The organism is Stutzerimonas sp. R40042, assembly GCF_026642215.1.
In the GTDB taxonomy this organism is placed as follows: Bacteria; Pseudomonadota; Gammaproteobacteria; order Pseudomonadales; family Pseudomonadaceae; genus Stutzerimonas; species Stutzerimonas frequens.
In genome coordinates this window covers 2,097,634-2,155,304 of the sequence record NZ_CP113258.1, presented here as the reverse complement: position 1 = coordinate 2,155,304, position 57,671 = coordinate 2,097,634, and the positions used below count along the sequence as shown (strand labels likewise).

Here is a 57,671-nt window from a genome sequence, read left to right as displayed (position 1 = left end):
ATTCATCGGCGGCCTGCGCCTGCTCTCACTGCTGCCCGCGCGCCTGCAACTCGCCCTGGGCCGGCGAATGGCCCGCTCGCAGTTCAAGGAAGGATAAGCATGAAGATCGCCATCATCGGCAGCGGCATTGCCGGCCTCACCTGTGCACACCTGTTGCGCCGCCAGCATCAGGTCACCGTGTTCGAATCGGCCAGCTGGATCGGCGGGCATACCCATACCGTCGACGTCCGCGTGCACGGGCAGGACTATGCCGTGGACACCGGATTCATCGTCTTCAACGACTGGACCTACCCTAATTTCATCAAGCTGTTGAGCCAGCTGGGCGTGAGCTACAAACCGACCGAGATGAGCTTCTCGGTAAGCGACCCGATCAGTGGCCTGGAATACAACGGGCACGACCTGAACACGCTGTTTGCCCAGCGCAGCAACCTGTTTTCACCGGCGTTCTGGGGCATGATCCGCGACATCCTGCGCTTCAATCGCGAAGCTCTGGATGACTATCGCAACGGTCGCATCGCCCCGCACCTGACGTTGGGCGCCTACCTGCAACTGGGCCGTTACGGTCAGCGTTTCATCGACCACTACATCGTGCCGATGGGCGCGGCAATCTGGTCGATGTCGCTGGCGGACATGCTCGCGTTTCCGCTGGAGTTCTTCATCCGCTTCTTCAAGAACCACGGGCTGCTATCGGTCAGCGCGCGGCCACAGTGGTACGTGATCGAGGGTGGTTCGAGGGCCTATGTATCGCCACTGACCAAGGGCTTCAGCGAGCATATCCGCCTCAACTGCCCGGTCTTCGAGGTGCTGCGCGATGCCCATGGCGTGACGCTGCACAGTCCCGCGGGTGCCGAGCGCTTCGACAAGGTGGTCTTCGCCTGCCACAGCGATCAGGCGCTGCGCCTGCTGGCCGAGCCGAGCCGCGCCGAACGGGAGATCCTTGGCGCGCTCGAGTACGCCAGTAACGACGTGGTGCTGCACACCGACACCCGCCTGCTGCCCGAACGCCGCCGCGCCTGGGCGAGCTGGAACTATCGACTCGGCGGGCCGAGCGAGCAGCCCGCCGCTGTGACCTACAACATGAACATTCTGCAGGGTATCGAGGCGCCGGAAACCTTCTGCGTCAGCCTCAACCAGACCCAGGCCATCGATCCCGAACTGATCCTCGCGCGTTTTACCTACGACCACCCGCAGTTCAGCCTGGCTGGCGTCGCAGCGCAGGCCCGCGCCGATGAGCTGCTCGGGGCCAACCACAGCTATTTCTGCGGCGCCTACTGGGGCAATGGGTTCCACGAGGATGGCGTGGTCAGCGCCCTGCATGTGGCCGGCGCCTTCGGAGAAACGCTGTGAGCGGCGTCATCGAACACAGCGCGCTGTACCGCGGCTGGGTGCAGCATCGTCGCTTCGCGCCCCGTGTGCATGCGTTCAGCTACCGCATGGGATTGCTGTACCTGGACCTCGCCGAGCAGGACGCGGTGCTCGGTCTGTCCGCCCTGAGCGGCCGCGGTCGGTTCGCGCCGTTGTCCTTCCGCGAGCAGGACTATCTGCCCGAGTACACCCGCCAGGGCATCGCCCTGGCCGATGCCGTGCGTCAACGTGTCAGCGAGGCGCTGGGTCGACCGGTCAGCGGTGCCGTGCGCCTGCTGACCCAGCCGCGCAGCTGGGGCCTGTGCTTCAACCCGGTGAGCTTCTTCTACTGCTTCGACGAGCAGGAGCAGCTGACTGCCGTGCTCTGCGAAGTCAGCAATACGCCCTGGCGCGAACGTTATCACTACGTGCTGCCGGCCAGTGGCAATCGCAACCTGCGTTGCTCGGTAGCCAAGACCTTTCATGTGTCGCCGTTCCTGCCCGGCGACCTGGAATACCGCATGCGCTTCAACCCGCCCGGCCAGCGCATCGGCGTGCACATGGAGGACTGGCAGGGCGACCGCAAGCTGTTCGACGCCACCCTTGGCCTGCAGCGCGAGGCGCTGACCCGCGGCGCCGTGTACCGCTACCTGCTGGGCTTCCCCTGGATGACCGGCAAGACGTTGCTGGCCATCTATTGGCAGGCCCTGCGCCTGTTGCTCAAGCGCACGCCGATCTTCACCCACCAGCCCGCCGCGACTTCTTACGGGCTGGCCGTCACGCAACCCTCCGGAGACCGTCATGAAAAGCCCTAGCCTGACCGTCAAAGCCCGCCCGCTAGCCGGCGTGGGCCTGGCCAGCAGTCTGCTGCGCCGTACCGTGCTGAATCAGCTCGAGCACCTGCGTCACGGGTTGCTGCGCGTGCAAGATGGCGATGTCTGCCGGTTGTTCGGTGATCTGGCGAGCCCGCTCAAGGCGGACATCCATGTGACCGACAGTGCCGCCTGGGGCCTGATCGCCGCGCGCGGCTCGATCGGCGCCGGCGAAGCCTATATCCATGGCTACTGGCACAGCCCGGACCTCACCGCGGTGATCCGCCTGTTCGTCGCCAACCTGGATGTGCTCGACAACATCGAGCGCGGCAGCCTGGCGCTGTTCGGCCAGCCGGTGATCAAGGCCTTGCACTGGCTCAACCGCAACACCCGCAGCGGCTCGCAGCGCAACATCGCCGCCCACTACGACCTCGGCAACGAGCTGTTCGAGCAGTTTCTCGACCCGACCATGATGTACTCGGCGGCGATGTTCACCAGCCCCGAGCAGGATCTGGAGCAGGCACAGCTGCACAAGCTCGAGCGCATCTGCGAGAAGCTCGACCTGCAGCCCGACGACCACCTGCTGGAGATCGGCACCGGCTGGGGCAGCATGGCGCTGTACGCTGCGACCCACTACGGCTGTCGCGTGACCACTACTACCCTGTCGCGCGAGCAGTTCGTCTACACCCAGCGACGTATCGAAGAGCAGGGCCTGCAGGACCGCATCACTCTGCTGCTCAAGGACTATCGCGATCTCGACGGCCAGTTCGACAAGCTGGTGTCCATCGAGATGATCGAGGCCGTGGGCCACGACTTCCTGCCGACCTACTTCCGCCAGTGCGCGCGGCTGCTCAAGGACGACGGCCTGATGCTGTTGCAGGCCATCACCATCCGTGACCAGCGCTATGAGCAGGCACGGCGCAACGTCGACTTCATCCAGCGCTACATCTTCCCCGGCGGCGCCCTGCCCTCACTGCAGCGCATGCTCAACGTGGTGTCGCAGGACACCGACATGAACCTGCTGCACATGGAGGACTTCGGCGAGCACTACGCACGCACCCTGCGCCTCTGGCACGAGAACTTCCGCCGCGCCCGCGGCGAGCTGGAGCGCCACGGCTACGACGACTACTTCTACCGGCTGTGGGAGTTCTACCTGTGCTACTGCGAAGGCGGCTTCCTCGAGCGCGCCATCGGTACTGCGCAGCTGCTGCTGGCCAAACCGGGCGCTCGTCGGAAACCGCTGTACGTAGCGTCAAGCGTCAGCGCCGAGACCCGATAACACCTGCGCCTACCTACCGGAGTCTTTCATGAGCAGCGAGAGCGTCACGTTGCAAGCCTATTACCTCAAGGCCGACCGCATCATGCTCGGCGTCATCTGGTTTCTGGTGGCGTACGGCCTGGCGATCGCGGTGTTCTATGAAAACTGGGCCCAGGCCGTGGTGATCGGAGGCCTTACCGGGATCGCGCTCACCGCGCTGTACCTGCTCATTCCCGGCACACGCCTGCTGCGCTGCCTGATCGGCGCCGCGTTCATGGTGCTCGCCGCGCTGCACATCAACCAGGCCCACGGGATGCTGGAGATGCACTTCGGCATCTTCGCTCTGCTGGCGTTCCTGGTGTACTACCGCGACTGGCTGCCGATCGTGGTCGCGGCAGCGACCATTGCCGTGCATCACCTCGGCTTCTTCGCCCTGCAGCAACAAGGTGCCGGCGTGTACCTGATGCCCGAAGGCAGCTGGCCTGCGGTATTCCTGCATGCCTTCTATGTCGTGCTGGAGAGCGCGATCCTGATCTACCTGGCCATTCGTGCCAACGCCGAAGCCCGTGAGGGCGATGCCCTGCTGAGCACGGCCGGAGCCATCAGCGCAAACCCGGAGCACATCGACCTGCGTCACCGCAGCGAAGTCAGCGGGCCGGTAGCGCGCCGTTTCAACCTGCTGCTCGACCAGCTCGGTGCCCTGGTGGGTGCGGTGGTACGCGACACCGGCGGCCTCGGCGGCACCGCCACCAGCCTGAGCCAGGCGACACGCCAGCTTCGCGACGGTGCCAGCCGACAGCTCGACGAAACCGCCTACATCGTCGAAGCCATGCGGCAGATGGCGGTAGCCATCGATGACGTCGCCGCCCATGCCGACCGCGCCGCACAGGCCGCGCAAGGCGCCAGCCAGCAGGCCGGTCAGGGGCGCAGTGCAGTGAGCGGCGTGCGCAGCGAGATCGGCACCCTCGCCGAACATATCGAAGGCACCGAACTCGTGGTGCAGGAGCTGGCCACGCAAACGGCACAGATCGACCGGGTGCTGGAAGTGATCCGTACGATCGCCGAGCAGACCAACCTGCTGGCGCTCAACGCTGCCATCGAAGCCGCACGGGCCGGCGACCAGGGTCGCGGCTTCGCCGTGGTCGCCGACGAAGTGCGCAACCTGGCGCAGAAGACCGCTGCCTCCACCACCGAGATCCAGGAAATCATCAGCCGCCTGCAGCACGGCAGTCGCAAGGCCACCGAGGCCATGCAGAACAGCCGCGCAAGCGTCGCCCGCTGTGTCAGCAGCAGCCAGCAGACCACCGCGCTACTGGATGCTATCGCCAGCGAGGTAGAAGCGATCAGCCGGATGAACGAGATGATCGCCGCGGCCACCCACCAACAGACTGCAGTATCGGCCGATGTCGGTCGGCACCTGCATAGCGTGCAGCAGGTCGCCGAGCGCAATGCTGACGGTGCCAGTCAGCTGGACAACGATGGCCGTCAGCTACACGAGCTGGCCGCCCGTCTCGGAAGCCTGGGCGCCCGCTTCATCGTGCAGTGACGGCCGCGCCGCGCTCAGCTGCGCCAGCCGCGCCCGGCCGAACTGCCGATGGCTTCAGCGTCGAACTGTTCGAAGGCCGCACATACCGCGGCCACCAGCAGGCGCGCATGGGACGGTATGCGCAGCCCGTAGTCGTTCAGCTCGATCACGCCATCGGCATGCAGTCGCCGCAGCGCGGGCCAGTGCCGCGCGTAGCGCTGGCGGACATCGACGCCGTGCTGTGCGGCGAGCGCCGCGAAATCCAGTTCGAAGGTGCAGACCAGGCGCTCGAACAGCGCACGGTGCAGACGGTCCAGATGAAGCGGGTGCAGCCCACTGGTGCTGGGCAGCTGGCCCTGCTCGATGGCTCGTTGATAGGCGGGAAGCGTATCGGCGTTCTGGCAGTACAGTTCGCCGATACGGCTGATGGCACCGATGCCAATGCCGAGATGATCGCAGTCGCCATGCAGCGTGTAGCCGGCGACGTCGTGGTGCAGCACGCCGATTTCCTGCCCCATGGCCAGGTCATCGTGCGGCAGAACGAACTTGCCCAGGCCGATGTAGCGATAGCCGGCCGCGCTGAGCTGCTCGACACCATGCCGGTACATCGCCAGGGTATCGGCAATCGAGGCCAACCCCAGACGGCTGCCGCCCACCGGCGCGACATCACGGTAATCGAACATCGTCACCTGATCGGGTGCGAGTTCGATGATCGAGGCCAGCTTGCGGGCGAAGCTCGCCGGTGTCTGCCAGGACCGGCCGTAGCCAAGATCCAGGTTCACCGAGCGATAGTGCAGCGCGTGTGCCGCCTCGATCACCGCACGAATACGTGCGGAGCTGCGGAAGTAGGCCACCGTGCCGCCGTCGTCGGCGCGCAGGTCCGGAACGCTGACGCTGAGTTGGTTGAAACCCAACTCATGCAGGGCACCGATCAATGGCCAGTCGGCGTGCGCCAACTCGATTTCGGCGGTGAAACTGGCCGCGCCACTCTCGGCCAGCTGGAAGCGGGATTTGAGCACGCCGACCAGCCGGCGCAGCGCCGCGATACCCAGCGTGCCGACAGACAGGTGCAACTGCTCGACCTGCTGGGACGGCCCGACATGGCAGGCAAGCTGTTCGATCTCATGCTGCAGGCTCAGCTGATACGCAGCCGCATCGTCGGCCGGCAGGGCTGCCCCGACGGGCTGCCGGACCGACAGCGACAACGGCCGACCGGCGCGCCGGCTTTCTCGCAGCGCGCGTAGCAGGTCCAGCGGCGCGATGCGGTCGGTGAAATCGAATACGGCCGGATAGCCGCATTGCAGCTGACCGATCTGACCGTAACGTTGCACCAGGCCGTCGTCCCAGTTCACTGAGCCAAGCATAAGAGCCTCCCGGCATCGAATAGCGCTTTTGCAGCCGTTGAAGTTTCATCGCCAGCCGCATTGCCACAGCTGGTGCCTACGCCAGTGGTGGCGTTTCAGGCCAGCGCAACAACGCTCACGGCCGCCTTGGACGCATCATCCGTGAGCCGCCACGGGCGGCGTTGACCCCCGTCAAGTAGGTGACAAATGGCGCCAACCATCAGCCGGACGGTCAGAAAGCTGGCGACACCCCACGCATTCGGCGCTGGCCGGCGGGCTTTGGGAAACGCGCGGCAGGTGGTATTGGTAGCCCCTTCTCTGCTGACAGGAGCCGAACATGCAAGCAACCGAGCTGCCCGCGGCGCTGGCTGCGGCAACCCGTGTCGTCGTCTTCACCGGGGCCGGCGTCTCTGCCGAAAGTGGCATCCCGACCTTTCGCGACGCGCTCAGTGGGCTGTGGGAGCGCTTCGACCCCGCCGCGCTGGCCACGGCGGAAGCCTTCCGTCGCGACCCCGCGCTGGTCTGGGGCTGGTACGAATGGCGGCGCATGCAGGTGGCCAAGGCACAACCAAACCCGGCGCATCAGGCTATTGCCAAGCTGGCCCGCCATGTGCCGCAGCTCACGCTGATCACGCAGAACGTCGACGACCTGCACGAGCGCGCCGGCAGCCGCGAGGTGATCCACCTGCACGGCAGCCTGCACCGGCCGCGCTGCTTCGACTGCGCCCGCGAGCCGGCCGAGCCGCTGCCCGTGTCCGACGAGCCGGAAGGCGGGCGTCGTCTCGAGCCGCCACGCTGCATTCATTGCGGCGGACCGCTGCGGCCGGGCGTGGTCTGGTTCGGCGAGAGCCTGCCGGATGATGCTTTGCGCGCCGCCTTCGCCGCCGCACAAGACTGCGACCTGTTGCTCTCGGTCGGCACCTCCGGAATGGTCTACCCCGCCGCCGAGGTGCCACATCGGGCGCGCGACGCCGGCGCCACGGTGGTGCATATCAACCCGCAGGGTGACGCGCCGCAGGGCCGCCGCGAACACCTGCTCGCGCTGCCCGCCGGCCAGGCATTGCCGCAGCTGCTCCGCGAGGCCTTCGGTAGCTAAGGCAGCATGCAGATCGCCCCAAAGCAGTGAGCGTATAGCGCCTGTCGCACCGAAGTGGTTCAGCCGCCTCGTGAGGCAGGCTGCGAATCAACCCCCCAGACAAACCCGTGCGGGCCCGCCAACTGTGGCCTGCAGCGGTGCATCAACGCAGCTGGCACGCAACCTGCTAAATCCCTTGCAACAGCTGCCACCACGGCAGCACGTCCCAGGCGGTCACCGACGACCGCCCGCCAGCAGGCACGGGACCGGGTGAACCAGGCAACGACGCCAGGCCAATTGCCCCCACACATATTTGAAACCAGGCAAAGGCGCCTGGAGCTGATACCAGCTCCAGGCGCCTTTTTGCGTTTTGCCGGCCGCGTGCCGCAGCCGCTCGAGAGGAAAGGCTATGAGTTCAACCGTCACCCCGCTCAAGCACGAGACATTGGTCATCGTCGGTAACGGCATGGTCGGGCATCACTGCATCGAACAGCTGATCGAACAGGACGCCCTCGCCCGCTACGACGTGCACGTGTTCGGCGAGGAACAGCAGCGCGCTTACGACCGCGTGCACCTGTCCGAGTATTTCGGCGGCCGCGATGCCGAATCGTTGGCGATGTGCGATGCCGATTACTACAGCAGCCACGGCGTAAAGGTCCACCTGGGCGAGCAAGTGCTGGAGATCGACCGCGAGCGCAAGGAAGTGGTCACCGGCAGCGGTCGCCAACCCTACGACAAGCTGATCCTGGCCACCGGCTCCTACCCCTTCGTACCTCCAATTCCAGGTGCCGAGGGCAACTCGCGACTGGTCTACCGCACCCTCGAGGATCTCGATGGCATTCGCGCTGCCGCCAGCGGCGCACGCCGCGGGGTGGTGGTCGGCGGCGGCTTGCTCGGCCTGGAGGCGGCCAACGCGCTGAAGTCGCTCGGCCTGGAAGCCCACGTGGTCGAGTTCGCCCCGCGCCTGATGCCGGTGCAGCTGGACGATGCCGGTGGCGCGGCGTTGAAGGCGCGCATCGAGGCGCTGGGCGTCGGCGTGCATCTGTCGCGCGCCACCCAGGAAATCGTCGCCGGCGAGCAACACGCCTACCGCATGGTTTTCCAGGATGGTGAGTTTCTTGAAACCGACCTGATCGTATTCTCCGCCGGCATCCGCCCGCAGGATGCCCTCGGCCGAGTCGCGGACCTAGAGATCGCCGCGCGCGGCGGCATCGTCATTGACAGCGAATGCCGCACCTCGGACCCGGCGATCTTCGCCATCGGCGAATGCGCCAGCTGGAACGGCAGCGTATTCGGCCTGGTCGCCCCGGGCTACAGCATGGCGCGCAGTGTCGCCGCGCAGCTGGCCGAGCAGCCGCACGAGCCGTTCTACGGCGCCGACATGTCGACCAAGCTCAAGCTGCTCGGCGTCGATGTAGGCTCCATCGGCGATGCCCATGGCGCGACCCCGGGCTCGCGCAGCTACCGCTTCATCGACGAGGCCAGCGCCAGCTATCGCCGTCTGGTGGTATCCGCCGATGGCAAGACCGTGCTCGGCGCGGTGCTGGTCGGTGACAACAGCTACTACGACACCCTGCTGCAGTACGCGCAGAACGGCATCAAGCTGCCGGCCGACCCGTCCGCGCTGATCCTGCCGCAGACCGAAGGCGCTCCGACCCTTGGCCCGGACGCCCTGCCGGCCAGCGCGACCATCTGCTCCTGTCACAACGTCAGCAAGGGCGCGGTGTGCTGCCAGGTCGACGCCGGCGTCACCGACCTCGGCGAACTCAAGGCAGCGACCAAGGCGGCCACCGGCTGCGGCGGCTGCAATGCCTTGCTCAAGCTGGTGTTCGACGCCGAACTGGCGGCGCGCGGCGTGGCGGTGGACAAGAGCCTGTGCGAACACTTCGCCTACACCCGCCAGGAGCTCTACGGCATCGTCCGCGTCGAGGGCATCCAGAGCTTCGCCGAACTGCTGGCCAAGCATGGTCGCGGGCATGTCGGTTGCGACATCTGCAAGCCGACGGTGGGTTCGATCCTCGCCTCCTGCTGGAACCAGCCGATCACCGATCCGGCACTGATTCCGCTGCAGGACACCAACGACACCTTCATGGCCAACATGCAGAAGAACGGCACCTACTCGGTGGTGCCGCGCATCCCGGGTGGTGAGATCACCCCCGAGGGGCTAATCGCCATCGGCCAGGTAGCGAAGAAATACGACCTCTACACCAAGATCACCGGCGGCCAGCGCATCGACCTGTTCGGCGCTCAGCTGCATGAACTGCCGGACATCTGGGGCGAGCTGATCGCCGCCGGCTTCGAGACCGGCCACGCCTACGGCAAGAGCCTGCGCACGGTGAAATCCTGCGTCGGCAGCACCTGGTGCCGCTACGGCGTGCAGGACAGCGTCGGCATGGCGCTGCGCCTGGAGGACCGCTACAAGGGCCTGCGTGCCCCGCACAAGATCAAGTTCGCCGTATCCGGTTGTACCCGCGAATGCGCCGAGGCGCAGAGCAAGGACATCGGCGTGATCGCCACCGACAAGGGCTGGAACCTCTACATCTGCGGCAACGGCGGCATGCGCCCGCGACATGCCGAACTGTTCGCCACCGACCTCGACGACGAGGCGCTGATCCGCACCATCGACCGCGTGCTGATGTTCTACGTGCGCACCGCGGACAAGCTGCAGCGCACCTCGGTCTGGCGAGAGAGCCTGGAAGGCGGCCTCGATTACCTCAAGGCCGTGATCCTCGACGACAGCCTGGGGCTGGCCGCCGAGCTGGAAAGCCAGATGCAGCACGTGGTCGACAGCTACCAGTGCGAGTGGGCCAATGCCATCAGCGACCCGGAAAAGCTCAAGCGCTTCCGCACCTTCGTCAACGACGGCCGCGGCGACCCCGACATCCACTTCGTCAAGGAGCGCGGCCAGCGTCGGCCGGTGCGCGCCAGCGAACTTCACCTGATCCCACTTACCCAGGAGGTCCTCTGATGAGCCAGTCCAACGTCGTTCGTATCGACTCCCGTTCCGCCGCTCCGGCGGCCTGGCAGGCACTGTGCAGCCGTGCCGATCTGGTCGCCAATTCCGGTGTAGTGGCCTGGCACGAAGGCGCCCAGGTAGCGCTGTTCCACCTGCCTGACAACGCCGACGGCGAGCAGCTGTTCGCCATCGACAACCGCGACCCCAAGTCGGGTGCCAACGTCATCGGCCGCGGCATCGTCGGCAGCCTCAAGGGTGAGCTGGTGATCGCCTCGCCGCTGTACAAGCAGCACTTCCGCCTGGCCGATGGCAGCTGCCTGGAATACCCCGAACAAAGCCTGCGGGTCTGGCCGGTGCGCCTCAATGGCGATGCCGTGGAAATCGCCGTCGCCTGAATCCGCCGCCGGCGACGCGGCACAACCCACAACTTGCAAGTTTCTGCCCACTACTCGAGAGCATCCGCCATGTCCTACATAATCCCTTCGGAGTTCGCCACCAAGATGGTGGACGCCGGTGAATCGAAGATATTCATGTCCACCCGCGACACCCTCATCCGCGCTTTCATGGCCGGGGCGATCCTCGCCCTCGCCGCGGTGTTCGCGGTGACCATCACCGTGCAGACCGGTTCACCGCTGATCGGCGCCATGCTCTTTCCCGTGGGCTTCGTCATGCTTTACCTGATGGGGTTCGACCTGCTGACCGGGGTGTTCATGCTCACCCCGCTGGCATTGCTCGACCGTCGCCCCGGGGTAACCGTCGGCGGTGTACTGCGCAACTGGGGCTGGGTATTTCTGGGCAACTTCGGCGGTGCGCTGGCCGTGGCCTTCATGATGGCCTTCGTCTTCACCATGGGCTTTTCCACGGAGCCGGGGCCGATCGGCGAAAAAATCTCCCACATCGGTGAGGCTCGCACCCTGGGCTATGCGGAGTTCGGCGCAGCCGGCTGGGCGACCATCTTCCTGCGCGGCATGCTGTGCAACTGGATGGTCTCGATGGGTGTCGTCGGCGCGATGATCTCCACCTCGGTCAGCGGCAAGGTCATCGCCATGTGGATGCCGATCATGCTGTTCTTCTTCATGGGCTTCGAGCACTCGGTGGTGAACATGTTTCTGTTCCCCTCGGCGATGATCATGGGCGGCGACTTCTCGGTGATGGACTACGTGCTGTGGAACGAAATCCCCACCGCACTGGGCAACCTGGTCGGCGGCCTGGCCTTCACCGGCCTGACGCTCTACACCACCCATGTGCGCACCGCACCCAAGCGCACCGTCTACTGACTTTGGAGTGAACGAAGGCCCCGGCTCGCATGCGCGCCGGGGCTTTTGCGCAGATGAAGATGCCCAGCCAACTCGCCATTTCCCTCGGCCAGCATTCGGACCGCGGACGCAAACCGGCCAACCAGGACTTTCACGGCGCCTGCGTGCCCAGCGATGCCCAGCTCGTCAGCAAGGGCATCGCCATCGCGCTGGCCGACGGCATCAGCAGCAGCGAGGTCAGCCATATCGCCAGCGAAACCGCGGTGGCGAGCTTTCTTTCCGACTATTTCTGCACCTCCGACGCCTGGTCGGTGAAGCAGTCGGCGCAGCGGGTGCTGGTGGCGATCAATTCCTGGCTGCATGCGCAGACCCGCCACAGCCCGCACCGCTATGACCGCGACCGCGGCTATGTCTGCACCTTCAGCGCGCTGGTGCTCAAGTCCGCTAGCGCGCACGTGTTCCACGTCGGCGATGCGCGCATCTATCGACTGCGCGACGGCGGCCTGGAACAGCTGACCGAAGATCACCGCGTGCGCGTGTCGGCGGATACCAGCTACCTCGGCCGCGCGCTGGGCATCGACCGGCACCTGGAGATCGACTACCGCACCCTGCCGCTGGCGGTCGGCGATCTGTTCCTCCTTGCCACCGATGGCGTCTACGAGCACATCGGCGCGCGGGATGTGGCGCAGCTCGTCGCCGAGCATGGCGACGACCTCGACCTGGCGGCGCGCCGGATCGTCGAGCGGGCATTGGCCAACGGCAGCGACGACAACCTCACCGCACAGCTGGTACGCATCGACAGCCTGCCGGAGCAGGCCGTCGACGACGTGCAGCGGCAACTCGGCGAACTGGCGCTGCCGCCGCTGCTGGAACCGCGCATGCAGTTCGACGGCTACCGCATCGTCCGGGATCTGCACATCAGCAGCCGCAGCCACGTGCACCTGGCCGTCGACGAAGCCAGCGGCGCCAAAATGGTGCTGAAGACGCCGTCGATGGAACTGCGAGGCGACGCGGCCTATCTGGAGCGCTTCCTGCTGGAGGAGTGGATCGCCCGCCGGCTGGACAACCCCCACGTGGTCAAGGCCTGCCCGCCGCCACGGCAGCGCCGCTACCTGTACACGGTGAGCGAATTCATCGATGGCCAGACGCTGGCGCAGTGGATGCTCGACCATCCACTGCCGGACCTGGAAACGGTGCGCGGCATCGTCGAGCAAATCGCCCGCGGTCTGCGCGCCTTCCACCGCCTGGAAATGCTGCACCAGGACCTGCGCCCGCAGAACCTGATGATCGACGCCACCGGCACCCTGAAGATCATCGATTTCGGCTCGACCCGCGTCGCCGGGCTGGCCGAGCGCAATGCGCCGGGTACGCAGGACAACCTGCTCGGCACCGCCGCCTATACCGCCCCGGAGTACTTCCTCGGCGAGGCCGGCACGCCGCGTTCGGATCAGTATTCGCTGGCGGTGATTGCCTATCAGCTGCTCAGCGGTCGCTTGCCCTACGGCGCCGGCGTCGCCAGGGCACGCACCACTGCAGCGCAAAAACGCCTGTGCTATCAGCCGCTGCGCCATGCGCAGCGCGATATTCCCGCGTGGATCGACGAAGTGCTGGGCAAGGCACTGCATCCCGATCCGGCGCGGCGCTATGCCGAGCTGTCGGAGTTCGTCTTCGAGCTGCGCCAGCCCAACCCGGCGTTTCTCAACCGCGCCCGCCCGCCGCTGCTGGAACGCAATCCGCTGCTGTTCTGGAAGGGCCTGTCGCTGCTGCTGGCCGGTACAGTCGTTGCGCTGCTGTTGCGCTAGCCGCGCTGGCGCAACAGTGCCGTGGCACCCTGAGGCTTGCGCGTGTACCAGAACACCCGGCTGACGCCGCGGGTGATCGCCACGTAGCCCAAACGCAGGCTTTCATCGGCCATGGCCTGGTCATAGCTGTTGCGGAAGAAACCCGAGTAGGCATACAGCGCATTGCGCAGCGGGTGCGGCTGCACCGGGGCGCAGTCGTCGACGATGATCGCCACCTCGCCCTGCAATCCCTTGGCGCGGTGGATGGTGTAAGCCTTGACCGGCAGCTTGCGGTCCAGCTGCGCCTGAATGGTCCGCAGCGGCTCGTTGCGCCGGCTGAGCAGCAGCACCGCGGTGCGTTCGCGGCTTTGCCGTTCGGCCACATGGGCGCACTGCGCAGTGATCGCCTCGATCAGCTTCGGCAGGCCCTTGTTCAGGTCGAAACCAGTGACCAGCTTTACCCCGTGGTCGCCGGGCTGCGTCGGCTTGCATGGCCGGCTGGTCCTGGCCTGCTTGAACTGCACGCCGGCCAGCACCGCCTCGCCATCGCGAATCACCGGCTCGATGGAGCGGTAGTTGGTCTCCAGCAGCAGCGTCTCGCTGCCCTTGGCGCCGCGCCGCGGGAAGTACTTGTCGAAGTCCATGAACAACTCCGGCGAACTGCCGCGCCAGCCGTAGATCGACTGCCAGTCGTCACCGATGGCCATCAGACTCGGGCCGACCTTCTGTCGCGCCAGCCGGCGATGCAAGGCCTGCAGCCACTGGACGATCTGCGGGGAGATGTCCTGAAATTCGTCGATCAGCAGGTGCTCGAACGGGGCAAGGCTGGCCTGTGGCATATCCGAGCCTGAGCCCAAGAGTTCGGTGAGCTGCTGAAAGGCCTCATTGAAGGTCAGCAGCCCCTGCTCTCGCAGCGCGGCCCTGAAGTAGCCATGGAAGCTCACCAGCGCCTCGATGAAATCCTTTTCGCGCGACGCGCACTGCAATCTGGCCGCTTGTAGCTGATCGATGCGAATGCCGATGCTCTCGATAAACCCAACCTGGGTGTAGAAGGTCTCGTACAGCGGCAGTGGCGTGAACTCGCCGGCCAGAGTGAAGGCATCCCCTGGCGCTTTTGGTGCGGCGCGTTTGCCCTGCTCGGCTTCGGCCGCAGGCTCAGGCAGATCGAGCAGGCGGTGCACCCGTTCGCGGAATGTCGCCTGCTCGGCGTAGCACTGCTGATAGGCCTGTTTGAGCAGGCGAACTTGCGCCGGACGCAGGCGTGCGGTGGCCAGCGGGTTGTCCGGCTCGTCCGCCGCGGCGGCCTTGTCGTCCAGCTGCTCGAACCAGACCGGCCGGGCCAGCACCTCACGCGCCAGCTGCGCCATGGCCGAATGGAAGGTGCGCACGCACTGGCGCGCCTGCTGCGCATCGAACGGCACCTCCCAGAAGCCAAGCACCCGCACCAGCTGTTCGCGCAGCTGCGCGCAGGAGGCATTGGTAAAGGAAATGACCGTCAGCCGACCAGGCTCGACGCCCATGTGGCAGAGCATGAACACCACCCGCAGCAGCAAGGTGGTGGATTTGCCGGAGCCGGCGCCGGCGAAGATTCGCGTCACCGGGCTGCGGCTGAGGATCATCGCCCATTGCTCTTGCGACGGTGCGCTGATGATCCCGGCAGCTACCGCCTGCTCGACGCGGTCGCGCATCGCCTGAACCTGCGCATCCTCAACCTTTATTTGCGCAGCCGCATAGATGCCCTGAGCGGCCGTCTTGCGCGGCTTGGCGGCGGCACGCGCTGGCCCTTCCGATTTGCTCTTTGACTTGGTGGCAGGTTTGCCCTTGCGTTTGCTGGCCGTGGCCTTGTTCGCCTTGCCAGGCGCACCGCCCCAGCGACGAAACAACAGCTCGTCCTCATCACGCAGATGGGCCGAGGTACGTGGAAAACAGCGCTGCAGCACCCCGGCGACCAGAGCCCTGTAACGCTTGACGGCAGAAAACATCGGAAATCACCGTGGGCATTGCATATCGTTGATATGGTACGGGTTTTTCCCTGTACGCTGGCCGCTGCAAGGACGAACAGCAGCGAATGGCGCCAGCAATCGCCTGCCTCGCCGGCACGACTTCCCGGGCAATCGGCTGTCCGAGCTGAACCAGCTCTCGCCTGTACAGCCCTGCCCTGTCTTCACACCGGATACGGATCGCTACTAATGGACCCGGCAGCAAACCTCGCGCCTGACAACTCGAGCCTCGCATTTCTCCCCGCCGGCGGCGCGCTCGGCGCACTGATTCGCCGCTTCGACTGGTCGCAGACGGCGCTGGGACCGCTGGCGGAATGGCCGTCGAGCCTGAAGACCGTCACGGCCATGCTGCTGCTTTCGCCGACGCCCATCGCGCTGCTCTGGGGCGAGCGCGGCGTCATGATCTACAACGACGCCTATTCAGAGCTCGCTGGCAGCCGACATCCGCAGTTGCTCGGTTCTGAAGTACGCGAGGGCTGGCCGGAAGTCGCCGAGTTCAACGACAACGTGATGAAGGTCGTCCTGGCTGGCGGCGCGCTGTCGTACAAGGACCAGGAACTGCTGCTGTACCGCAGCGGCCGTCCCGAGCGCGCCTGGATGAATCTGGACTATTCGCCGGTGTTCGATGATCAGGCCCGGCCGGCCGGCGTGATCGCTCTCGTGGTGGAAACCACCGAGCGGGTAATGGCCGAGCGTGAGCTGCAGCGCCAGCAGGCACGCCTGCAACAGATGTTCGAACAGGCACCGGGACTGATGGCAATGCTGCGCGGCCCGGAACATGTCTTCGAGATGACCAATCCGGCCTATCTGCGCGTAGTGGGTGAACGCGATGTCATCGGCAGGCCGGTACGCGAAGCGCTGCCGGAGGTCGAGCGGCAGGGCTTCATCGACATTCTCGACCAGGTCTATCGCAGCGGCACGGCCTTTGTCGGCTCCGGTATCCGCGTCGGCCTGCAGCGCATCCAGGGAGAGGCGGAGGAAGAGCGCCTGCTGGATTTCGTCTTCCAGCCGGTGACCGATGCGAATGGCGATGTCTGCGGCATCTTCGTCGAAGGTCATGACGTCACCGAGCGCGCCGAGGCCGAACAGGCCCTGCGCGAAAACGAACAACGCTTGCGTTTCCTCGACGCACTGGCCAAGGAAACAGCCCGCAGCGTCGATGCCGACGCCATCCTGGCCACCACCACACGCATGCTCGGCGAGCATCTGGGGCTGTCCAGCTGCGCCTACGCCGACATGGAGCCCGACCAGGACAGCTTCACCATCCGCGGCGACTGGTCGGCGCCGGACTGCATGAGCATCGTCGGCCACTACCGGCTCGCCGCGTTCGGCAGTCTCGCGGTCCAGCAGCTGCGCGCCGGCGAAGCCTTCATCGTCGACGATCACCTCGCCCGCCTGCCCGCCGCCGACGCGGCGACCTTCCAGCAACTGGATATCGCCGCCACCATTTGCCTGCCGCTGGTCAAGGAGGGCCGACTGACCGCGCTGATGGCCATTCATGACCGCGTGCCTCGCGTATGGAGCGCCTGTGAGCTTGCCCTGCTCAGAGAAGTCACCGATCGCTCCTGGGCGCACATCGAGCGTGTGCGCTCTGCTGCGGCAGTCAGGCAACGCGAGCAGTGCTTTCTGGAACAGCTGGAAGCCAAGGTCGCCGAGCGCACCGCAGCGCTGGCCCGCAGCGAGGCCAACATCCGCGCGGTGCTGGAGACGTCGCACCTGTACATGGCGATGCTCGCGCCGGACGGCGCGATTCTCTACGTGAACGCCACGGCGCTGGCGGGCATAGGCGCCCGCTTCAACGAACTGGCCTACCTGCCGTTCTGGGAATCGCCCTGGTTCGCCGCGACACCCGGCATGCCAGAGAGGGTCCGCGAGATGACGCGGCGGGTAGCGGCCGGTGCCACCGAGCGCGTGACCATGACCCTAAACATGCCGCAGGGCGTGCGCGTCTTCGATTTCTCCGTGCGCCCGGTCACGGGCGAGGACGGCAGCATCTTCGCCCTGGTACCCGAAGCGCTGGACATCAGCGAACGGGTGAATGCCGAACAGGCACTGCAGCAGCTGCACAAGATGGAGGCGCTGGGCAACCTCACCGGCGGTATCGCCCATGACTTCAACAACCTGCTGATGGCCGTGCTCGGCAGCCTCGACCTGCTGCGTCGGCGCATGCCCGCCGACCCCGCGCTGCTGCGCCTGGTGGACAATGCCAGGACCGGTGCCGAGCGCGGCGCTTCGCTCACCGCGCGCATGCTCACCTTCGCCCGCAAGCAGGAACTGCACAAGACGCCGATCGACCTGGCGCAACTGATCGCAGGCATGGAGGAGCTGCTGCTCAGCTCGCTTGGCCCGACCATCCAGCTGCAGGTCGAGCTGCCGACCCGGCTGGCGCGGGTGAAGACCGATCCCAACCAGCTGGAAACCGCCCTGCTCAACCTCGCCGCCAATGCGCGTGACGCCATGGCCGGCGTCGGCCATATCCGCATCACCGCCGAAGAACTGAGCCTGGCCGAGGAGCAGAACGGCTTGCCCGCCGCTCGCTACGTGCGCCTGGAGCTCAGCGACAGCGGCACCGGCATGGACGAAACGACGCTCAAGCGTGCGGTCGAGCCGTTCTTCACCACCAAGGACGTCGGCAAGGGCACCGGTCTCGGCCTGTCGATGGTGCATGGCCTGGCCGAGCAATCCGGCGGCTGCCTGGTGCTAAGCAGCTCGCCCGGCGCGGGCACCACCGCCGAGATCTGGCTACCGGCCCTGGCGGCGGATAACGCGCCTGCATCGGCGCCTGTCTCCATGCCGGCACCCGATGAAAGCCCCCGGCGCACGACGAAGCCGCTGACGCTGCTGGCGGTGGACGACGACGAGCTGGTGTTGTTCAGCACCGTCGGCATCCTGGAAGCTGCCGGGCATCGAGTGCTCAGCGCGCGTTCGGCCGGCGAAGCGCTGGACCTACTGCGGGTCAACCAGGTCGACATCCTGGTCACCGACCACGCCATGCCGCTGATGAGCGGCGCGCAGCTGGCGGCCGTGGTGCGGGAAACGCGCCCGCAGCTGCCGGTTCTGCTGGTGTCCGGTTACGCCGAACTGCCCTCCACCACACCGGCGCTAGCGTTGCACCGGCTGGCCAAGCCCTTCACCCCGGACCAGCTGCTCGACGCCATCGAGCAGCTGCGTGGCGGCTCCTGAACAGATGACGGCGGCGTGATCGTCAGCTGCCGATCACGCCGCCATCGTCCTTGGTGATCAGCACCGTGGACGAGCGCGGGCGTGACTGGCCGTCGCTGGCCGGGAAGCTCAGCCCCGGGTGCTGCACGTTGATCCACATGGCGCGGTAGTCCGGACTCCAGGTGATGCCGGTGATCTCGCAACCCCGCGGCCCGACCAGGAAACGCCGCACCTCGCGCGTTTTCGGATCGGCGCAGAGCAGCTGATTGGTGCCCATGGCCTGCATCACCGATTCGTCATCGTCGAAATCGGTTTCGATCCACAAGCGCCCGTCACGATCGAAGGCCAGCCCGTCCGGCGAGGAAAAGATGTCACCGTCGATGGTGCCGATCAGGTTGGCGGCAACCGGCCGGCCCTGGGCATCTCGCGCACCACGACGCTCGCCGGCGAGCAGGAAGACTTCCCACTGGAAACGCGTCGCCGCCGGGTCGCCACCCTCTTCCTGCCAGCGCAGGATCTGCCCGTGCAGGTTGTTCGGCCGCGGGTTGGCCTTGTCCAGCGGCTGCTTGGTGCCGCGCCCGTCATTATTGGTCAGGGTGACGTAGACCTCGCGGGTATCGGGATGCACTGCGACCCACTCCGGCCGGTCCATCGGCGTCGCGCCAGCACGGTCGGCGGCGGCGCGAGCGTTGAGCAGCACCTCGGCCTGGCTGGGGAAGCCGTTTTCCGCGGTCAGGCCATGCTCGCCGTGCAGCAGCGCCAGCCACTGGCCACTGCCGTCGGCATCGAAACGCGCGACATACAAGGTGCCCTCATCCAGCAAGCGGCGGTTGGCCGCGTCCGCACCGGGCACGTAGCGGCCGCTGGGAACGAACTTGTAGACGTACTCGCCCTTGGTGTCGTCGCCTGAGTAGAACGCCATGCGCCCGTCCTCGCCCAGCGACAGCACCGAACACTCGCGGCAGTAGCGGCCGAAGGCGGTGCGCTTGACCGGCGTGCTCTGCGGGTCGAACGGATCGACCTCCACCACCCAGCCGAATCGGTGCGGCTCGTTGACGAAGCCGCCATGGGGTTGGCCTGCCTGCGGCGTGGCATCGAAACGCGGATCGACCGTGCCCCAGCCGTAGAGCTTGCTCATGCCGCTGCCAGCGATGCCGTAGCGGTTGTGCGAGACGCGCGCGGCAAGGTCGTCGGCGTCGTGGTTGACGAAGTAGTTGTGCCAGTTCTCCTCGCAGACCAGATAGGTGCCCCAGGGCGTGAAGCCGCTGGAGCAGTTGTTCAGCGTACCGAGCACCGTCCTTCCTTCCGGGTCGTCCATGGTCTGTATCGCTGCATGACCAGCCAGCGGCCCGGCAATGGCCATCGGCGTCATGCCGGAAATGCGGCGGTTGTACGGTGAATCCATTACTCGCTGCCATTGGCCCTGAGCATCCTTGCGCACCTCGATGACGCTCAACCCGTGGGCCGCCTGCTCCTTGCGCACCTGCTCCAGCGGGCGCCGGCCGTCGACCACGCTGATGCCCTCGGGATGCAGCGTCGGGTTGACGTACTCGTGGTTGATGGCCAAGAGACCACGGCTGTCGGGCGCGTCGGGGAACGGGAAGAAATGCATGCCGTCGTGGTTGTCGCCGGCCTGCTTGAGCTGGGCGTGCCAATCGTCGCTGGCATCCGGCTGCCACTCGGGTGCGTCGGCATGCACCGGATCGCCCCAGGAGAAGAACACCCGGGCGCTGTAGCCCGGCGCCACCTCGACCCGGTCGAAATGCGGGTCGAGCTGGGTCGGAATACCTTCGAAGCCGAGCAGCGAGTCGCCCCGGGTTGCTGCTCGCGCGCCGGCCATTCCGCCGCCGAGAAAGGCGATGCCGGCCAGGCCCAGGCCACCCTTGAGCAGCCCGCGCCGGCGTTGATCGATCGCCTGCTGCAGCGGCACGTTGCCGCTCGGATTGACAGGTTGGTCGTCATGAGCGCCCACGCTCGCGTGAAAATCGGTGAAATCCTGTTTCATCGAAAACGGTTCCTGAATTCGTAACGGCATCATTCGATGCGGTAATGGAAGGTGTTCTTTACGTCCGGCACGGCAACCGCGCGGCCGTCGACGATGCGCGGCTGGTAGCGAAAGCTCTTGGCGGCGGTGAGTGATGGGCGGATGAACAGCGGATGGCAGTCGCCGACCACTTCCGGCGAGCGCACGCGTCCCTGCTCATCGACCGTGTAGCTGACCGTGCAGGAACCCTGCAGCCCGGCGTCCAGCGCACGTTGCGGATAGACCGGCGGCTTCTTGGCAATCGGCAGGTACTGCCGGCTGGCAGCCTCGGCCGCTGCAGCCTGTCGTGCGCGCTCAGCCGCTTCCGCGCGCGCCGTTGCCTCGGCCTGGCGGCGCTGCGCGTCCAGTCGCGCCTGCTCAGCCTGACGTTCGCGCTCCTGCTGTTGCTCTTGCCGGCGACGCTGCTGCTCTTCCCGGCGACGCTGCTCCTCGCGCCGGCGTTCCAGCTGCTGCTGGCGCTGCTGCTCGGCCTCGCGCTCCCGTTCGGCGCGCTTGAAAGCCAGGTCGGCCTGCTCCACCTGCGGGGGCGCTTCGACCTCGACGGGGGGCGGCGGCGCTGCAACCGGCTCTGCGACCGGCGGTTCGGGCAGCACCGGCGCTGGCGGTGGCAGGCTGATCAACTGAGTCTGCATCACCTGGGTGGCGACCGGCATTTCCAGCGCTGGCGACCAGCTGCCGAGCAACAGCGCGAACAGTCCGGCGTGCATCCCGAGGGTCAGCAATGCAGCCCCAGCCGGCCCCATCCACTGGCGCGGGACAACTTCACTGCCGTGCGCGGCGGGCGTGCTGAAGGTCATCATCACTGCTGCTCGACTCCGGCCGGCGCCTCGGTGATCAGGCCAAGGTTGACCACGCCGCCGCGTTGCAACTCGGCGATACCGGCGACCACGCGACCGTAGTCCGCCGCCTCGTCGGCACGGACATAGACCTGGGTGTCGCCGCGCTCGGCGATGATCGCGCCGACCTTGGCCTGCAGCTCGGCCAGGTCGACGGCGCTATCGGTCTGGTTGTCGATGTCCAGTTCGCTGCCCAGGTTCCAGTAGAAGCCGCCATCGGCCTTCACCGAGAGCGTGAGGATCTGCCGCTCGTTCTCCACCGGCAGCGCTTCGGCTGCGACCTTGGGCAGCTCGATCTTGACGCCCTGCACCAGCATCGGCGCGGTGACCATGAAGATCACCAGCAGCACCAGCATCACGTCGATGTAGGGCACCACGTTCATTTCCGCCTTGGGCCCGTGTTTGTGCTGTGGCCTGACTAGCATGGCTGTCCTCCTCAGGCGGCTGCGGCGACGTTGGGCGAAGCGGCATGCAGGCGCCGATGCAGGCGCGCCTGCAACTCGTTGCCGAAGGCGTAGTAACGGCCGACCAGCGTCTGCCCACGGGCAGCGAAGCGGTTGTAGGCCATCACCGCGGGAATCGCCGCGAACAGGCCGATGGCCGTTGCGATCAGCGCTTCGGCGATGCCCGGCGCGACGGTCGAGAGCGTCGCCTGCTGCACCTGCGACAGGCCGAGGAAGGAGTTCATGATTCCCCACACGGTGCCGAACAGGCCGATATAGGGGCTCACCGAACCCACGGTCGCGAGAAACTGCAGGCCCTTCTCCAGACGCTCCTCCTGCTCGGCGACGGCCACGTAGAGGCTGCGCTCGACTCCTTGCGCCACTACATCCGGCGCGATCCCCGGCTGGCGTTGCAGCTGGGCGAATTCGCCGTAACCGGCGAGGAAGATGCGCTGCAGCGCGGCCTCGTCCGGCAACGGCTGCGCCTGGCCTTCGCGATAGAGCTGGGCGAGATCGCCGCCCTGCCGGAAGCGCTGCAGGAAGCCGCGCTGCAGCCGTTCGGCGCTGCGCAACGCCACGCTGCGACGGATGATCAGGTACCAGCTCGAAACCGAGGCCAGGACCAGAATCATCATCACCGCCTGCACCACCAGGCTGGCTTCGCTGATCAGGCCCCAGATGGACATGTGCTCGAGAGTCGTTTGCATGAATCGTTTCCTCCTGCCCCGACTGGGGCAGCTGCTATTGGATGGCGGGTCGGTTACCGGGCGATGACGTCAATCCAGCCCCAGCGCATCGGCGACCGCCGACCAGCGCAGGTACTTGTAGTTCTGCGTACCCTCGGGCATGCGCTTGCGGCCGTCCTGCACCACCAGCATTCCGCGGTTCCAGATGCCGCCGAGGTCTGCCGAGGTGACTTCCAGCCCATCGGTCTCGGACGCGCCGTCGATGCCGCGCTCGGCGTTCAGGCCGATGCGGAAGGCGCCGCGTACGGCATAGGGCGCCTGGGCATCGAGCACCACATAGCTGTCGTTGCCCTGGCTGGAAATCACCAGGTAGTCGCCGCGCTCGCCGTGGTAGATGGTCAGACCTTCGATGTCGTCGTAGACCGGCCCGCCGACACCGATGACCTGTTCCGGCACCGCCGGCACCTCGGCGCGGGCATCGACCACCCACACCGCGACGTCTTCCTCGCCGACGAACAGCCGCTCGCTGCGGTCGTCGGCCACGCAACCCTCGGGCTGGCTGTCCAGCTTGAAGCGCCGCACCAGCTCGCCACGCGGCTGGCCGGAGCTGCCATCGAGGCGGTACTGCAGGAAGGTGCCGTCCTTGTCGTTGGCGATGGCGTAGGTGGTGCCCTGGCGATCCTGGAACATGCACAGGCCATAGATTTCGCTCAGCGGCGTGGCGACCTCGCCGACATCGCGGAGCACCCCGCTCGCCCGGTCGATGGCGAACAGGTGCAGGCTGTTGTGATCGCGATTGCTGGCCACGGCCAGGTCCACGCGCTTGCTGCCAAGGCGGAAGCCGCTGCGCACATCGACGTTGTTCAGCCGGCCGGCGCGCAGGTCCTGCACCTGACGGCCGTCCAGGTCGTACACCACCAGGCCGCCCTTCTTGTCGGTGCCGAGCACACGGCTCCCAGCCGGATCGCGCGGATGGACCCAGATCGCCGGATCATCGGCGGCATCACCCAGGCTCGGCACCGGGCCGGTCTCAACTGCGGCCGGCAGGCTGACGATCGGCTCGGGCTGCGACAGCGCGGTCGGCTGCCAGTCCAGACGGGCCGACTGCAAGCCGCGTTCGTCCGCCAGCAGCAACTCGACGCCCTCGGCACTGCGGCGGGCGCTGATGCGCTCCGGTTCGTCGAAGCCATCCAGTGCGATGACTTCATCGGCTTGCCAGCCGGCTTCGTTCTGCCGGTACAGATGCAGCACCGAGGCTTCGGGATCGAGCGCCAGCAGTCCACCCGGCACCAGGCTCATGCCCGCTGCGGCATGGGTCAGGCTGCCGAACGGCTGGCGCAGATCGACCGGCTCGCGCTGCAACGGCGCCTCGGCGTCGGCAGGGTAGCGCCAGAAGCCGACGTCCTCCTCGTTGACGTAGAGCTGCCCGGCGATGTCATCGGTTTGGCAGAAGGTGCTCTGCGGCGGCAGGCTGAGCCCGCGCACGCGCCGTGCTTCACCGAGCAGGCGGCCCTGGCTGCCCACCAACCATTGCTCGCCGATACCTTCCTCGCCGAGCAGGAACAGGAAGTCGTTGCGCGCGCTGTCGCGGTACAGGCACAGCCCCTCGATAGCGAATGCGGTGCGCGGCAGGTATAGCGGCTGGCTCCAGGCACGCGCGGCATTCAGGCCGATCAGCATCGCTTGCTGGCGCTTGCGCTCGACGGTGGCCAGCAGCAGGCCCTGGCGGTCGACGCGATGGTCCAGTCCTTCGAAGCGCCCGGCGTGGCGCGCCAGGCTGTTACCGGCGGCGTCCAGCAGCTGCAGACCCTGGTCATCGACCTGTACACGGTCGGCGCCGGCCCAGAGGGCGTCGCCGTCTAGCAGCTGGGCGTACTCGAGGCCGGCCAGCAGCGGTTCGCTGAAGGTCAGCCGGGCCGACTTCGCCGGGGTATCTGGCTGTGTGGACTGGCAAGCCGCCAATGCGATGCACAGGCCGAGCAACAGGGTTTTGGGTAGTGCGTTCATGGTGTATCCATTCAGGCTGCCGCGGGCCGGCGCCCGGCCGTAAAGGGGAACGACGGGCACCGGAGCGGCATAGGGTCAGAAGTGGGTCAGGGTCAGGCCGAGCTTGTAGGTCGGGCCGTACTCTTCGTACTGGGCGTTGTAGGCGTGGCGGCCGCTGTAGACGTAGTAGGTCTCGTCCGTCAGGTTCAGCGCCTCGAAGGTCAACTGCAGGCTCGGCGTGATGAAGTAGCCGGCCTTGAAATCGACGAACAGCTGATCGTCGACGTACAGGTCGTGCGCCTCGTCGTCGATACCGGCTACCTCGTAGAGGTAGTCCGACTTGTAGTTGGCAGCCAGGCGCAGGTTGAGCCGGTCGTTCTCCCAGCCGAGCATCAGGTTGCCGACCGTGTCGGAGTGGTTCGGCAGGTCGATGCTGCGCTGCATGCCCTGCCCCTCGATGTCCGCATCGGACTGGCTGAAGGTGGCGTTGGCGCCCAGCAGCAGGCCATTCCACGGCGCCGGCAACCAGTCGAGCTTCTGCGAGTAGGCTAGCTCCAGGCCGTAGAGCTTCGCGCTGCTGCCATTCTGGAAGCTCAGCGCTTCGTCGAACGCGGCCCATTGGCCGGTGCCGGCCAGATCGGTGTTGTAGATGAAGTTGTCGATGTCCTTGTAGAACAGATAGGCAGACACCACGCCGGCGCGGCCCATGTAGTGCTCGATGCCGAGGTCATAGTTGATCGACTCCAGCGGCTTGAGATCGGGGTTGCCGAACTCGGCGTCGTTGCCGTCGATGACGAAACCCGGCGCCAGCTGGCCGAAGGTCGGGCGCACCACGCTGTTGGTCCAGGCGGCGCGGATCATGGTGTCGTCGGTCAGCTGGTAGCGCAGGTGCAGGCCGGGCAACCAGTGGTGGTAGTCATTGCTGCTGGAGATGGACTCGAACTGGCCGTCGCGCAGGCCGGTGCCCTTGGCGCTGAAGCGCGTGCCTTCGTAGCGCAGGCCAGCGATGACGCGCCAGCGGTCGATGTCCACGGTGTTCATCAGGTAGGCGGCATTGATGTCCTCGTGCATGTCGAAGTCATTGATGCGCGACTCCTCCTCATCGTAGAACTCGCTGGCATCGAGACCGCCAATCGCGCCCTTGATGGCCGAGGCGCTGATGCCTGGGCCGAAGCGGCCGAGCGCGTAGTCGACGTTGCCGCCCTGGAAATCGGCCAGGGTCAGGTCGTCGAAATCGTCGTACTTCCAGACTTCGTTATCGTTGTCCTTGTGCCGGCGGCTGAGCTTGCCGCCGAACTTGGCCTGGGCGGCGTAACCCTGGATGTCGTATTCACGCGCCAGGTCCAGGCGAATGTTCTTCTCGCGGTCGAGGGTGTCGCTTTTCTCCCACTCCACTTCATCCAGCTCGAAGGACGCCGGGTCGTAGAAGGACGAATCGATCATCAGGCGCGGCTTGCGGCTGCTGGAGAAACCGGCATCGGCGAAATCGCCCTCGAAGGTCGCGCTGGCGATACCGCCCGGATTGCGCTCGCGCGACTGGCTGTAACCGGCCTGCCCGCTCAGGGTCCACAGGCCCATCATGCGTTCACCGCCGAACACATAGGACTGCACGGTCTGGGTGTCCTCGCGGGACTTCAGCTCGCGCCAGCCCTCGGCGTCACCGGTCTCGCCCGGCAGCTGCGAATCCTCGAAGGCGACACCGGCGGCGTTACGCGTTTCGGTGTCCTTGAAGCGGCTGTACAGCGTGCGCAGGTAGTAGCTGCTGACATCGTCCGGCTTGTAGTCGAAATTCAGCCCGAAGCCGGTGCGCTCGCGGGTGATCTCGTAGTCGCGCTGCTCGAGTTCCTCCAGCCGCGCCCCGTCGTCGGCAAAGTCCCACTTGCCGCCGGTCTCGACGTTGTCCGAGCCGAAGTCGCGCTCCTGCCAGCTGACGGCCGCGGCGACACCGAAATTGTCGACGCCATCGCCGAGGCTGAAGCGGTCGCTGATGGCGCCGGAGAATTTCGGGCTGGTCTTGTCGACGTTGTCGTCATAGCTGCCCTCGCCGCTGAGGCTGTAGAACAACCCGTCATGGTCGAAGGCCGAGAGGCTCTGTACCTCGATGGTGCCGCCCAGGGAGTTGGCATCCATGTCCGGCGTCAGCGTCTTGACCACCGACAGCGACTGCACCAGCTCCGATGGCAGCACGTCGAGCGCCACGGCACGGCGATCGCTCTCCGGCGATGGGACCAGGGTGCCGTTGATGGTGACGCTGTTCAGGTCAGGCGCGATGCCGCGCACGCTGACGAAACGCCCTTCACCCTGGTCGCGCTCGACCGAGATGCCCGGAATGCGCTGCAGCGCCTCGGCGGCGTTGTCGTCCGGCAGCTGGCCAATGCCATCGGCGTGAACCACGCTTTCGACGCTGTCGGAATTGCGCTGGTCCTTCAGTGCCTCGTCGATGCTGACCGCCTGGCCGATGACTTCGACGTGCTCCATGACAAGCGGCTCCTCGGCCCAGGCTGAACCGGCGCTGACGGCCAGGGCCAGCAGGCTGATGCGGAATCCTGCATGGCGGATGCCGCTGCGGTATGTGCTCATGAACAATCCCCCGAACGGTGTTTACCGGGTCCATCCCGGAACTGCAGCGGACGGTAGGTGGGGGATATGGCGGTTCTGTGACAGGAAATTGGGGGAGGGTTTGGAAAGGTGGGTTTTGGGGGATTTTGGGGGTGGGGTTGAGCTGATATGACCTGTTTTTAGCGGTATGGATACGAGTTGCCTATCTCAGACACGCTGGGATCAAGTTGTGGGGACCAACCCACTTTTTCGGGAGGTCCGATCCTTCTGTTTCGCGCTGCTGCGCGAGTTCCTTTTGGCAGTCGCCCGGATGGCCGGCCCCGCCAAAAGGAACCAAAAAGTCTTGCCCCTGCCATCCGGGTCTCGCTGCGCTCGACTTCCCTCACTCCATCGCCGCTCCGGGGGTCGCCGCGCAAGGGCCATGGATGGCCCTTGTACGGCGACCCTCGGAGCGGCGGCGTAGAGAACGAACCCCGGCGCAGCCGGGGCCGGATGCAGGGGCAAGCGTTTTTGCCTACTTTTTCCGCGACTGGAAAAAGTAGGTCGCCCAGCAGGGCGAAACCCAGCTATCAAGCAACTCCCTAATTCGTCTGACGCCCCAAAAGATTAAAAACCCCCTGAGCCAATTCAACCCCCACCCCATTCATCCAACCGTCACATCCATCTGTTTCCGTGCCCTCACGCACTGGCGCCATCCCTCGCCACGGAGACCCGATGAAATCCCTTCTCAAACTCCACACCCTCACCCTCCTCGGCCTCGCCCTGGCCGCCAACGTCGGTCTGCAGCTGCTGCTCGCCGTCGGCACGGTCAAATCCTGGGGCGAGATCGACTGGATGGACGTCGTCGGCGAAGGCGGTTGCGCAGCCCTCGCCCTCGCCTGGCTGGTCATGCTGCTGCACAGCCGCCCGGCCGGCCGGGTGACGCGGCTGCTGGCGCTGGGTCTGGCCTGTATCTGTTTTTCCTGGTGGATGGACCTGCTCGATGAGTTCATCCAGATCCCCGCCAACATCGCCTGGGACAACTGGCTGGAAACCGCGCCCATGCCGGCGGGCCTGTTGCTGCTGACCTTCGGCATCTACCACCTGAACCAGGAACAGCGCGCCATCAACGCGCAGATGCACAAACGCGAGCGGCTCTTCCGCGAGCATCGGCTGTTCGACAACCTGACCCCGCTCGGCACCGCCGAATACCTGCGGCGGCAGCTGGATCAGGCCCTGCGCCAGGCCGCCGACGAGCAAAGGCCGCTGTCGCTGCTGGCGGTGGACCTCGACGAGTTCAGTCGGGTCAACCAGCGCTACGGCCAGGCCGAGGGTGATCTGGTGTTGCAGGCCGTGGCCCAGTTGCTGGTGCTCAACCTGCGCCATCAGGATTTGCTCTGCCGTCTGGCTGGCGATCGCTTCGTCGTGCTGCTGCCCGATACTGCCGAACAACAGGCGCGACAACTCGCCGAGGAGTTGCAGACCGCCGTCGCCAGCCTCGCGCACAAGACCCGCCAGCATGGCGAGCGCCTGCATCTGCGCGCCAGCACCGCGGTGGTGATGGCCTTCGACGACGATGCCGAGCAGTTGCTCAAACGCCTCAACCTCGGTTTGGCCAAGGCCAAGCAGTCACTGCCACACTGCGCCTGAGGCGATCATGGAAAGCCCGTTACGCTGGTACGAATGGGACACCCGCTTCATCGCCGCCCACCACCAGCCGGCGGTGTTGCTCGACCTGGCGCTGTCGCGCGGTATCGACAGCCATGCGCTGCTGCGTGGCAGCGGGCTGTTCTACGAGGACGTCGCCAGCGGCCGTGCCCGCGTCAGCCCGCAGCAACTGCTGACGCTCATCGGCAACACCGAGCGCTTGTTGGGTGCTGCGGACAGCAGCTTTCTGTTCGGCCAGCGCTTGCTGCCCGGGCACTACGGCGATGTCAGCCTTGCCTTGGCCAACGCCGGCAACCTCGAACAGGCGCTGGAGCGGCTTTGCCAGTTCCGCGCTCTGCTCTGCCCGCTGCTGGCGCCAAGGCTGCTGCTGGATGAACAGCAGCTGCACATCTACTGGCTGGACAACGGCAGCGCCGGCCGCCACCAACGGTTTCTCATCGAGGCGCACCTGACCGCCATCGTCGCGCTGTGCAAGCGCGGCAGCGGCCTGCGCCTGCCCTGGCGCTTTCAGTTTGCCTATCCGCAGCCGCGCCATGTCGAGCAGTACTGGGTGCACCTGGGCGACGCGCTGCAGTTCGACCGCCACCTGACCCTGCTCAGCCTGCCTCGCGAGTACCTGCATCAGCCCTGGCCGGATGCTTCGGCCACGGTAGGCCAGGTCGCGCAACAGGCCAGCCAGCAGCAGATCGATACGCTGGAAGGCCCCTGCGCCTTTCTCGATGCGTTCTACCAATACCTGCATGACAACATCCGCGAGCCGCTGAACCTGGAGCGCGTCGCGCTGGCGTTCGCCATGAGTCCGGCGACGCTCAAGCGCAAGCTGGCCAAGCACGGCACGCACTTCCAGGAACAGCTCGATCTGGTGCGCACGCACGTTGCGCTCTACCTCTATCAGGCCCGCGGCCTAGGCAACGAGGCCGTGGCGCGGCACCTCGGCTTCAACGACACCACCAACTTCCGCCGTGCTTTCAAGCGCTGGACCGGCGTGGTGCCCAGCGGGCTGCAGCCGCTGTTCGACGCCCCCTGACGGCGTGCTAAGGTGCCGCCCGCACTACCTTCGAGGCGAGCGGGCATGGATATCAAGCAGCTGAAGTTTCTCGTGGCGCTGGATGAAACGCGTCATTTCGGTCAGGCGGCGGCACGCTGCCATGTCACCCAGCCGACGCTGTCGATGCGCCTGCGCGGCCTCGAAGACGAGCTCGGCCTGCAACTGGTGATCCGCAGCCAGCGTTTCGAAGGCTTCACCGCCGAGGGTGAGCGCATCCTGGCCTGGGCGCGCAGCCTGCTCGCCGCACAGGACGGCCTGCTGGCCGAAGCCGCCTCCTGCCGTGGTCAGCTGGTCGGCACCTTGCGCCTGGGCGTGGTGCCGCTGGCCGGTTTCGACCCGATGCAACTGGTGCAGGCCTTCGGCGAGCGCCACCCGAACCTGCGCTTCGAGTTGTTCGCGTTGAGCAGCGATCAGATTCTCGAACGGCTCAATCGCAATCTGCTGGACCTGGGCCTGTCCTATCTGGAACGGCTGGATGACGCGCACTTCACCAGCCTGCCGCTCGGCGAAACTCGCATGGGGCTGTTGCATGACGAGCGCCATTTTCGCTTCGACGCGCCATCGCTGCGCTGGGATGCCCTGGCCGATCTTCCGCTCGGTCTTTTGACCGGCGGCATGCACTTTCGCCAGTCCATCGACCATGCGCTGCGTAGCCGTGGCCTGAGCCTGGCGCCGCGGCTGCAGACGGATGCCGTGCACCATCTGCTGCAGGCCGTAGGGGCCGGACTGTGTTGCGCCATCATGCCGCTGGATAGCGGCCTCGAAGCACTGGATAGCCGGCTGACCCTGACGCCCATCGACGATGCCAGTACCCTCGCACCGCTGGGGCTGATCCTGCGTCGCGGCTCGCCACGCTCCGCGCTGGGCGAGGCCTGCTTCAACGAGGCACGCGAGCTGTTGCAGCGGCAAAGACCTGTCATCCCCTGACGGACGATCGATACGCTCGATCACCCTATCGAACATAGCGATTGGACGATCCATCCCAGCGCTCCTAGGCTCCCTGCGTCGACCTGTCGCAGGCCATCGCCATGCAATACGCCACCCTCAATACCCCAAGCGCCAACGCTCCGGATCTCGGCGCGGCGCTCTTGGCTGACGAATGTGCCCTGGCCATCAGCTACAACGGCCTCAATCAGGCCGTGATGATGGTGACACCGCTGGATCTGGAAGACTTCGTTATCGGCTTCAGCCTGAGCGCCGGCTTGATCGAGCGCATCGATGATCTACGCGATCTGCGCTTGCGGGGCGATGGCAGCGCGCAGCATGCCGAAGTGCAGGTAAGCCCCCGGGCGTTCTGGCACATCAAGCAGCAACGGCGGCAATTGGCCGGCCACAGCGGTTGTGGCCTGTGCGGTGTGCAGGCGCTGGAGCAGGCATTGCCGCAGCTCGTACCACTTTCGCCAATCGATCTGCCACCCGAAGGGCATTTCCACGATCTGCGCCAGCGCATCGCCAACGCCCAGCTGCTGGCCCGCGACAGCGGTGCGCTGCACGCGGCGTTGTATGTCGACGGCAACGGAGAGATCGCCCTGTGCCGCGAGGACATCGGCCGGCACAACGCCCTGGACAAGCTGATCGGCGCGCTGATGCTGCAGCGCCGTAACCCGAGCGAAGGTTTCGTCGTAATCACCAGCCGCTGCAGCCTGGAGCTGATCCACAAGGCCGTGCGCGCCGGCATCGGCACGCTGGTCAGCCTGTCCGCGCCGACCCACCTGACCGTCGAGTGGGCGCGTCGGCATCACCTCAACCTCATTCACCTGCCCCACCACAGCGCGCCGCGGGTCTACAGCCCGGCGCCCGCACTGCCCGAACAGAACGGATGCCACCCATGAGCCGCACGTCCCGCTTCCATCCCGCCACCCGTTTCCAGCCCTACGCCGGCCCGGCAGGCGGCTGGGGCGCGCTGCGCAGCGTGGCCAGCGCCTGGCTCGGCAGTGGCAACGCGCTGAAGAACATCCGCGCCATGCTGCGCACCAACCAGAACGGCGGCTTCGATTGCCCCGGCTGTGCCTGGGGTGACTCGCCGGAAGCCGGTGCGGTGAAGTTCTGCGAGAACGGCGCCAAGGCAGTGAACTGGGAAGCCACGCGCCGCCGCGTGGATGCCACCTTCTTCGCCCGCCACAGCGTCAGCCAGTTACGCCAGCAGAGCGATTACTGGCTCGAATACCAGGGCCGCCTGAGTGAACCGGTCCGTTACGACGCCGCCAGCGACCGCTATCAGCCGATCAGCTGGGACGATGCCTTTGCGCTGATCGCACGACACTTGAACGGCCTGGACAGCCCGCACCAGGCAGCTTTCTACACGTCCGGCCGGGCCAGCAACGAAGCGGCCTATCTCTACCAGCTGTTCGGTCGCAGCTTCGGCACCAACAACTTTCCCGACTGCTCGAACATGTGCCACGAGGCCAGCGGCGTCGCCCTGAGCGAATCCATCGGCGTCGGCAAGGGCACGGTGACGCTGGAGGATTTCGCTCACGCCGATGCGATCTTCGTCCTCGGGCAGAACCCCGGCACCAACCACCCGCGCATGCTAGAACCATTGCGGCAGGCTGTGGAGCGCGGCGCTCAGGTGGTCTGCTTCAATCCATTGCGCGAGCGCGGGCTGGAACGCTTCCAGCACCCGCAGAAGCCCATCGAGATGCTCGCCAACCAGGACGCGCCGACTCACAGCGCCTACTTGCGGCCCAATCTCGGTGGCGATCTGGCGGTGCTGCGCGGCATCGCCAAGTACCTGCTGCAATGGGAGCAGGAAGCCCAGGCCAGCGGCGCGCCGGCGGTGTTCGATCACGCGTTTCTGGCTGAGCACAGCCGCGGGCTGGACGCCTATCTGGCCGAGATCGAAGCCACGCCCTGGGCGCTGATCGAGCAGCAGTCGGGGCTCGACCGCGAAAGCATTCGCCACGCCGCCGCGATCTACCGCAACGCCGACAGGGCCATCGTCTGCTGGGCGATGGGCATCACCCAGCACCGTCACTCGGTGGCGACCATCCAGGAAATCACCAACCTGCTGCTCCTACGCGGCAACATCGGCAAGCCCGGCGCTGGCGCCTGCCCGGTGCGCGGCCACAGCAACGTGCAGGGCGACCGCACCATGGGCATCAACGAGCGGCCGCCGCTTGCGCTGCTCGATGCACTGCAGCGCCAGTTCGACCTGCCGATGCCGCGCCAGCCCGGCTACAACACCGTGGAATGCATCCAGGCCATGCTGGCCGGGCAGGTCAAGGTATTCATCGGTCTGGGTGGCAACTTCGCCCTGGCGACGCCGGACACCCCGCGCACCCGCCAGGCGCTGCGCAACTGCGCGCTGACCGTACAGATCAGCACCAAGCTCAACCGCAGCCACCTGACCATGGGCCGCAACGCGCTGATCCTGCCGTGCCTCGGCCGCACCGACATCGACCGCCAGGCCTGCGGCCCGCAGGCGGTCACCGTGGAAGATTCGTTCAGCATGATCCACGCCTCGCGCGGCCAGCTCGAGCCCGCGTCCGCCGAGATGCGTTCGGAGCCGGCCATCGTCGCCGGCATCGCCGCCGCCACGCTGGGCAAACACCCGGTGGACTGGCTGTGGCTGGTGGAGGACTACAGCCGTATTCGCGAGCTGATCGCCGCCACCATTCCCGGTTTCACCGGCTTCGACTACCGCCTGCATCGCCCTGGCGGCTTCTACCTCGGCAATGCCGCTGCCCGGCGCGAATGGAACACCGCCAGCGGCCGCGCCGAGTTCAAGGCGCACCCGTTGCCGGCCGATCTGCTGCCCGAACAGGCCCGCCATGACGGCGTGGAGGCCGATCTGATCCTGCAGACGCTGCGCTCCCACGACCAGTACAACACCACGCTCTATGGTCTGGATGATCGCTATCGTGGGGTGAAAGGCATGCGCGATGTGGTGTTCGTCAATCCGGCCGACATCCAGCGGCTGGGCCTGGAAGCCGGTCAGCAGGTCGATCTGCTCTCGCTCTGGGACGACGGCATCGAGCGCCGCGTGCGCGGTTTCACCCTGCTCGCCTACGACACTCCGCCCGGCCAGGCCGCCGCCTACTACCCGGAAACCAATCCGCTGGTGCCGCTGGAGAGCTTTGGCGAGCGCAGCCACACGCCGACTTCGAAATTCATCGCGATTCGCGTGCTGCCGAACACGCAGAAGACCGAGCAGCCGCTGATCGCTAGCGGGCAATGATGCTCATTCGAAGCGGCTGGAGTCGTCGCGGTCGTACGGGTAGCGCCGGTTGAGCGGAAACGGTGGCAGCCAGGCTTCGCGGCGCACGGTCCAGCATTCGTAGGTCGGCGTCAGCTGGTCGGGCGCATCCAGGGCGCCGAGATGCACCTCGATTTCATCGGCCAGGCGGGAAAAAACCGACGAGCCACAGCGCGGGCAGAAATAGCGTCCGGCATATTCGGCGGTCTCGCCCTCGACGGTCACCGCATCCTGCGGGAACACCGCAGCGGCGTAGAACAGCGAGCCATGATGCTTGCGGCAGTCCAGACAATGACAGATGCCGACTCGATAGGGCTGCCCCGCCGTCACGATGCGCACGTCGCCGCACAGGCAGCCACCGGTTAATGAGTTCACCTTGCGTCTCCTCCGTCAGTGCCCAAAGCGCCGCTAAGGGGTAGCGGGCGCACGGTCGTGGCTCGGCCGCCCGAGAAGCGTAGTCGCCTCCGGACCACCGCACTAACGGAGACCAGCTTCAGCTTCCCTTGCGCCCCTGGCCAGCGAAACGCTGGATGTCATGGGTCGGCCCCGAGACGATCAGCAGATCGCCCGGCAGTACCTGGGTGCTGGGCGTCGCGTGCTGGAAGTCCTGGTTGGCCCGCTTCAGACCGACGACCGTCACGCCGAATTTTTCGCGCACCCCAGCCGCAGCCAGGGTGCTGTTGTGGATGCGCTCGGGCGCATGGATCTTGGCGATGGCGAAGCCGTCGTCGAACTCGATGAAATCCATCATCCGCCCGGAGATCAGATGGGCAACCCGCTCGCCCATGTCCGCCTCGGGATAGACCACATGATGCGCACCGATCCGCGTCGCGATCTGCCCATGCTCGGTGGTCAGCGCCTTGACCCAGATGTCTTTGATGCCCAGTTCGGTCAGCGCCATGATGGTCATCAGGCTCGCCGCCATGTCCGAGCCGATACCGACGATGGCATGGGGAAAATCGGCGACGCCGAGCTGCCGCAGCGCCATGACGTTGGTGGAATCGGCCTGCACCGCATGGGTCAGCAGATCGGCCCATGCATGAACGGGCTCGGCGGCCTGGTCGATGCCCATCACGTCATGGCCCAGGCGCGTCAGTGAGCGCGCCACCGAGCTGCCGAATCGCCCCAACCCGATGACCACCACACTGTCGCCTTTCGAAAAAGAGAACTGCTCAGAAAACAGCAACTTAGCCAACAATTGGGTGTTCCTCCGGATAGCGGTATGGCATGCGGTGCTCGCCCAGCGCGAGTGAAGCCGCAAGGGTGATGGTGCCGACCCGGCCGACATACATGAGCAGGGTCAGCATGAGCTGACTCGCCTCCGGCAGGTCGGCGGTGATACCGGTGGAGAGTCCAACGGTACCGAATGCAGAAATGACCTCGAAGATGACCTGGTCCGTCGGGATGTCGGTGTCTCGAAGAATGAACAGCGTACCCAGCACGACCATGGCACTCCCCAGCACCAGCACGGTGATCGCCTGGCGCTGGGCCGAACTACCGACCCGGCGGCCGAATGCTTCGGTGTCGGCCCTGCCGCGGATCTCGGCGATCACCAGCAGCGCAAGGATGGCGACGGTTCCGACCTTCACCCCACCGGCAGTACCGGCGCTGCCGCCACCGATGAACATCAGGAAATAGTGCAACGCCCAGCTTTCATGCGTCAGCGCGCCGATATCGAGCGCATTGAAACCGGCCGTACGCGCCGAGACCGAAACGAAGGCAGCCGAAAGAAGCTTGTCGGCCCAGGCCATGGGCCCGAGCGTACCCGGGTTGGACCACTCGAACAGCAGCACCGCCATGAAGCCGCCCACCAGCAGCACCGCCGTCCCGGACAGCGTCAGCTTGGTGTGCAGCGACCAGTGACGCGGGTCCGACCACCTGCGGCGCAGATCGTTGAGAACCGGAAAGCCGATGCCGCCGATGACGATGGCGCACATGATCGGCAGCAGAATGAATTCATCGGTGGCGTAGCGCACAAGGCCATCGCCATGAATGGAGAATCCCGCGTTATTGAACGCCGATACGGCATGGAACAGGCCGCTCCAGGCGGCCTCGCCCCAACCAAGCCCGTACGACAAATGCAGCCGCAGGGTCAGCAGCAGCATGACCGCCAGCTCCATCACCAGCGTGACGACCAGCACCAGTTTCGCCACGCTGCTGATGTCGCCCAGACCCAGTACATGGGACTCGGCCTGCGCGATCAGCTTGGCCCGCAAGCGGAACGAACGGTTGACCAGCAATCCCAGCAAGGTCGCCAGGGTCATCATGCCGAAGCCACCAAGCTGGAACAGCACCATGATCACCACCTGTCCGAAGGTCGACCAATAGGTGCCGGTGTCGACCACCACCAGGCCGGTCACGCAGACCGCCGAGACAGCAGTGAACAATGCAGTAACCCAGGGTACTGGCTCGCTCTGCACGTGAGCGGCCGGCAGGGACAGGAGAGCGGCACCACAGAGGATGGCGAACAGGAATACGAGCGCGACAGCCCGACCCGGATGCAACAGTGATTTCATTCGATCCACACCGACGGAACCGAGAGGTTAGAGCCATCGGAATCGGCGGCCCTGGAAAGCAGGGCGAGAGGCTAGGCGCATTGCCGCGGTTATTCAACAGCCGCCGAGAAATCACCCTGGGCCGCCCTGGCCTTAGCTGCTGAGCAGTTCCAGTACACGAGCGGCGAGGATCTCTATCGCGAACGGCTTGGTCAGTACCTGCATGCCCTCCCCAAGCGAGCTGTTGCCCAGAGCTGCGCTCTCCGCATAGCCGGTAATGAACAGCGTCTTGAGACCTGGTCGGACCTGCCTTCCAGCGTCGGCCATCTGTCGCCCGTTCATTCCGCCCGGCAACCCGACATCGGTGATCAGCAGATCGATCGCAACATCCGACTGCAGCAGCTTCAGCCCAGCGAGGCTGTCCGCCGCCTCGATCAATGTGTAGCCGAGATCGCCGAGCACATCGGTCAGCAGCAGGCGTACAGTCGGTTCGTCGTCGACGATCAGGATGGTCGCACAGGCTCCGGCCAGGGTTGCGCCGCTGCGGCCCGGGGTTGCGGCAGCGGCGCCTGCCTGACCGTGATAGCGCGGCAGGTAGATGGTCATCGAGGTGCCTTGGCCCACTTCCGAGCTGACACGTACCTGCCCCCCCGACTGTTTGGCGAAACCGTAGATCATCGAAAGCCCGAGCCCTGTGCCTTCACCGATCGGCTTGGTGGTAAAGAACGGATCGAACGCCTTGGCCATCACACCCGGCGTCATTCCCGTGCCGGTATCGCTCACCGACAGCGCGAGGTATTGCCCGGCGGGCAACTCTTGCGCCTGCGCAGCGTCCGGCCCGAGCCAGCGATTGGCCGTCTCGATGGTGATGCGTCCGCCGTCTGGCATGGCGTCACGCGAGTTGATGCAGAGATTGAGAATGGCGTTCTCCAGCTGGCTGGCATCCACCGACACGGGCCAGAGAAAGGGAGCGCTGATGGTCTCGACGAGGATGCTCGGGCCCACCGTGCGCTGGATCAGCTCGGTCATGCCATCCACCAGGACACTCACGTCAAGCGGCCGCGGATCCAGAGTCTGCCGCCGGGAGAACGCCAGCAGCCGGTGGGTCAGCGCCGCGGCACGCTTGGCCGCGCCCTGAGCCGCCAGCATGTACTTGTCGATATCGTTCAGCCGGCCCTGGGCGATCCGCATGCTCATCAGCTCCAACGCGCCGCTGATGCCGGCCAGCAGGTTGTTGAAGTCATGCGCCAGACCGCCAGTCAGCTGCCCCACCGCCTCCATCTTCTGCGACTGGCGCAGCTTTTCCTCGGCGTGGATCAACTCGGCCGTGCGTTCGGCGACGCGCTGCTCAAGGGTGTCGTTCAGCGCTCGCAGTGCTGCGGTGGCACGGTCACGCTCGGCCTCGATGGAGCGTCGGTCCTCGACATCGATGAGCACGCCCGGAAAGCTCAGCGCAGTGCCGTCCGGGCCATGATCGACACGGCCATTGGCCTCGATCCAGTAGTAACGACCATCGGCGCGACGCACTCGGTATTGGTGTGCGTAGGCCCCACCGCGGGCAATAACCTCGTCGATGGCAGCGAGCAGCCCCGCTCTGTCTTCCGGATGGACCGTCGTGATGATCTGTTCCAGGCCTAGCCCTTCGCGGCCAAGCCCTGGATCGAGACCGAAGGCGCGAGCAAAACCGTCATCGACGGTGAACTGGTCCGTCTGCAGGTCCCAGTTCCAGGTACCAATGATCGCCCCAGCCGCCAACGCCAGCTGGACGCGCTGGACGTTCTCGCGTGCCAGCGCTTCGCTGATGCGCAGACGATTCTCGGCATCCCGCCGCTCGGTCACGTCGTTGAACAGGATGGCGATCCGGCGCTCGCTGGGATCGCCGACCCGGACTGCCCGCACATCGAACCAGCGCTCGAACGCTCGCGCGTAGCTTTCGAAGTTGGCCGGCTCACCGGTCTTGGCGACATGGCCATAGGCTTCGAACCAGAACTGCTCCAGCTCCGGGGCGAATTCGGTGATCCATTTGCCGCGCAGATCGACACCTGTCTGGCGTTCGAAAGCCGGGTTGACCTCGACAAAGCGGTAGTCCACGGGTCGGTCATCGGTGTCGAATTTGACCTGAACGATGGCAAAGGCGGATTCGATGGTCTGCAAGATGGCGCTGAAACGCTCCTCGCTCTGGCGCAACGCTGCTTCGGCGGCACGTACACGGGTCAGATCGAGCATTGCGCCGATCATGCGCACCGCCTTGCCCTGCACGCTGCGAATCACGTGGCCGCGATCGAGGATTTCTGCGTAGGTCCCATCCAGGCGCTGAAAACGATACTCGTCGGTCCAGGTCGTGCCACCGCCGTCGATGACCAAGTGGATCGAATGGTAGATTCGCTCGCGATCGGCCGGGTGGATCTGCTCCAGCCACCATTGGCCGGACGTGTCGATAAATGCCAGAGGATGCCCATAGGCCTGTTCCAGCGCATCATTCCAGAGAACATGATCCGACTCGAGATCCCAATCCCAGACGGCATCACGGGTGGCCTTGGCTGCCAGGCGATAGCGCACTTCGGAGTCATGGGTGGCGCTGTCATTCAGCTTGGCGCGCAAGCGCAGCACCTCGGCTACCAGCTCCTCGCGGGTGAGATTTTCCAGAAGTGTTCCCCTCGTCGTATCCATGCTCAAGGGCGAACTGCTACCCAAAATGTCTGGCGGCAATCAAAGCAAAAAAGGCGAGATTTTGCACATCCGATATCGCCGAAAGCCGCTCATCGACTGGCGCAGCGCGTGCGAACTTTTCGCCGCAACGGCTGTCATTCAGCTGATGCGCCATACGGAGCGGCGACTGCGCGCTCGATTTACGCGCCAAGTGTCTCGGGCTCCCGACTACGGTCGCCGCCCCACCGGCTGTGTCCAACGTGCCTGTCGTCCGGTATCGACAGCGCCCCGAGGGGCCAGGTGCAGCCAACCTCAGTGCCCCGCCCCGGGACTTACTCTTATTTCAATATCGCGAATCCTTCATGCCCATATCTCTTCATCCTTCTGCCTTGCTTTCCCGCCTTACCTCCTCCCGGTCGTGCAAGTGGATCGGCGCCGGTCTGCTCGGCGCCATGCTGGTCGCCGGGCCGGCCCATTCCCAAGAGCCCACCGACAACACACGCTGGGTCAGCGACAGCCTGAACACCTATGTACGTAGCGGTCCAACCGATGGCTATCGCATCGTCGGTACGCTGACCTCCGGGCAAAAGGTCGAACTGATCAGCACCCAGGGCGACTACAGCCAGGTCCGCTCGGAGTCGGGCTCAACCGTCTGGATTCCCAGCAGCGAGTTGCAGGAAGTCCCGGGCCAGGCCGAACGCCTACCGCAGCTCGAGCAACAAGTGGCTGAGCTGAGCGAAGAGCTCAAGACCATCGATGACAGCTGGCAACTGCGGGTACAGGGCATGCAGGAGACCCTCGATTCGCGTAAGGCGCTGATCGACGAGCTCGAAGCCCGCCGCGCCGCGCTCGAAGCGTCTCTGAGCGAAACCCAGTCCGAACTGCGCGCAACCCAGGCCCGTCTCGGTGACGAGAACAAGCAGATGCTCATGCAGTACATGATCTATGGCGGCAGCATCGCCGGTGCCGGGTTGCTGGTTGGGCTGATCCTGCCGTCGCTGACCCGCGGCCGCAAACGCAACGATCGCTGGTTCTGAGCGGGTTAGGCCAGGTAAGCGCCCAGCAGGTAGTAGAGGGCAGCCGCGAGCAGCGTGCTGCCTGTTAGCCCAACCCGACCATGCAGGGCGAGCACCGCGATGGCCATCAATGCCGGCCCGCCTGCGATGGGCGAATGGCTGATCTCGCTATACACGACGTACACGGCGAGGTTGAGGAACACAGCCATTGGCATCACCTGCCCGACCAGGTGCATCCCTCGTGCGCTCAGCGGGAAGCGGACGAATGCCGGCACGACGCGCACCAGCATGCTGGTGACCGCCAGCGCCGCAAGGGTGACCAGAGCCGCATCGTTCATCCGCGGCTCCTGCCCAGCAGCCAGGTCGCCAGCAGAACGCCCGGCCCCCAGAAATACACCGGCCCCAGCAGCAGGAGCAATCCGCTCGTTCCAGCAGCAGCAAGCCCAACTCGCATGAGCGTCACCCGCCGATCACCTTGCAACGAGCCGATCCGGTTCTTGAGCTGTGACGCGGCCAGATACAGCAGCACAGCACTTGCCGGGAACGCGAGGTTCAGATCGTCGCCGAACCAGCTGTCGGACAGCACCTCGCCGAGCGCCGCACCAAGTACACCCGCCAGCACCCAGGCAAGAAAAATGACCAGGCGAATGCGCAGCACCACGCCGGGCGAATCGTCATCACGCTCGCTGGCATAGGCCTCGTCGCCGAGCATATGGGCGCAACAGGCGCGTTTGAATGCGCCGTCCGGCAGGCGATCGACGGTGCTGAGTGCCATGGGCAGATAGCGACTATTGATAGAGGCCGTGACCAGCAACAGCGTGAGGAAATCCGCGCCATGCTCGCTGAGCGGCAATGCGGCGAACTGGCCACTGCCAGTGAAACCGAACAGACCGACGAGCAGTATCTCCAGCATCGACCAATCGGAACGCGCTGCCAGCAGGCCGAATAGCATGCTTACCGGCATGACCGACAGCGCGACCGGTAGCGCCCGCCTCAGTGCCGGCAGTCGAGTCGCAGGCCCGCCCTGAGGCCGGTCGAATGCATCCACTGCTTCTGTCATCCGCAATCCCCACTGTTCAGCACCTGTTTCGCCCAGTCTCGGCGCCGCCACCCGCTGGCGTCTTGCACGATCGTGCAGACAAGCGGCTCAGGCGCGGCGTATCAGCCGCAGCCAATGCCCAGGTGAAAGGCCGTAGGCCTGCTTGAACTGACGGGTCATATGGCTCTGATCGGCGAACCCGGCGATCAGCGCAGCATCGCTGGGCACACTTCCGCCAAGCAGCAGATGGCGCACGCGGTCGAGTCGCCGCAGCGTCAGATAGCGGTAGGGGCTGGTGCCATACAGCGCGCGGAAATCCCGCGACAGGCTCCAGCGGTCGCGGCCCGACACCCGTTCCAGTTCATCGAGACTGATGGGCTGGGTCAGGAATTCGTGGATGTAATCCCGGGCTCGCTCGGCCGCACGGTAATCCACACTGCGGCGCCGGCCTTTGGCACCGGAGACTGCTGCCAGGGCCTGAGCAACGTCATATAGCGCATCCTGCTCCTCCAGCCTGTCGAGTGGCCTGTCGAAGCTCTGCAGCAGGCTTCGGACGGCCCCTTGCATGCGCGGATCGCGGGACACGCCTTCGTTGATGAACGGCAGAGCCTGGCCGCCCAGCGCTCCCTGCAGCAGCGCGGGCTCGATGTAGACGATGCGGTAGCGGAAACCGGCCTCGCTGCCGGCCTCACCGTCATGCAGTTCATCGGGGTGCAACACGATGGTGTCGCCCGGCAGGCTGTAGCGCGAACAGTTGCGGTAATTGAAGCGATGTACGCCCGCCAGCGTACTGCCGATGGCATAGGTATCGTGCCGGTGAGGAGCGAACCCATAACCGGCGAAATAGGCTTCCAGCCGCTCAAACCGTCCCGGTTCGTGCGGGCGCCTGACCCAGTCCTTGTCGCTCATGTGCGTTGCGCCATCGTCCGGTATCCATCGGTCGCGTTGTTGACCGCGCTACGGTAGCGAGCGATTGCGGCGGCAGGCAATCGCAGGCTGCGCAGGCGCATTCTTGAGCCGCTCCGTTCGTCAAACCGCCATCGCTTAAGCCCCACGCGCCGACTATGCTTTGCTCAGACACTGCTAGGAAGCCAGGCACACATGGGCGCAGTATGGCGGTCCGACAAGACATCCCAGGATGGGCGTTATCAGCGCGCCCCCTCACCGGCCTCATCCCGTAACTCGGCCAAATCCCGCCGCAAGACAGCACGGCGGCTGGCGCTGGTTGTCGGGGGTTTTCTGCTGGCCGGTGGCGGCTATCTCGGCTGGCAGGAGCTGGAAAGCTCTCGCTGGCAATCCCATTGGCTGAGTCGCTACGCAGACGATCTGGATTACAGCGTGCGACCCGGGCCCAGCGCCCGTATCCAGTTTCCGACGGATGGCCCCTTCGATCGCCGGCTGGGTTACGTCGACCTGCCGCACTTCATCGAGCGCCTGGTGCAGCGCAATTTCCGCATCGAGGAGCAAGCCCGCTTCTCGCGCGCGCTGCTGGATTACACCAGCCGCGGTTTTTTCCCGCCCTACCCTGAGCAATCCCAGGCCGGGCTGACGATCAACGACTGTCGTGGCGTACCGCTCTATACCAACAGCTATCCGCGCCAGTACTACGAGCGCTTCGAAGACATTCCGCCGCTGGTGGTGATGAGCCTGCTGTTCATCGAGGACCGCGGGTTGCTGGACGCCAGCCGGCCGAACGCCAACCCGGCGGTGGACTGGCCGCGCTTCACCAAGGCGGCCATCAGCCAGCTGGAGAAACGCCTGGGCCTCGGCGGCCAGGCGGCGGGCGGCAGCACTTTGGCCACTCAGGTGGAAAAGTACCGGCACTCCCCCGAAGGGCGCACCGGCGACCCGCAAGAAAAGATCCGGCAGATGATCTCGGCCAGCATCCGGACCTACCGGGAAGGGCCGCAGACGCTCGCCACCCGCCAGCGCATCGTGCGTGACTACCTCAACAGCGTGCCGCTTTCCGCCGCGCCGGGGCACGGCGAGGTGCACGGCATCGCCGACGGTCTGCGACTCTGGTTCGGCGCCGACTTCCGCGAGGTCAACCGCCTGCTCGATCCGCATGCCGCCAGCGTGGTCGATCCGCAGGCCCGCGGCCTCGCCCTGCGCCAGGTGCTCTCGCTGCTGATCGCCCAACGCCGGCCATCGTATTACCTGGGTGCCGGTCGCGAGGAGATGGCTGATTTGACCGACAGCCACATCCGCCTGCTGGCCAATGGCGGCATCGTCGACCCGGCGCTGCGCGATGCGGCACTTGCCCAGCGGGTGGTGGCCGACAACCCCAGCCGTGAGGTGGCGATTCGTCCCGTCGACGCGACCAAGGGGATCACCGTTGCACGCATGCGCCTGGCCGGCCTGCTCAGTCTGCCGCTGTACGACCTCGACCGGCTGGACCTCACGGCGAGCACACCGCTGCAGGGCGACCTGCAGCGACAGATCAGCGAATACCTGGTGCGCCTGGCCGATCCTGCCTTCGCCGAATCGGTCGGCCTGTTTGGCGATCGCATGCTCTCGCCGGAAAAGACCGCTGATGTGCGCTACAGCTTCACCTTGTTCGAGCGCGGCGATGAAGGATTCCGCGTGCGCGTGCAGACCGACAACACCAACCAGCCGTTCGACATCAACGAAGGCAGCAAGCTGGAGCTGGGCTCGACCGCCAAGCTGCGGGTACTGACTACCTACCTGGAAGTCATCGCCGAGCTGCACCAGCGCTATTCCGAGCTCAGCCCGAGCGAACTGCGCAAGATCGATGCGCGTGCCAATCTCAGTCGCTGGGCTATCGACTATCTGGCAACCAACAGCGATCGCAGCCTGGACCGCATGCTCGATGCCGCACTGGAGCGCCGCTACTCGGCGAGCCCGGCCGAGCGCTTCTTCACCGGCGCCGGCATGCACCGTTTCGGCAACTTCCGCCGCGAGGACGACGGCCGTATTCCCACGGTGCGCGAGTCGCTGCGCGAGTCGATCAACCTGCCGTTTGTGCGCCTGATGCGCGATCTGGTCAGTTACAGCACTTACGAGACCATCAACAGCGCCGAGCTGCTGAAAGACGACAAGGACCCGCGCCGCCAGGAGTACCTGACCCGTTTCGCCGACCGCGAGGGCTCGGTGTTCCTGCAGCGCTTCTGGAAAAAGTACCGCAACAAGAGCACCAACGAGCGGATCGAAACCTTTCTCCAGGGCATGCGCCCGACGCCCGTACGCCTGGCCGCCGTGCATCGCTATCTGATGCCGGACGCCGAGCGCGAAGTATTCGATCACTTCCTCAGGCAGCACCTGCCAGATGCCGATCTCAGCGACAAGAAGCTGGATGAGCTCTACACGCGCTATGGCCCAGGCGCCTACAGCCTGCCAGATCAGGCCTATATCGCCCGTACCCACCCGCTCGACCTGTGGCTGCTCGGCTACCTGATCGCCAACCCGCAGGCGACGCTGTCCGACGTGGTCGCCAACAGCCGCGCCGAACGCCAGGAAGTCTACGGCTGGCTGTTCCGCAGCCGGCACAAGAGCGCACGCGATAGCCGCATCCGCATCATGCTGGAAGTGGAAGCCTTCACCGATATCCATCGCCGCTGGCAGCGCCTGGGCTATCCGTTCGACAACCTGGTGCCTTCGCTGGCCACCGCGCTTGGCAGCTCCGGAGACCGGCCGGCGGCGCTGGCCGAGCTGATGGGCATCATCCTCAACGACGGCGTCCGCCTGCCCAGCGTGCGTATCGACAACCTGCACTTCGCGCAGGGCACGCCCTACGAGACACGCCTGGGGTTCGTCGCCGGCAACGGTCAGCGGGTGGTGCCGGTGGAAGTGGCGCGCGCGCTGCAGAACGCACTGGCCAATGTGGTCGAAGGCGGAACGGCGAGACGTCTGCAAGGCACCTTCGTCACCGACGATGGCACTCCCCTGCGCATCGGCGGGAAGACCGGCACCGGCGACAACCGCATCCAGAGCGTCGGAGCCGGCGGACGGCTGATCAGCTCGCTGGCGCTGAACCGCACCGCGACCTTCGTGTTCTACCTGGGGCCACGTCACTTCGGCACGCTGACGGCCTACGTGCCGGGGCGCGCGGCCGACAGTTTCCGCTTTACCTCGGCGTTGCCGGTACAGACGCTCAAGGGTATGGCACCGATCCTGCAGCCGTACCTGCAAGGCGCGAACAGCCTGTGCCAGCCCGAGCACCTGCCGGCTCTGACCAGCGGCATGCTTTCAGCCGAGCACTGACGCCAAGGGGAACGCCGGCGACCAGCTCAGCCCTCGGCAGCTCGTAGCGCTCCGATGCACATGCAAACCCGTGCTCGTCCGCACGCTTCGCCTGTCAGCCTGTCGAACGCCATGGCGCTTGCACTTCCACAGAAGTGCAAAGCCGGTTCGCCGAACTGATCGATCAACAAGAGAACGCCATGCTCGAAGGAATCTTGCTGGCCAGTACAGGCCTCCTGGCACTCGTCACGCTGCTGCCGCTCTGTCGGTACCGCGTCTGGTGGATACGGGTCTGGGAGTTTCCACGTCTGCAACTGGGCGCCCTACTGGCGCTGCTGCTGCTCGTGCAGGTGCTGTGGCTGGACTATGGCCAACCCTGGCATGGCCTGATGACGGCCGTGACCGTGGCCTGCCTGATCTACCAGCTGGCCTGGGTCGTACCCTACACACGCCCCTGGCGCAACGAGGTGCGCCGGGCCAAGGCAGATGCCAAAGGGCCACGCATTCGGGTGATGTCATCCAATGTGCTGGGGCCGAACCGGCAGTCCGATCGGCTGCTGGCGCTGGTTCGCGAGTATCGCCCCGACGTGCTGGTGACCCTTGAGTCGGACCAGTGGTGGGAAACGCAGCTCGAGCCGCTGGCCGAGGAGTATCCGCACAGCATCCGCTGTCCGCTGGACAACCTCTACGGCATGCATGTCTTTTCGCGTTTACCGCTGGAAGAGCCGGAACTGTGTTTTCTGGTGGAAGACGACGTCCCCTCCATGCATGCTCGGGTGCGTGTCAGCGACAACCTCGCGGTGCGCATGCATTTTCTGCATCCGGCACCGCCCAGCCCCACCGAGAACGACGAATCCACCGAGCGCGACGTCGAACTGCTGGTGGTGGCCAGAAGCATCCAGCACAGCGATGACCCGATCATCGTCTCCGGCGACCTCAACGATGTGGCCTGGTCACCGACCACCCGCCTGTTCCGCAAGATCAGCGGCTTGCTCGATCCGCGCGTCGGCCGCGGCATGTACAACACCTTTCATGCCCATCACTGGTTCCTGCGCTGGCCGCTGGATCACTTCTTCCACAGCGCGCATTTCCGCTTCGTCCGTCTACTGCGCCTGCCGGATATCGGTTCCGATCACTTTCCCGTGTTCATCGAGCTGCAGTACGACCCGAGGCATACTGAAGAGCAGCAAGGCCTCGAAGCTGATCGGGAAGACGAGCGAGAGGCCGCCGACACCATCGCCGAAGAGCCGGCCACCCCGCAGGATGTGCCGCAACCCGAGGCCGGGCCAGGCCGCTGATGTGCGAACCCCAGGCCACGGCGGAAGGCCTATGCTGGACGAGACAGTGCTCACCGGTTCTGAAGAGAGGTCACTTTGGCTCCTGCATCCGATCGCCCCGCCCTCACCCCAGAAACCCTGCGCGAACTGGCGTTCGACCAGTCGATCCGCTGGACCAGCCAGAACGACGACCTCTGGCAGCTGATCGACAACGACCTCTGGGCACTGACCCGCAACCCTAGCCTGATCCTCAGCACGGTGCCGGAGCAGAAGCTGGAGGCGCTGCTGCGCCGCGCCGACTGCCACCGCCTGGTGGACGGCATCGTCAAGGCGCGCCAGGCGCGGCTGGAGCAGCCGACCTGGTTCGCCAGCCAGCAGTACGGCGAGCGCCTTGCGCGAGTCGCCTACTTCTCCATGGAATACATGCTCAGTGAAGCGCTGCCGATCTACTCCGGCGGGCTCGGCAATGTCGCCGGTGACCAGCTCAAGGCCGCCAGCGACCTCGGCGTGCCGGTTACGGCGGTCGGCATGCTCTGGCAGCACGGCTATTTCCGCCAGAGCATCGGCCCGGACGGCCGACAGCAGGCGCTGTACCCGGTCAACGACACCCGACAGATGCCCATCGAGCCGCTGCATGACGCTGGCGGTGCACCGCTGCGGCTGGCCATCCAGCTGCCTGGGTTGCAGATCTGGCTGCGCGGCTGGCAGGCCCGGGTCGGGCATAACCGGCTGTTGCTGCTCGATACCAACGACCCGGCCAACCCACCCATGGCGCGGCTGATCGCCAGCGAACTCTATGGCGGCGACAACGAGATGCGCCTGCGCCAGGAGCTGGTGCTGGGCATCGGTGGCTGGCGCCTGCTGGAAGCCGCCGGCCTGGAGCCCGATGTGCTGCACCTGAACGACGGTCATGCCGCATTCGCCGTGCTGGAGCGCGCTCGCAGCCATATGGCCCGGGAACGGGTCTCCTTCGCCGTGGCCCTCAATGCCACCCGCGCCGGCAACCTGTTCACCACCCATACGCCGGTGGAAGCCGGGTTCGATCGCTTCGCGCCGGAACTGGTGAGCCAGTACCTGGAACGCTATGCCGAGTACGAACTGGGCATTTCCATGCAAACCCTGCTGGCCATGGGCCGCAAGCAGCCGCAGGACACCCGCGAGCCGTTCAATATGGCCTACCTGGCGACGCGCGGTGCCGGCGCGGTCAACGCCGTCAGCCAGCTGCACGGCCATACCAGCCGCTACATCTTCCGCGAGCTGTATCCGCGCTGGCCGCTCGAGGCGGTACCGGTCGGGCACGTCACCAACGGCATCCACCTGCCGACCTGGGTATCGCCGGATGCCGAAGCACACTGGTACGAGTTGCACGGCGACGAGATTCCCTGGCGCGGCATCGACCACGCTTCGGTGGACGAACTGCTGGCCCAGGTCGACGACCGCTGGCTGTGGCAGATCCGCCAGCATGCGCGCAACGAACTGCTCGGCTTCGTGCGCAGCCATCTGGCCCGCAGCCTGGCCGTGCACGGCGCTTCACCGGCAGAAATCGAGGTAGCCGGTTCGCGCCTGCATCCGGAGCATCTGATCCTCGGCTTCGCCCGCCGCTTCGCCAGCTACAAGCGCCCCAACCTGCTGCTGCAGGACCCTGAGCGATTGGCGCGCATCCTCAGCCATCCGGCCTATCCGGTGCAGCTGCTGGTGGCTGGCAAGGCGCACCCGGCCGACCGCGCCGGGCAGGCATTGCTCTCCGATTGGCAACGCTTCGCCGCGCGACCGGACATCGCCGGTCGTGTGGTCTTTCTCGAGGACTACGACATGCGCATCGCCCGACACATGGTGCAAGGCGTCGATGTCTGGCTGAACACTCCACGGCGGCCATGGGAAGCAAGCGGCACCAGCGGCATGAAGGTGCTGGCCAACGGCGGCCTGAACCTATCGCAGCTCGACGGCTGGTGGGCCGAGGCCTACGCCGCCGACCTCGGCTGGGCCGTGGGTGACGGCCTCGAACACCCAGCCGAACACGACGCAGTCGATGCCGAACAGCTCTACGCGCTGCTGGAAACCGAGGTGATCCCCAGCTTCTACGCCCGCGACACGGAAGGCCTGCCCACCGCCTGGGTGCAACGCATGCGGCGCAGCATGAGCGCGCTGGTCGAGCGTTTTTCCGCCGACCGAACCGTGCGCGAATACACCGAACGCTACTACTTGCCCATGGCGACGACCTTTCGCCGTCGCTGCGCCGAAGGTTCGGCGCTGGCCAGCGAGCTGGCGCACCAGCTCACCGGTCTGCGCAGCTACTGGCATGAATTGGCCTTCAGCGAGGTGCAGTGGACCTGCGAGAACGGCCAGCTTCAGGTCGATGTCCGTCTGCATCTCGGCCATCTGGAACCGCGACAGATTGCCGTGCAGCTCTATGCCGAAGGCCGGGGCGAAGCTCCCGCCGAGGTCCATCCGCTCACCCTTGTCGAACACGACGGCGCTTTCGCCAGCTACCACGGCCACTTGCCTGCCGACCGCTCGGCGACGGATTACACCGCGCGGGTCATCCCTGGCAGCCAACTGGGGCTGTCTGTGCCGCTGGAGCTGGGGTTGATTCACTGGCAGCGATGAACGCCCGGAACGCCAGCGCAGCGGCGCAGTCCTCTATTAACCACTTGCCTTTCGAGGATGCCGCAGATGATGAAGCAACTGTTCGACAAATCCGCCCCACAGAACGTCCACGGCTGGGAACGCGCCGCCTCGCTGGCCGGTGGGCTGGTGATGATGGGCAAAGGGCTGCGTCGGGGCGGGCTGATCGGCTTGGCGGAGCTGGCCATGGGCGGCATGGCGCTGGCCCGTGGCATCAGCGGACGCTGCGAAGCCAAGCGCATGTGGAGCGAGATGGAAAGCAAGCCGGCGTTGCCGAGCCAGCGCTACAGCCATATGCCCCTGGATTCGGAAGTACATAGCCCGGACTTTCAGGGCGACAGCGTAACGCTCCCGGACAGCTCGCCGATGGGCAACGAGAGCCGCACCACGCCACGCGTCTGATCCACCGGGCGACGCTTCGATGATGTGCCGCCTGCGCACAGCCGCCACATGGCTGGCGCGCAATCCCAGCGCTCTCTCGGCGCCGCCCTGCTTCTCTCGACAGCTCGGCCAGCAATAACTACTGGCCCAGCAACCGCCCCTGATTCTGCTGCGCCATGTCCTTCAGGTAATCCCAGGTGGTGCGCATGCGCGCCAGGTCCTTGAATTCGATCGGCATCAGCATCCAGAAGGTTCGGGTGAAGCTGACCTCCTCGGGCAGCAGCAGCCGCAACCGCGGATCGGCATCGGCGGAAAACGCCGGCAGGATCGCGATCCCCGCCCCCATCGCCACGGCTTCCTGCTGCGCCAGCAGGCTGGTGCTGCGCAGGCCGACCGAGCGGGGATCGGCGATCCCATCGAGAAACAGCAGCTCCTTGCTGAACAGCAGGTCATCCACGTAGCTGACGAAGCGATGCGCGGCCAGGTCCTCGCGGCTGCGGATCGGCGGGTGTTCGTCCAGATACGCCGGCGACGCATACAACCGCAGCACGTAATCGGTCAGCCGGGTGATGATGAACGGCCCGCGCTCCGGGCGTTCCAGGGTGATGACGATGTCCGCCTCGTGACGCGACAGGCGCACCGCGCGCGGCAGTGCCAGCAGGTCGATGTTCAGATGCGGATAGCGCCGGCTGAGCCCGGTCAGCTGGCCGGCGAGCATCACCGTGCCGTAACCCTCCGTCGCGCCGATGCGCACCTGCCCGGAAAGGCCATCGGCCATGCTCGGCAGCGAATGTTCGATGGCCACGCTGGCACTTTCCATGGCCTCGACCCGCGGCAGCAGATTGCGCCCGGCTTCGGTGAGCTTGTAGCCACCCGGCTCGCGCAGGAACAGCTGCAGGCCCATGCTTTTTTCCAGCGCCTGCAAACGACGGGACACCGTTGTGTGGTCGACCGCGAGCCGACGCGCCGCGGTCGTCAGCCGCCCCGCTCGGGCGACCTCGAGGAAATAGCGCAGATTGTCCCAGTCCATGGTTGAAGCCTCCATCAGCTCCTGTGCATTTATGCAGAACGACTCTGCAGTAGATCGCATTGTAATGTGGTTTTTTGCATTGCTACATTCGGTGCAACTGGTCGCAGCCGTCCGCGAGCCATAACAACAACAGTGCCTTCTCAGGCGGAGAGCCTTATGACAACGTCCACCTCCATTCCTACCGTCAAATTGCTGATCGACGGTGAATTTATCGAATCGACCACCCAGGACTGGCGCGACGTCGTCAACCCGGCGACCCAGGAGGTCCTGGCGCGCGTGCCGTTTGCGACCGGCGAGGAAATCGACCGCGCCGTCGCCAGCGCCCAGCAGGCGTTCAAGACCTGGCGCAAGACGCCGATCGGTGCGCGTGCGCGCATCTTTCTCAAGTACCAGCAGCTGATCCGCGAGAATATGAAGGAGCTGGCGGCGATCCTCACTGCCGAACAGGGCAAGACCCTGGCCGATGCCGAGGGCGACGTGTTCCGCGGCCTGGAAGTGGTCGAGCACGCCGCCGGTATTGGCAACCTGCAGCTCGGCGAGCTGGCGAACAACGTCGCCGCCGGCGTCGATACCTATACCCTGCTGCAGCCGCTGGGCGTCTGCGCCGGTATTACCCCATTCAACTTCCCGGCGATGATTCCGCTGTGGATGTTCCCGATGGCCATCGCCACCGGCAATACCTTCGTCCTCAAACCGTCCGAACAGGACCCGATGGTCACCATGCGCCTGTGCGAACTGGCTTTGGAAGCCGGCGTGCCGCCGGGCGTGCTCAACGTGGTGCATGGCGGCGCCGATGCGGTGAATGCGATCTGCGACCACCCGGATATCAAGGCGGTGTCCTTCGTAGGTTCGACCAGGGTCGGCACCCACGTCTACAACCGTGCCAGCCAGGCCGGCAAGCGCGTGCAGTGCATGATGGGCGCGAAGAACCACGCCATCGTGCTGCCCGATGCGCACAAGGAGCAGACCCTCAACGCCATCGCCGGTGCCGCCTTCGGCGCGGCCGGCCAGCGCTGCATGGCGCTGTCGGTGGTGGTGCTGGTGGGTGAGGCGCAGGCCTGGATTCCCGATCTGGTAGCCAAGGCGCAGACCCTCAAGGTCAACGCCGGTGTCGAGGCTGGCACCGACGTCGGCCCGCTGGTTTCCTGCGCGGCGCTGGATCGCGTCAGCGGGCTGATCGAACGTGGCGTGCGCGAAGGCGCCAAGCTGGAGCTGGACGGCCGCAACCCGAGCGTCAGCGGTTACGAGAACGGCAACTTCGTCGGCCCGACCCTGTTTTCCGGCGTCACCCCCTCGATGAGCATCTACCGCGAAGAAATCTTCGGCCCGGTCCTGTGCGTCATGGCGGCGGCGACCATGGACGAAGCCATCGAGCTGATCAACGCCAACCCGAATGGCAACGGCACCGCCATCTTTACCCGCTCCGGCGCGGCGGCGCGGCACTTCCAGGAAGAGATCGACGTGGGCCAGGTGGGCATCAACGTACCGATCCCTGTGCCGGTACCGATGTTCTCCTTCACTGGCTCCCGCGCTTCCAAGCTCGGCGACCTCGGCCCCTACGGCAAGCAGGTGGTGCAGTTCTACACCCAGACCAAGACCATAACCGAGCGCTGGTTCGACGAAAACGAGGTCGGCGGCCCGGTCAACACCACCATCAATCTGAAGTGACATCACCCACCGGGCCGGCGGACGCGCCGGCCCTACAGGATGCTGAAATGACATTCGAAACCCTGCTCGTAGAAATCAAAGAACGCGTTGCGCTGATCACCCTCAACCGACCGCAGGCGCTCAATGCGCTCAACGCCCAACTGATCAGCGAACTGAACCAGGCCCTGGGCCAGCTCGAGGCCGATCCGCAGGTCGGCTGCGTCGTGCTCACCGGCTCGGCCAAGGCGTTCGCCGCCGGCGCCGACATCAAGGAGATGGCCGAGCTGTCCTACCCGCAGATCTATCTTGATGATTTCTTCGCCGAAGCCGACCGCATCGCCACGCGCCGCAAGCCGCTGATTGCCGCCGTCGCCGGTTACGCCCTGGGTGGCGGCTGCGAGCTGGCATTGCTCTGCGACATGATCTTCGCCGCCGACAACGCGCGTTTCGGCCAGCCGGAAGTCAACCTCGGCGTGCTGCCGGGTATTGGCGGCACCCAGCGCCTGACCCGCGCAGTGGGCAAGGCCAAGGCGATGGACATGTGCCTGACCGGTCGCCAGATGGACGCCGCCGAAGCCGAGCGCGCCGGCCTCGTCGCCCGTGTGTTCCCGGCCGAAAGCCTGCTGGAGGAAACCCTCAAGGCCGCCCGGGTGATCGCCGAGAAATCCCTGCCCGCCACCATGATGATCAAGGAAAGCGTCAACCGCGCCTTCGAGACCACGCTGGCAGAAGGCATCCGCTTCGAGCGCCGCGTGTTCCATGCGGTGTTCGCGACCGCCGATCAGAAGGAAGGCATGGCCGCGTTCAGCGAGAAGCGCAAGCCTGAGTTCACCAATCGCTGAGCCGCATCTGGCCATAACAACAAGAGGAAACACGCCATGCATATCGGATTTATCGGCCTGGGCAACATGGGCGCACCCATGGCCCACAACCTGCTCAAGGCAGGCCACCAGCTCAGCGTCTTCGACCTCAACGCCGCGGCCGTGGAGAATCTGGTCGGCGCTGGTGCGCTGCCGGTCGACTCCCCGACCGCAATCGCCCAGGGCAACGCCGAGCTGATCATCACCATGCTGCCGGCCGCCGCCCATGTGAAGAGCGTGTACCTGGGCGAGAACGGCCTGATCGCCCATAGCCGTGCCGGCGTGATGCTGATCGACTGCTCCACCATCGACCCGCACAGCGCCCGCGAAGTGGCCAAAGCCGCCGCCGAGAATGGCAACCCGATGCTCGACGCACCGGTTTCGGGCGGCACCGGCGGTGCAGCAGCCGGCACCCTGACCTTCATGGTCGGTGGCAGCGATGCGGACTTCGATCGTGCACAACCGATTCTCGCGGCCATGGGCAAGAACATCGTGCACTGCGGTGCAGCCGGCAACGGCCAGGTGGCCAAGGTCGCCAACAACATGCTGCTGGGCATCTCCATGATCGGCGTCGCCGAAGCCATGGCGCTGGGCGTCGCGCTGGGCATGGATGCCAAGACCCTGGCCGGCGTGATCAACACCTCCAGCGGCCGCTGCTGGAGCTCGGATACCTACAACCCCTTCCCTGGCGTGCTGGACAACGTACCGGCCTCCCGCGGCTACAGCGGCGGCTTCGGCAGCGACCTGATGCTCAAGGATCTGGGCCTGGCCACCGAGGCCGCCAAGCAGGTGCGTCAGCCGGTGATCCTCGGCGCCCTCGCCCAGCAGCTCTACCAGACCTTCAGTGCCCAGGGCCATGGCGGCCTGGACTTCTCGGCGATCATCAATCAGTACCGCAAGGACACCTGACCATGAGTGCAACCGAACGCCCCGTGCTGGCCGCCGTACGCAACCACGTCGGCCACCTCACCCTCAACCGCCCGGCCGGGCTGAATGCGGTGACCCTGGAAATGGTGCGCCTGCTGCAACAGCAGCTCAGCGCCTGGGCTGCCGATCCGCAGATCCATGCCGTGGTACTGCGTGCCAATGGCGAAAAAGCCTTCTGCGCCGGCGGTGACATCCGTTCGCTGTACGACAGCTTCCAGCGCGGCGATACCGAGCACGAAACCTTCTTCGAAGAGGAATACGCCCTCGACCAGTACATCCACGCCTACCCGAAGCCGCTGCTGGCGCTGATGGACGGTTTCGTCCTCGGCGGCGGCATGGGCCTAGTCCAGGGCGCCTCGCTGCGCGTGGTCACCGAGCGCGTGCGCATGGGCATGCCGGAAGTCGGCATCGGCTATTTCCCGGATGTCGGCGGCAGCTATTTCCTCTCGCGCCTGCCGGGTGAACTTGGCACCTACATGGGCGTCACCGGCCTGCAGATCCGCGCCGCCGATGCGCTACATGTCGGCCTGGCGGACTGGTGCGTCAGTCACGATCAGATCGCCGAGCTGGATCGCTGCCTGGACCGCATGAGCTGGTCGGTTCATCCGCAGGAGGCGCTGCGCACCCTGGTGGCGACGCTGGGCAGCAACAAACTGCCGGGTTCCGAGCTGAAGACGTTGCATCAGGCCATCGACGAGCACTTCGGCAAAAGCGACGTGGCGGCGATTCGCGCATCGCTGGCCGCCGAGACGCGCCCGGAGTTCGCCGACTGGGCCGAGGAAACGCTGAAAGTGCTCGACAGCCGCTCGCCGCTGGCCATGTGCGTCACCCTGGAGATGCTGCGTCGCGGCCGCGAACTGCCGCTGGCCGACTGCTTCGCTTTGGAACTGCACCTGGACCGTCAATGGTTTGCCAAGGGCGACATCATGGAAGGCGTGCGTGCGCTGATCATCGACAAGGACAAGTCACCGCGCTGGAATCCGCCGACGCTGGCAGAGGTCACGCCGGAGCGCGTCCAGGCGTTCTTCGACGGCTTCAAGGCCACCACCGGCAAGACACGCCGCAGCGCCACGGCTTGAACCTCTTTTGCAGCACAACAACAAGAAGAGACCGCGCAATGCATGACCTCGAACTCAGCGAAGACCAACGCATGATCCGCGACATGGCGCGCGACTTCGCCCGCCGCGAGATCGCCCCCCATGCACAGGCCTGGGAAAAGGCCGGCTGGATCGACGACGCTCTGGTCGCCCAGATGGGCGAGCTTGGCCTGCTCGGCATGGTCGTCCCGGAAGAATGGGGCGGCAGCTACATCGACTACGTGGCCTACGCCCTGGCCGTGGAAGAAATCTCCGCCGGCGACGGCGCCACCGGCGCGCTGATGAGCATCCACAATTCGGTGGGCTGCGGACCGGTGCTGAACTATGGCTCGCAGGCGCAGAAGGACGAGTGGCTGGCTGAACTGGCCAGCGGTCGCGCCATCGGCTGCTTCGCCCTCACCGAACCGCAGGCCGGCTCCGAGGCGCACAACCTGCGCACACGCGCCGAACTGGTGGATGGCCAGTGGGTGCTCAACGGCAGCAAGCAGTTCTGCAGCAATGCCAAGCGGGCAAAGTTGGCCATCGTCTTCGCGGTGACTGATCCGGACCTCGGCAAGAAGGGCCTTTCCGCCTTTCTGGTGCCCACCGAAACCCCCGGCTTTGCGGTGGAGCGCAGCGAACACAAGATGGGCATCCGTGCCTCGGACACCTGCGCGGTCTCGCTCAGCGACTGCCGAATCCCGCAGGCCAACCTGCTTGGCGAGCGCGGCAAGGGCCTGGCGATTGCGCTGTCGAACCTCGAAGGCGGGCGTATCGGCATCGGCGCGCAGGCGCTGGGCATCGCCCGTGCGGCCTTCGAAGCCGCCCTGCTCTACGCACGCGAGCGCGTGCAGTTCGGCAAGCCGATCGCCGAACACCAGAGCATCGCCAACATGCTCGCCGACATGCAGACCCAGCTGAATGCGGCGCGTCTCTTGATCCTGCATGCCGCGCGGCTGAAGAGCGCCGGCCTGCCCTGCCTGTCCGAAGCCTCCCAGGCCAAGCTGTTCGCCTCGGAAATGGCGGAGAAGGTCTGTTCGCAGGCGGTGCAGATCCACGGTGGCTACGGCTATCTCGAAGACTACCCGGTCGAGCGCTACTACCGCGATGCGCGTATCACGCAGATCTACGAGGGCTCGAGCGAGATCCAGCGCCTGCTGATCGCGCGGGAGCTGGCGAACTACGCGCTTTAGTAGGTACGCCGCGAGGCTGCGGGCGTGAAGCTGCTGGGGTCAGGAGCGCTTGCTCCTTGCGGCGTTTGTTGGTGGGCTGAAGCCCACCTCTAAGGTGCATACCCCCATGCAACGCCGGACTCCCACCTAAGCGTCTACGGACTTGTAGGGTGGGCTTCAGCCCACCAATCCCGCCCCCGCCCCGCCGGAAATTCGCAACAACCGTTAACTACGGCCAATAAAAAGGGGAGCCGTTAGGCTCCCCTTCAGGGCGTGTTGCTTTGTTCTTCTTCTGCTGACGGGCTTGTTGTTTTTGTTGGCAGCCCGATCGGACATCGTCCGCATAGCAGTCCCATTCGGGACACAAAGAACAAACGGATTATTTTGGTCGCTGATGTTGCCACTACCCTCACGGGCTCAACCGGTTCTGGAGCTGCCTCAAGGCAGTTTTGTTGTTCTCGGTCCGGTCGACAGGAAACCTGTCGGGCAATTCCTCTCCAAAAGAATCAGTTTGCTACGTCTCCCACCTGCTTGTTTTTATAGTGTCGGAGTCGCTACGTGTTGTTCTTGTTATGGGGTGTGCTTTCTTGTTTTTGTTGTGCCCATAGGAAAGCATTCCCCGTGCCAGTTTTAATATATGCTTATTTTTCAATAGGTTAGCTAACATCAGCCAATCGCAGCAGGCTGCCGAAACGCCCTTTCGTTACTGCCCGCCTCAGCGAACCGTTACACCGTACGGAAGGAGTAACACCTTTGGATGGGTTTCCAGTAACAGCTGCGGCAGCTTCGAACGCGCAATGCAGGACACCCCGACAGTGGTCACCGTCAGGGTGTCGATCGCTCGATTGGCATAGGTAGGTTCTTCGGCTGGTTAGCGCCTGGGTCGTATCAGGCGTCTGCTGTCAGAACAGCAGTTTCCTTGGATCTGGCCAGATAATCGCAGAGCGCGATGGCCAGCAGTGGAGCGACACCAATGTTGAAGGCCGCGTGCCAGGTTTCCACCAGCCCCACGAAAAGCATCCCCACGACAACGATCGCGGCGAGACAGTGAGCAAGGAAACGGCACAATTCAAGTGCAACTACTTGTTGTTCGGCATTGTTATTCATACGTTTGACTCCCCGTTTTTGTTGTAATAAGCAGCCTCGGTTTTGATATTAGTCCGCTGACCCAGCCGTGCAACTTCAACCGACGTGCGGCACGTCTACAACGCCTGTTCCAGCGCCCAGTCGAGACCTTGGTCGTATCCAGTTCATTACTTCCTACTGTGTGCCGACATCAACGTTATATATGGGGGAATCGTTTTCTTGACTAACTGTCCAA

At 65.5% G+C, this 57,671-nt stretch carries 43 protein-coding genes (1 of these 43 running past the window's edge); 26 read left to right on the top strand and 17 right to left on the bottom strand.

The genetic code is table 11. The annotated features are described in order from the left end of the window. The 5 genes in view from OUY36_RS10260 to OUY36_RS10240 are tightly spaced (at most 28 nt apart) and all read left to right on the top strand, a layout consistent with a single transcriptional unit that may run on beyond the window. Nucleotides 1–97 carry the end of an SDR family NAD(P)-dependent oxidoreductase gene (locus OUY36_RS10260; protein WP_156245937.1) on the top strand. The gene continues 671 nt to the left of window position 1, outside the view, so 97 of the gene's 768 nt are visible here — the last part of the coding sequence; its start codon lies beyond the left edge, outside the window; its stop codon occupies nucleotides 95–97. A 2-nt stretch (nucleotides 98–99) separates the two neighbouring features. After that, nucleotides 100–1,347, top strand: coding sequence for an NAD(P)/FAD-dependent oxidoreductase (locus tag OUY36_RS10255; protein WP_208218335.1), 1,248 nt, complete (start codon nucleotides 100–102; stop codon nucleotides 1,345–1,347). After that, nucleotides 1,344–2,159: a DUF1365 domain-containing protein gene (locus OUY36_RS10250; RefSeq protein ID WP_161611965.1), complete on the top strand. Its 816-nt coding sequence runs from the start codon at nucleotides 1,344–1,346 to the stop codon at nucleotides 2,157–2,159. The genes OUY36_RS10255 and OUY36_RS10250 overlap by 4 nt, the downstream gene beginning before the upstream one ends. Continuing rightward, complete coding sequence (locus OUY36_RS10245) at nucleotides 2,146–3,435, top strand: SAM-dependent methyltransferase (RefSeq protein ID WP_267937922.1); 1,290 nt, start codon at nucleotides 2,146–2,148, stop codon at nucleotides 3,433–3,435. Before OUY36_RS10250 ends, OUY36_RS10245 begins: the two co-directional genes overlap by 14 nt. Before the next feature lie 28 nt (nucleotides 3,436–3,463). Then, entirely contained in the window at nucleotides 3,464–4,960 is a 1,497-nt protein-coding gene (locus OUY36_RS10240; RefSeq protein ID WP_267937921.1) for a methyl-accepting chemotaxis protein, read from the top strand. A gap of 14 nt (nucleotides 4,961–4,974) precedes the next feature. Here the strand turns inward: OUY36_RS10240 and OUY36_RS10235 are convergent, their stop codons facing one another. Continuing rightward, nucleotides 4,975–6,303: a coproporphyrinogen III oxidase gene (locus OUY36_RS10235; protein ID WP_267937920.1), complete on the bottom strand. Its 1,329-nt coding sequence runs from the start codon at nucleotides 6,301–6,303 to the stop codon at nucleotides 4,975–4,977. 316 nt (nucleotides 6,304–6,619) lie between these two features. Here OUY36_RS10235 and OUY36_RS10230 point away from each other — a divergent pair, with 316 nt between their 5' ends. The 5 genes from OUY36_RS10230 (at nucleotide 6,620) to OUY36_RS10210 (ending at nucleotide 13,371) form a co-directional block, all read left to right on the top strand. Continuing rightward, complete coding sequence (locus OUY36_RS10230; protein WP_267937919.1) at nucleotides 6,620–7,378, top strand: SIR2 family NAD-dependent protein deacylase; 759 nt, start codon at nucleotides 6,620–6,622, stop codon at nucleotides 7,376–7,378. Between the two features lie 388 nt (nucleotides 7,379–7,766). Next, on the top strand, nucleotides 7,767–10,325 hold the full coding sequence (gene nirB, locus OUY36_RS10225) for a nitrite reductase large subunit NirB (RefSeq protein ID WP_267937917.1): 2,559 nt from the start codon (nucleotides 7,767–7,769) through the stop codon (nucleotides 10,323–10,325). Further along, a complete protein-coding gene (nirD, locus tag OUY36_RS10220; protein ID WP_230725000.1) occupies nucleotides 10,325–10,708 on the top strand; it encodes a nitrite reductase small subunit NirD in 384 nt (127 codons plus the stop codon). Before nirB ends, nirD begins: the two co-directional genes overlap by 1 nt. A 69-nt stretch (nucleotides 10,709–10,777) precedes the next feature. Continuing rightward, nucleotides 10,778–11,590 carry a formate/nitrite transporter family protein gene (locus OUY36_RS10215; protein ID WP_267937916.1) on the top strand — a complete coding sequence of 271 codons (813 nt, stop codon included), beginning with the start codon at nucleotides 10,778–10,780 and terminating at the stop codon, nucleotides 11,588–11,590. A gap of 59 nt (nucleotides 11,591–11,649) precedes the next feature. Then, entirely contained in the window at nucleotides 11,650–13,371 is a 1,722-nt protein-coding gene (locus OUY36_RS10210; protein ID WP_267937915.1) for a bifunctional protein-serine/threonine kinase/phosphatase, read from the top strand. Here the strand turns inward: OUY36_RS10210 and OUY36_RS10205 are convergent. Further along, a complete protein-coding gene (locus tag OUY36_RS10205) occupies nucleotides 13,368–15,332 on the bottom strand; it encodes a DEAD/DEAH box helicase (protein ID WP_267937914.1) in 1,965 nt (654 codons plus the stop codon). The genes OUY36_RS10210 and OUY36_RS10205 overlap by 4 nt on opposite strands. A 207-nt stretch (nucleotides 15,333–15,539) precedes the next feature. Between OUY36_RS10205 and OUY36_RS10200 the strand changes: the two genes are divergently transcribed. Next, complete coding sequence (locus tag OUY36_RS10200; RefSeq protein WP_267937913.1) at nucleotides 15,540–18,533, top strand: PAS domain-containing hybrid sensor histidine kinase/response regulator; 2,994 nt, start codon at nucleotides 15,540–15,542, stop codon at nucleotides 18,531–18,533. 22 nt (nucleotides 18,534–18,555) lie between these two features. Here the strand turns inward: OUY36_RS10200 and OUY36_RS10195 are convergent, their stop codons facing one another. From OUY36_RS10195 to OUY36_RS10170, 6 genes are all read right to left on the bottom strand, one after another. Next, nucleotides 18,556–20,517: a PhoX family protein gene (locus OUY36_RS10195; protein ID WP_267937911.1), complete on the bottom strand. Its 1,962-nt coding sequence runs from the start codon at nucleotides 20,515–20,517 to the stop codon at nucleotides 18,556–18,558. Nucleotides 20,518–20,546: 29 nt separating this feature from the next. Continuing rightward, entirely contained in the window at nucleotides 20,547–21,356 is an 810-nt protein-coding gene (locus tag OUY36_RS10190) for an energy transducer TonB (RefSeq protein WP_267937910.1), read from the bottom strand. Continuing rightward, on the bottom strand, nucleotides 21,356–21,817 hold the full coding sequence (tolR, locus tag OUY36_RS10185) for a protein TolR (protein ID WP_200594070.1): 462 nt from the start codon (nucleotides 21,815–21,817) through the stop codon (nucleotides 21,356–21,358). The genes OUY36_RS10190 and tolR overlap by 1 nt, the downstream gene beginning before the upstream one ends. Nucleotides 21,818–21,828: 11 nt before the next feature. Continuing rightward, complete coding sequence (gene tolQ / locus OUY36_RS10180) at nucleotides 21,829–22,542, bottom strand: protein TolQ (RefSeq protein ID WP_003300068.1); 714 nt, start codon at nucleotides 22,540–22,542, stop codon at nucleotides 21,829–21,831. Between the two features lie 69 nt (nucleotides 22,543–22,611). Next, nucleotides 22,612–24,528 (bottom strand): phytase, encoded by a 1,917-nt coding sequence (locus OUY36_RS10175; protein ID WP_267937909.1) that lies wholly within the window; start codon nucleotides 24,526–24,528, stop codon nucleotides 22,612–22,614. Between the two features lie 75 nt (nucleotides 24,529–24,603). Continuing rightward, nucleotides 24,604–27,087, bottom strand: a complete 2,484-nt coding sequence (locus OUY36_RS10170) for a TonB-dependent receptor (protein WP_267937908.1) — start codon at nucleotides 27,085–27,087, stop codon at nucleotides 24,604–24,606. Between the two features lie 693 nt (nucleotides 27,088–27,780). On the opposite strand from OUY36_RS10170, the gene OUY36_RS10165 reads away from it, so the two are divergent. The 5 genes from OUY36_RS10165 to OUY36_RS10145 all read left to right on the top strand — a co-directional run bounded on the left by OUY36_RS10165 (nucleotide 27,781) and on the right by OUY36_RS10145 (nucleotide 33,938). Further along, complete coding sequence (locus OUY36_RS10165; RefSeq protein ID WP_267937907.1) at nucleotides 27,781–28,695, top strand: GGDEF domain-containing protein; 915 nt, start codon at nucleotides 27,781–27,783, stop codon at nucleotides 28,693–28,695. 7 nt (nucleotides 28,696–28,702) lie between these two features. Beyond that, nucleotides 28,703–29,740, top strand: a complete 1,038-nt coding sequence (locus OUY36_RS10160; RefSeq protein ID WP_267937905.1) for an AraC family transcriptional regulator — start codon at nucleotides 28,703–28,705, stop codon at nucleotides 29,738–29,740. A gap of 45 nt (nucleotides 29,741–29,785) precedes the next feature. Beyond that, nucleotides 29,786–30,688 (top strand): LysR family transcriptional regulator, encoded by a 903-nt coding sequence (locus OUY36_RS10155; protein ID WP_156245950.1) that lies wholly within the window; start codon nucleotides 29,786–29,788, stop codon nucleotides 30,686–30,688. A gap of 101 nt (nucleotides 30,689–30,789) precedes the next feature. Next, nucleotides 30,790–31,593, top strand: a complete 804-nt coding sequence (fdhD, locus tag OUY36_RS10150; RefSeq protein WP_156245951.1) for a formate dehydrogenase accessory sulfurtransferase FdhD — start codon at nucleotides 30,790–30,792, stop codon at nucleotides 31,591–31,593. After that, nucleotides 31,590–33,938 (top strand): FdhF/YdeP family oxidoreductase, encoded by a 2,349-nt coding sequence (locus OUY36_RS10145; protein WP_267937901.1) that lies wholly within the window; start codon nucleotides 31,590–31,592, stop codon nucleotides 33,936–33,938. The genes fdhD and OUY36_RS10145 overlap by 4 nt, the downstream gene beginning before the upstream one ends. A gap of 3 nt (nucleotides 33,939–33,941) precedes the next feature. On the opposite strand, the gene OUY36_RS10140 is transcribed toward OUY36_RS10145, so the two are convergent. The 4 genes from OUY36_RS10140 to OUY36_RS10125 form a co-directional block, all read right to left on the bottom strand. Continuing rightward, nucleotides 33,942–34,331, bottom strand: coding sequence for a GFA family protein (locus OUY36_RS10140; protein ID WP_267937899.1), 390 nt, complete (start codon nucleotides 34,329–34,331; stop codon nucleotides 33,942–33,944). 118 nt (nucleotides 34,332–34,449) lie between these two features. Further along, nucleotides 34,450–35,154 (bottom strand): potassium channel family protein, encoded by a 705-nt coding sequence (locus OUY36_RS10135; protein WP_063543265.1) that lies wholly within the window; start codon nucleotides 35,152–35,154, stop codon nucleotides 34,450–34,452. After that, nucleotides 35,144–36,472 carry a TrkH family potassium uptake protein gene (locus OUY36_RS10130; protein WP_267937897.1) on the bottom strand — a complete coding sequence of 443 codons (1,329 nt, stop codon included), beginning with the start codon at nucleotides 36,470–36,472 and terminating at the stop codon, nucleotides 35,144–35,146. Before OUY36_RS10130 ends, OUY36_RS10135 begins: the two co-directional genes overlap by 11 nt. Before the next feature lie 132 nt (nucleotides 36,473–36,604). Beyond that, nucleotides 36,605–39,121, bottom strand: a complete 2,517-nt coding sequence (locus tag OUY36_RS10125; protein ID WP_267938155.1) for a hybrid sensor histidine kinase/response regulator — start codon at nucleotides 39,119–39,121, stop codon at nucleotides 36,605–36,607. A 341-nt stretch (nucleotides 39,122–39,462) separates the two neighbouring features. Between OUY36_RS10125 and OUY36_RS10120 the strand changes: the two genes are divergently transcribed. Next, complete coding sequence (locus OUY36_RS10120; RefSeq protein WP_267937896.1) at nucleotides 39,463–40,137, top strand: TIGR04211 family SH3 domain-containing protein; 675 nt, start codon at nucleotides 39,463–39,465, stop codon at nucleotides 40,135–40,137. 5 nt (nucleotides 40,138–40,142) lie between these two features. On the opposite strand, the gene OUY36_RS10115 is transcribed toward OUY36_RS10120, so the two are convergent. From OUY36_RS10115 to OUY36_RS10105, 3 genes are all read right to left on the bottom strand, one after another. Next, on the bottom strand, nucleotides 40,143–40,454 hold the full coding sequence (locus tag OUY36_RS10115; protein ID WP_200594103.1) for a hypothetical protein: 312 nt from the start codon (nucleotides 40,452–40,454) through the stop codon (nucleotides 40,143–40,145). Next, a complete protein-coding gene (locus OUY36_RS10110; protein WP_267938153.1) occupies nucleotides 40,451–41,068 on the bottom strand; it encodes an AzlC family ABC transporter permease in 618 nt (205 codons plus the stop codon). The genes OUY36_RS10115 and OUY36_RS10110 overlap by 4 nt, the downstream gene beginning before the upstream one ends. A gap of 195 nt (nucleotides 41,069–41,263) precedes the next feature. Beyond that, on the bottom strand, nucleotides 41,264–42,064 hold the full coding sequence (locus OUY36_RS10105; protein WP_267937893.1) for an AraC family transcriptional regulator: 801 nt from the start codon (nucleotides 42,062–42,064) through the stop codon (nucleotides 41,264–41,266). Nucleotides 42,065–42,256: 192 nt separating this feature from the next. Between OUY36_RS10105 and OUY36_RS10100 the strand changes: the two genes are divergently transcribed. From OUY36_RS10100 to OUY36_RS10085, 4 genes are all read left to right on the top strand, one after another. Beyond that, nucleotides 42,257–45,376: a transglycosylase domain-containing protein gene (locus OUY36_RS10100; RefSeq protein ID WP_267937890.1), complete on the top strand. Its 3,120-nt coding sequence runs from the start codon at nucleotides 42,257–42,259 to the stop codon at nucleotides 45,374–45,376. A 179-nt stretch (nucleotides 45,377–45,555) separates the two neighbouring features. Next, nucleotides 45,556–46,653, top strand: a complete 1,098-nt coding sequence (locus OUY36_RS10095; protein WP_267937888.1) for an endonuclease/exonuclease/phosphatase family protein — start codon at nucleotides 45,556–45,558, stop codon at nucleotides 46,651–46,653. 75 nt (nucleotides 46,654–46,728) lie between these two features. Beyond that, the gene (gene glgP / locus OUY36_RS10090; RefSeq protein WP_267937886.1) at nucleotides 46,729–49,239 is read left to right on the top strand and encodes an alpha-glucan family phosphorylase; all 2,511 of its coding nucleotides are present in this window, start codon (nucleotides 46,729–46,731) and stop codon (nucleotides 49,237–49,239) included. 66 nt (nucleotides 49,240–49,305) lie between these two features. Beyond that, on the top strand, nucleotides 49,306–49,659 hold the full coding sequence (locus OUY36_RS10085; RefSeq protein ID WP_133457040.1) for a YgaP family membrane protein: 354 nt from the start codon (nucleotides 49,306–49,308) through the stop codon (nucleotides 49,657–49,659). 118 nt (nucleotides 49,660–49,777) lie between these two features. Here OUY36_RS10085 and OUY36_RS10080 read toward each other — a convergent pair whose 3' ends face one another. Next, nucleotides 49,778–50,668, bottom strand: coding sequence for a LysR family transcriptional regulator (locus tag OUY36_RS10080; protein WP_063543281.1), 891 nt, complete (start codon nucleotides 50,666–50,668; stop codon nucleotides 49,778–49,780). Nucleotides 50,669–50,824: 156 nt separating this feature from the next. Here OUY36_RS10080 and OUY36_RS10075 point away from each other — a divergent pair, with 156 nt between their 5' ends. The 5 genes from OUY36_RS10075 to OUY36_RS10055 are packed head-to-tail and all read left to right on the top strand — an operon-like array spanning nucleotide 50,825 to nucleotide 56,371. Next, nucleotides 50,825–52,336 carry a CoA-acylating methylmalonate-semialdehyde dehydrogenase gene (locus tag OUY36_RS10075; RefSeq protein ID WP_267937884.1) on the top strand — a complete coding sequence of 504 codons (1,512 nt, stop codon included), beginning with the start codon at nucleotides 50,825–50,827 and terminating at the stop codon, nucleotides 52,334–52,336. 47 nt (nucleotides 52,337–52,383) lie between these two features. Next, nucleotides 52,384–53,157 (top strand): enoyl-CoA hydratase, encoded by a 774-nt coding sequence (locus OUY36_RS10070; protein ID WP_014820428.1) that lies wholly within the window; start codon nucleotides 52,384–52,386, stop codon nucleotides 53,155–53,157. A gap of 36 nt (nucleotides 53,158–53,193) precedes the next feature. Continuing rightward, nucleotides 53,194–54,084 (top strand): 3-hydroxyisobutyrate dehydrogenase, encoded by an 891-nt coding sequence (gene mmsB, locus OUY36_RS10065; protein ID WP_267937881.1) that lies wholly within the window; start codon nucleotides 53,194–53,196, stop codon nucleotides 54,082–54,084. Between the two features lie 2 nt (nucleotides 54,085–54,086). Further along, nucleotides 54,087–55,181 (top strand): enoyl-CoA hydratase/isomerase family protein, encoded by a 1,095-nt coding sequence (locus OUY36_RS10060; protein WP_152481217.1) that lies wholly within the window; start codon nucleotides 54,087–54,089, stop codon nucleotides 55,179–55,181. Nucleotides 55,182–55,219: 38 nt separating this feature from the next. Next, a complete protein-coding gene (locus OUY36_RS10055; RefSeq protein ID WP_110777244.1) occupies nucleotides 55,220–56,371 on the top strand; it encodes an acyl-CoA dehydrogenase family protein in 1,152 nt (383 codons plus the stop codon). 867 nt (nucleotides 56,372–57,238) lie between these two features. Here the strand turns inward: OUY36_RS10055 and OUY36_RS10050 are convergent. Continuing rightward, nucleotides 57,239–57,457 carry a hypothetical protein gene (locus tag OUY36_RS10050; RefSeq protein WP_019407593.1) on the bottom strand — a complete coding sequence of 73 codons (219 nt, stop codon included), beginning with the start codon at nucleotides 57,455–57,457 and terminating at the stop codon, nucleotides 57,239–57,241. Nucleotides 57,458–57,671: the final 214 nt, after the last annotated feature.

What these genes read in the sequence shown, in the direction of transcription:
- OUY36_RS10255 (WP_208218335.1), top strand. Translation starts at nt 100, where the DNA reads ATGAAGATCGCCATCATCGGCAGCGGCATTGCCGGCCTCACCTGTGCA.
- OUY36_RS10245 (WP_267937922.1), top strand. Translation starts at nt 2,146, where the DNA reads ATGAAAAGCCCTAGCCTGACCGTCAAAGCCCGCCCGCTAGCCGGCGTG.
- OUY36_RS10240 (WP_267937921.1), top strand. Translation starts at nt 3,464, where the DNA reads ATGAGCAGCGAGAGCGTCACGTTGCAAGCCTATTACCTCAAGGCCGAC.
- OUY36_RS10235 (WP_267937920.1), bottom strand. Translation starts at nt 6,303, where the DNA reads ATGCTTGGCTCAGTGAACTGGGACGACGGCCTGGTGCAACGTTACGGT.
- OUY36_RS10230 (WP_267937919.1), top strand. Translation starts at nt 6,620, where the DNA reads ATGCAAGCAACCGAGCTGCCCGCGGCGCTGGCTGCGGCAACCCGTGTC.
- nirB (WP_267937917.1), top strand. Translation starts at nt 7,767, where the DNA reads ATGAGTTCAACCGTCACCCCGCTCAAGCACGAGACATTGGTCATCGTC.
- nirD (WP_230725000.1), top strand. Translation starts at nt 10,325, where the DNA reads ATGAGCCAGTCCAACGTCGTTCGTATCGACTCCCGTTCCGCCGCTCCG.
- OUY36_RS10215 (WP_267937916.1), top strand. Translation starts at nt 10,778, where the DNA reads ATGTCCTACATAATCCCTTCGGAGTTCGCCACCAAGATGGTGGACGCC.
- OUY36_RS10210 (WP_267937915.1), top strand. Translation starts at nt 11,650, where the DNA reads ATGCCCAGCCAACTCGCCATTTCCCTCGGCCAGCATTCGGACCGCGGA.
- OUY36_RS10205 (WP_267937914.1), bottom strand. Translation starts at nt 15,332, where the DNA reads ATGTTTTCTGCCGTCAAGCGTTACAGGGCTCTGGTCGCCGGGGTGCTG.
- OUY36_RS10200 (WP_267937913.1), top strand. Translation starts at nt 15,540, where the DNA reads ATGGACCCGGCAGCAAACCTCGCGCCTGACAACTCGAGCCTCGCATTT.
- OUY36_RS10195 (WP_267937911.1), bottom strand. Translation starts at nt 20,517, where the DNA reads ATGAAACAGGATTTCACCGATTTTCACGCGAGCGTGGGCGCTCATGAC.
- OUY36_RS10190 (WP_267937910.1), bottom strand. Translation starts at nt 21,356, where the DNA reads ATGATGACCTTCAGCACGCCCGCCGCGCACGGCAGTGAAGTTGTCCCG.
- tolR (WP_200594070.1), bottom strand. Translation starts at nt 21,817, where the DNA reads ATGCTAGTCAGGCCACAGCACAAACACGGGCCCAAGGCGGAAATGAAC.
- tolQ (WP_003300068.1), bottom strand. Translation starts at nt 22,542, where the DNA reads ATGCAAACGACTCTCGAGCACATGTCCATCTGGGGCCTGATCAGCGAA.
- OUY36_RS10175 (WP_267937909.1), bottom strand. Translation starts at nt 24,528, where the DNA reads ATGAACGCACTACCCAAAACCCTGTTGCTCGGCCTGTGCATCGCATTG.
- OUY36_RS10170 (WP_267937908.1), bottom strand. Translation starts at nt 27,087, where the DNA reads ATGAGCACATACCGCAGCGGCATCCGCCATGCAGGATTCCGCATCAGC.
- OUY36_RS10165 (WP_267937907.1), top strand. Translation starts at nt 27,781, where the DNA reads ATGAAATCCCTTCTCAAACTCCACACCCTCACCCTCCTCGGCCTCGCC.
- OUY36_RS10160 (WP_267937905.1), top strand. Translation starts at nt 28,703, where the DNA reads ATGGAAAGCCCGTTACGCTGGTACGAATGGGACACCCGCTTCATCGCC.
- OUY36_RS10155 (WP_156245950.1), top strand. Translation starts at nt 29,786, where the DNA reads ATGGATATCAAGCAGCTGAAGTTTCTCGTGGCGCTGGATGAAACGCGT.
- fdhD (WP_156245951.1), top strand. Translation starts at nt 30,790, where the DNA reads ATGCAATACGCCACCCTCAATACCCCAAGCGCCAACGCTCCGGATCTC.
- OUY36_RS10145 (WP_267937901.1), top strand. Translation starts at nt 31,590, where the DNA reads ATGAGCCGCACGTCCCGCTTCCATCCCGCCACCCGTTTCCAGCCCTAC.
- OUY36_RS10130 (WP_267937897.1), bottom strand. Translation starts at nt 36,472, where the DNA reads ATGAAATCACTGTTGCATCCGGGTCGGGCTGTCGCGCTCGTATTCCTG.
- OUY36_RS10125 (WP_267938155.1), bottom strand. Translation starts at nt 39,121, where the DNA reads ATGGATACGACGAGGGGAACACTTCTGGAAAATCTCACCCGCGAGGAG.
- OUY36_RS10120 (WP_267937896.1), top strand. Translation starts at nt 39,463, where the DNA reads ATGCCCATATCTCTTCATCCTTCTGCCTTGCTTTCCCGCCTTACCTCC.
- OUY36_RS10115 (WP_200594103.1), bottom strand. Translation starts at nt 40,454, where the DNA reads ATGAACGATGCGGCTCTGGTCACCCTTGCGGCGCTGGCGGTCACCAGC.
- OUY36_RS10110 (WP_267938153.1), bottom strand. Translation starts at nt 41,068, where the DNA reads ATGCTATTCGGCCTGCTGGCAGCGCGTTCCGATTGGTCGATGCTGGAG.
- OUY36_RS10105 (WP_267937893.1), bottom strand. Translation starts at nt 42,064, where the DNA reads ATGAGCGACAAGGACTGGGTCAGGCGCCCGCACGAACCGGGACGGTTT.
- OUY36_RS10100 (WP_267937890.1), top strand. Translation starts at nt 42,257, where the DNA reads ATGGGCGCAGTATGGCGGTCCGACAAGACATCCCAGGATGGGCGTTAT.
- OUY36_RS10095 (WP_267937888.1), top strand. Translation starts at nt 45,556, where the DNA reads ATGCTCGAAGGAATCTTGCTGGCCAGTACAGGCCTCCTGGCACTCGTC.
- OUY36_RS10085 (WP_133457040.1), top strand. Translation starts at nt 49,306, where the DNA reads ATGATGAAGCAACTGTTCGACAAATCCGCCCCACAGAACGTCCACGGC.
- OUY36_RS10080 (WP_063543281.1), bottom strand. Translation starts at nt 50,668, where the DNA reads ATGGACTGGGACAATCTGCGCTATTTCCTCGAGGTCGCCCGAGCGGGG.
- OUY36_RS10075 (WP_267937884.1), top strand. Translation starts at nt 50,825, where the DNA reads ATGACAACGTCCACCTCCATTCCTACCGTCAAATTGCTGATCGACGGT.
- OUY36_RS10070 (WP_014820428.1), top strand. Translation starts at nt 52,384, where the DNA reads ATGACATTCGAAACCCTGCTCGTAGAAATCAAAGAACGCGTTGCGCTG.
- mmsB (WP_267937881.1), top strand. Translation starts at nt 53,194, where the DNA reads ATGCATATCGGATTTATCGGCCTGGGCAACATGGGCGCACCCATGGCC.
- OUY36_RS10060 (WP_152481217.1), top strand. Translation starts at nt 54,087, where the DNA reads ATGAGTGCAACCGAACGCCCCGTGCTGGCCGCCGTACGCAACCACGTC.
- OUY36_RS10055 (WP_110777244.1), top strand. Translation starts at nt 55,220, where the DNA reads ATGCATGACCTCGAACTCAGCGAAGACCAACGCATGATCCGCGACATG.
- OUY36_RS10050 (WP_019407593.1), bottom strand. Translation starts at nt 57,457, where the DNA reads ATGAATAACAATGCCGAACAACAAGTAGTTGCACTTGAATTGTGCCGT.